The 57,671-nt window shown below is 46.8% G+C and carries 52 protein-coding genes and 2 pseudogenes; 24 read left to right on the plus strand and 30 right to left on the minus strand.

What is annotated here, in order from left to right; translation table 11 throughout:
- Nucleotides 1-114: pseudogene (locus NC997_RS24085) on the minus strand (IS701 family transposase); the annotation flags it as partial.
- A gap of 98 nt (nt 115-212) precedes the next feature.
- Between NC997_RS24085 and NC997_RS24090 the strand changes: the two are divergent.
- The gene (locus NC997_RS24090) at nt 213-386 is read left to right on the plus strand and encodes a hypothetical protein (protein WP_190525054.1); all 174 of its coding nucleotides are present in this window, start codon (nt 213-215) and stop codon (nt 384-386) included.
- Between the two features lie 14 nt (nt 387-400).
- On the opposite strand, the pseudogene NC997_RS24095 reads toward NC997_RS24090, so the two are convergent.
- Nucleotides 401-1,231 (minus strand): annotated as a pseudogene (locus NC997_RS24095) (IS5 family transposase).
- 200 nt (nt 1,232-1,431) lie between these two features.
- Between NC997_RS24095 and NC997_RS24100 the strand changes: the two are divergent.
- Entirely contained in the window at nt 1,432-1,950 is a 519-nt protein-coding gene (locus tag NC997_RS24100; RefSeq protein ID WP_190525056.1) for a transposase, read from the plus strand.
- A gap of 299 nt (nt 1,951-2,249) precedes the next feature.
- Here NC997_RS24100 and NC997_RS24105 read toward each other — a convergent pair whose 3' ends face one another.
- Nucleotides 2,250-2,957, minus strand: a complete 708-nt coding sequence (locus tag NC997_RS24105; RefSeq protein ID WP_190525058.1) for a PHP domain-containing protein — start codon at nt 2,955-2,957, stop codon at nt 2,250-2,252.
- Nucleotides 2,958-3,053: 96 nt separating this feature from the next.
- On the opposite strand from NC997_RS24105, the gene NC997_RS24110 reads away from it, so the two are divergent.
- Nucleotides 3,054-3,782 (plus strand): ATP-binding cassette domain-containing protein, encoded by a 729-nt coding sequence (locus NC997_RS24110; RefSeq protein ID WP_190414849.1) that lies wholly within the window; start codon nt 3,054-3,056, stop codon nt 3,780-3,782.
- Between the two features lie 68 nt (nt 3,783-3,850).
- Here NC997_RS24110 and NC997_RS24115 read toward each other — a convergent pair whose 3' ends face one another.
- Together NC997_RS24115 and NC997_RS24120 are read right to left on the minus strand one after the other, a co-directional pair.
- Complete coding sequence (locus NC997_RS24115) at nt 3,851-5,047, minus strand: HetZ-related protein (protein ID WP_190525060.1); 1,197 nt, start codon at nt 5,045-5,047, stop codon at nt 3,851-3,853.
- 480 nt (nt 5,048-5,527) lie between these two features.
- Nucleotides 5,528-6,181, minus strand: coding sequence for an L-threonylcarbamoyladenylate synthase (locus tag NC997_RS24120; protein ID WP_190414847.1), 654 nt, complete (start codon nt 6,179-6,181; stop codon nt 5,528-5,530).
- A 70-nt stretch (nt 6,182-6,251) separates the two neighbouring features.
- On the opposite strand from NC997_RS24120, the gene larC reads away from it, so the two are divergent.
- The 3 genes from larC to NC997_RS24135 all read left to right on the plus strand — a co-directional run bounded on the left by larC (nt 6,252) and on the right by NC997_RS24135 (nt 9,951).
- On the plus strand, nt 6,252-7,601 hold the full coding sequence (gene larC / locus NC997_RS24125; RefSeq protein ID WP_190525062.1) for a nickel pincer cofactor biosynthesis protein LarC: 1,350 nt from the start codon (nt 6,252-6,254) through the stop codon (nt 7,599-7,601).
- Between the two features lie 101 nt (nt 7,602-7,702).
- Nucleotides 7,703-8,563 (plus strand): class D beta-lactamase, encoded by an 861-nt coding sequence (gene blaOXA / locus NC997_RS24130; RefSeq protein WP_190525064.1) that lies wholly within the window; start codon nt 7,703-7,705, stop codon nt 8,561-8,563.
- A 239-nt stretch (nt 8,564-8,802) separates the two neighbouring features.
- Nucleotides 8,803-9,951: an alanine--glyoxylate aminotransferase family protein gene (locus tag NC997_RS24135; protein WP_190525066.1), complete on the plus strand. Its 1,149-nt coding sequence runs from the start codon at nt 8,803-8,805 to the stop codon at nt 9,949-9,951.
- A gap of 215 nt (nt 9,952-10,166) precedes the next feature.
- Here NC997_RS24135 and NC997_RS24140 read toward each other — a convergent pair whose 3' ends face one another.
- Nucleotides 10,167-10,799 (minus strand): DUF697 domain-containing protein, encoded by a 633-nt coding sequence (locus NC997_RS24140; RefSeq protein WP_190525068.1) that lies wholly within the window; start codon nt 10,797-10,799, stop codon nt 10,167-10,169.
- Nucleotides 10,800-11,100: 301 nt separating this feature from the next.
- Nucleotides 11,101-11,316: a hypothetical protein gene (locus tag NC997_RS24145; RefSeq protein ID WP_199306044.1), complete on the minus strand. Its 216-nt coding sequence runs from the start codon at nt 11,314-11,316 to the stop codon at nt 11,101-11,103.
- Nucleotides 11,317-11,600: 284 nt separating this feature from the next.
- Here NC997_RS24145 and recJ point away from each other — a divergent pair, with 284 nt between their 5' ends.
- Nucleotides 11,601-13,973, plus strand: a complete 2,373-nt coding sequence (gene recJ / locus NC997_RS24150; RefSeq protein ID WP_190525070.1) for a single-stranded-DNA-specific exonuclease RecJ — start codon at nt 11,601-11,603, stop codon at nt 13,971-13,973.
- Between the two features lie 58 nt (nt 13,974-14,031).
- On the opposite strand, the gene NC997_RS24155 is transcribed toward recJ, so the two are convergent.
- Entirely contained in the window at nt 14,032-14,745 is a 714-nt protein-coding gene (locus NC997_RS24155; protein WP_190428716.1) for a YdcF family protein, read from the minus strand.
- 292 nt (nt 14,746-15,037) lie between these two features.
- Between NC997_RS24155 and ctpB the strand changes: the two genes are divergently transcribed.
- Nucleotides 15,038-16,345 carry a carboxyl-terminal processing protease CtpB gene (gene ctpB / locus NC997_RS24160; RefSeq protein ID WP_190414839.1) on the plus strand — a complete coding sequence of 436 codons (1,308 nt, stop codon included), beginning with the start codon at nt 15,038-15,040 and terminating at the stop codon, nt 16,343-16,345.
- Between the two features lie 134 nt (nt 16,346-16,479).
- On the opposite strand, the gene NC997_RS24165 is transcribed toward ctpB, so the two are convergent.
- From NC997_RS24165 to psb28, 3 genes are all read right to left on the minus strand, one after another.
- Complete coding sequence (locus NC997_RS24165) at nt 16,480-16,875, minus strand: four helix bundle protein (RefSeq protein WP_190525072.1); 396 nt, start codon at nt 16,873-16,875, stop codon at nt 16,480-16,482.
- Between the two features lie 151 nt (nt 16,876-17,026).
- Nucleotides 17,027-17,539 carry a MogA/MoaB family molybdenum cofactor biosynthesis protein gene (locus NC997_RS24170; RefSeq protein ID WP_190525074.1) on the minus strand — a complete coding sequence of 171 codons (513 nt, stop codon included), beginning with the start codon at nt 17,537-17,539 and terminating at the stop codon, nt 17,027-17,029.
- Nucleotides 17,540-18,026: 487 nt separating this feature from the next.
- Nucleotides 18,027-18,362, minus strand: coding sequence for a photosystem II reaction center protein Psb28 (psb28, locus tag NC997_RS24175; RefSeq protein ID WP_190414836.1), 336 nt, complete (start codon nt 18,360-18,362; stop codon nt 18,027-18,029).
- A gap of 299 nt (nt 18,363-18,661) precedes the next feature.
- Between psb28 and NC997_RS24180 the strand changes: the two genes are divergently transcribed.
- A complete protein-coding gene (locus tag NC997_RS24180) occupies nt 18,662-19,246 on the plus strand; it encodes a DUF99 family protein (protein WP_190525116.1) in 585 nt (194 codons plus the stop codon).
- Nucleotides 19,247-19,339: 93 nt separating this feature from the next.
- Here the strand turns inward: NC997_RS24180 and cax are convergent, their stop codons facing one another.
- Nucleotides 19,340-20,437 (minus strand): calcium/proton exchanger, encoded by a 1,098-nt coding sequence (cax, locus tag NC997_RS24185; protein ID WP_190415026.1) that lies wholly within the window; start codon nt 20,435-20,437, stop codon nt 19,340-19,342.
- A 221-nt stretch (nt 20,438-20,658) separates the two neighbouring features.
- Here cax and NC997_RS24190 point away from each other — a divergent pair, with 221 nt between their 5' ends.
- Both NC997_RS24190 and aroF read left to right on the plus strand, forming a co-directional pair.
- Nucleotides 20,659-21,561, plus strand: coding sequence for an EamA family transporter (locus NC997_RS24190; protein WP_190525076.1), 903 nt, complete (start codon nt 20,659-20,661; stop codon nt 21,559-21,561).
- A gap of 522 nt (nt 21,562-22,083) precedes the next feature.
- Complete coding sequence (gene aroF / locus NC997_RS24195) at nt 22,084-22,986, plus strand: 3-deoxy-7-phosphoheptulonate synthase (protein ID WP_347276046.1); 903 nt, start codon at nt 22,084-22,086, stop codon at nt 22,984-22,986.
- Nucleotides 22,987-23,084: 98 nt separating this feature from the next.
- Here aroF and NC997_RS24200 read toward each other — a convergent pair whose 3' ends face one another.
- Both NC997_RS24200 and NC997_RS24205 read right to left on the minus strand, forming a co-directional pair.
- The gene (locus NC997_RS24200; RefSeq protein ID WP_190525081.1) at nt 23,085-23,924 is read right to left on the minus strand and encodes an SWIM zinc finger family protein; all 840 of its coding nucleotides are present in this window, start codon (nt 23,922-23,924) and stop codon (nt 23,085-23,087) included.
- Nucleotides 23,925-23,926: 2 nt separating this feature from the next.
- On the minus strand, nt 23,927-27,109 hold the full coding sequence (locus NC997_RS24205) for a DEAD/DEAH box helicase (RefSeq protein ID WP_190525083.1): 3,183 nt from the start codon (nt 27,107-27,109) through the stop codon (nt 23,927-23,929).
- A 394-nt stretch (nt 27,110-27,503) separates the two neighbouring features.
- Here NC997_RS24205 and NC997_RS24210 point away from each other — a divergent pair, with 394 nt between their 5' ends.
- Nucleotides 27,504-27,668 (plus strand): hypothetical protein, encoded by a 165-nt coding sequence (locus NC997_RS24210; RefSeq protein WP_190430771.1) that lies wholly within the window; start codon nt 27,504-27,506, stop codon nt 27,666-27,668.
- Nucleotides 27,669-28,145: 477 nt separating this feature from the next.
- Here the strand turns inward: NC997_RS24210 and NC997_RS24215 are convergent, their stop codons facing one another.
- The gene (locus NC997_RS24215; protein ID WP_190438333.1) at nt 28,146-29,435 is read right to left on the minus strand and encodes a cation:proton antiporter; all 1,290 of its coding nucleotides are present in this window, start codon (nt 29,433-29,435) and stop codon (nt 28,146-28,148) included.
- A 353-nt stretch (nt 29,436-29,788) separates the two neighbouring features.
- Here NC997_RS24215 and NC997_RS24220 point away from each other — a divergent pair, with 353 nt between their 5' ends.
- From NC997_RS24220 to NC997_RS24245, 6 genes are all read left to right on the plus strand, one after another.
- On the plus strand, nt 29,789-30,514 hold the full coding sequence (locus NC997_RS24220; protein WP_190438337.1) for a Crp/Fnr family transcriptional regulator: 726 nt from the start codon (nt 29,789-29,791) through the stop codon (nt 30,512-30,514).
- A 757-nt stretch (nt 30,515-31,271) separates the two neighbouring features.
- Nucleotides 31,272-31,424 carry a hypothetical protein gene (locus tag NC997_RS24225; protein ID WP_190430722.1) on the plus strand — a complete coding sequence of 51 codons (153 nt, stop codon included), beginning with the start codon at nt 31,272-31,274 and terminating at the stop codon, nt 31,422-31,424.
- Nucleotides 31,425-31,564: 140 nt separating this feature from the next.
- On the plus strand, nt 31,565-31,696 hold the full coding sequence (locus NC997_RS24230; protein ID WP_277881787.1) for a hypothetical protein: 132 nt from the start codon (nt 31,565-31,567) through the stop codon (nt 31,694-31,696).
- Nucleotides 31,697-31,760: 64 nt separating this feature from the next.
- Nucleotides 31,761-33,179: a protein-glutamate O-methyltransferase CheR gene (locus NC997_RS24235; protein ID WP_199306045.1), complete on the plus strand. Its 1,419-nt coding sequence runs from the start codon at nt 31,761-31,763 to the stop codon at nt 33,177-33,179.
- 227 nt (nt 33,180-33,406) lie between these two features.
- Nucleotides 33,407-34,528: an AI-2E family transporter gene (locus NC997_RS24240; RefSeq protein WP_190525085.1), complete on the plus strand. Its 1,122-nt coding sequence runs from the start codon at nt 33,407-33,409 to the stop codon at nt 34,526-34,528.
- A gap of 377 nt (nt 34,529-34,905) precedes the next feature.
- Nucleotides 34,906-35,154 carry a hypothetical protein gene (locus NC997_RS24245; protein ID WP_190430724.1) on the plus strand — a complete coding sequence of 83 codons (249 nt, stop codon included), beginning with the start codon at nt 34,906-34,908 and terminating at the stop codon, nt 35,152-35,154.
- Between the two features lie 78 nt (nt 35,155-35,232).
- Here NC997_RS24245 and NC997_RS24250 read toward each other — a convergent pair whose 3' ends face one another.
- The 8 genes from NC997_RS24250 to NC997_RS24285 form a co-directional block, all read right to left on the minus strand.
- Nucleotides 35,233-35,865 carry a hypothetical protein gene (locus tag NC997_RS24250; RefSeq protein WP_190433963.1) on the minus strand — a complete coding sequence of 211 codons (633 nt, stop codon included), beginning with the start codon at nt 35,863-35,865 and terminating at the stop codon, nt 35,233-35,235.
- Nucleotides 35,866-36,019: 154 nt separating this feature from the next.
- A complete protein-coding gene (locus tag NC997_RS24255) occupies nt 36,020-36,838 on the minus strand; it encodes a hypothetical protein (RefSeq protein WP_190414529.1) in 819 nt (272 codons plus the stop codon).
- Between the two features lie 30 nt (nt 36,839-36,868).
- A complete protein-coding gene (locus NC997_RS24260; RefSeq protein WP_190525087.1) occupies nt 36,869-38,227 on the minus strand; it encodes a hypothetical protein in 1,359 nt (452 codons plus the stop codon).
- Nucleotides 38,228-38,411: 184 nt separating this feature from the next.
- On the minus strand, nt 38,412-38,858 hold the full coding sequence (locus tag NC997_RS24265) for a hypothetical protein (RefSeq protein WP_190430728.1): 447 nt from the start codon (nt 38,856-38,858) through the stop codon (nt 38,412-38,414).
- A gap of 173 nt (nt 38,859-39,031) precedes the next feature.
- Complete coding sequence (locus NC997_RS24270; protein WP_190525089.1) at nt 39,032-39,628, minus strand: nucleoside triphosphate pyrophosphatase; 597 nt, start codon at nt 39,626-39,628, stop codon at nt 39,032-39,034.
- 137 nt (nt 39,629-39,765) lie between these two features.
- Nucleotides 39,766-40,311: a photosystem II reaction center PsbP gene (psbP, locus tag NC997_RS24275; RefSeq protein ID WP_190525091.1), complete on the minus strand. Its 546-nt coding sequence runs from the start codon at nt 40,309-40,311 to the stop codon at nt 39,766-39,768.
- A 26-nt stretch (nt 40,312-40,337) separates the two neighbouring features.
- A complete protein-coding gene (locus tag NC997_RS24280; RefSeq protein ID WP_277881992.1) occupies nt 40,338-40,463 on the minus strand; it encodes a hypothetical protein in 126 nt (41 codons plus the stop codon).
- Nucleotides 40,464-40,598: 135 nt separating this feature from the next.
- Nucleotides 40,599-42,080: a cytochrome P450 gene (locus tag NC997_RS24285; RefSeq protein WP_190525093.1), complete on the minus strand. Its 1,482-nt coding sequence runs from the start codon at nt 42,078-42,080 to the stop codon at nt 40,599-40,601.
- 272 nt (nt 42,081-42,352) lie between these two features.
- On the opposite strand from NC997_RS24285, the gene NC997_RS24290 reads away from it, so the two are divergent.
- Nucleotides 42,353-42,898 carry a hypothetical protein gene (locus tag NC997_RS24290; protein ID WP_190525095.1) on the plus strand — a complete coding sequence of 182 codons (546 nt, stop codon included), beginning with the start codon at nt 42,353-42,355 and terminating at the stop codon, nt 42,896-42,898.
- Between the two features lie 192 nt (nt 42,899-43,090).
- Here NC997_RS24290 and NC997_RS24295 read toward each other — a convergent pair whose 3' ends face one another.
- A complete protein-coding gene (locus tag NC997_RS24295; RefSeq protein ID WP_190986017.1) occupies nt 43,091-43,801 on the minus strand; it encodes a hypothetical protein in 711 nt (236 codons plus the stop codon).
- 341 nt (nt 43,802-44,142) lie between these two features.
- Between NC997_RS24295 and NC997_RS24300 the strand changes: the two genes are divergently transcribed.
- Together NC997_RS24300 and NC997_RS24305 are read left to right on the plus strand one after the other, a co-directional pair.
- Nucleotides 44,143-44,280 (plus strand): hypothetical protein, encoded by a 138-nt coding sequence (locus NC997_RS24300; RefSeq protein ID WP_190428724.1) that lies wholly within the window; start codon nt 44,143-44,145, stop codon nt 44,278-44,280.
- Nucleotides 44,281-44,305: 25 nt separating this feature from the next.
- A complete protein-coding gene (locus NC997_RS24305; protein ID WP_190525099.1) occupies nt 44,306-45,016 on the plus strand; it encodes an alpha/beta hydrolase-fold protein in 711 nt (236 codons plus the stop codon).
- On the opposite strand, the gene NC997_RS24310 is transcribed toward NC997_RS24305, so the two are convergent.
- On the minus strand, nt 44,988-45,821 hold the full coding sequence (locus NC997_RS24310; protein ID WP_190525101.1) for an SGNH/GDSL hydrolase family protein: 834 nt from the start codon (nt 45,819-45,821) through the stop codon (nt 44,988-44,990). The two genes, NC997_RS24305 and NC997_RS24310, sit on opposite strands and share 29 nt — an antisense overlap.
- Nucleotides 45,822-46,317: 496 nt before the next feature.
- On the opposite strand from NC997_RS24310, the gene NC997_RS24315 reads away from it, so the two are divergent.
- The gene (locus tag NC997_RS24315; RefSeq protein ID WP_190433939.1) at nt 46,318-46,848 is read left to right on the plus strand and encodes a DUF2243 domain-containing protein; all 531 of its coding nucleotides are present in this window, start codon (nt 46,318-46,320) and stop codon (nt 46,846-46,848) included.
- 196 nt (nt 46,849-47,044) lie between these two features.
- Here NC997_RS24315 and NC997_RS24320 read toward each other — a convergent pair whose 3' ends face one another.
- The 4 genes from NC997_RS24320 to NC997_RS24335 all read right to left on the minus strand — a co-directional run bounded on the left by NC997_RS24320 (nt 47,045) and on the right by NC997_RS24335 (nt 55,047).
- Nucleotides 47,045-48,340, minus strand: coding sequence for an ATP-grasp domain-containing protein (locus tag NC997_RS24320; protein ID WP_190525104.1), 1,296 nt, complete (start codon nt 48,338-48,340; stop codon nt 47,045-47,047).
- 343 nt (nt 48,341-48,683) lie between these two features.
- Nucleotides 48,684-49,637 carry an isoaspartyl peptidase/L-asparaginase family protein gene (locus tag NC997_RS24325; RefSeq protein WP_190525106.1) on the minus strand — a complete coding sequence of 318 codons (954 nt, stop codon included), beginning with the start codon at nt 49,635-49,637 and terminating at the stop codon, nt 48,684-48,686.
- A gap of 401 nt (nt 49,638-50,038) precedes the next feature.
- On the minus strand, nt 50,039-53,173 hold the full coding sequence (locus tag NC997_RS24330) for a plasmid replication protein, CyRepA1 family (RefSeq protein ID WP_190525108.1): 3,135 nt from the start codon (nt 53,171-53,173) through the stop codon (nt 50,039-50,041).
- 308 nt (nt 53,174-53,481) lie between these two features.
- Nucleotides 53,482-55,047, minus strand: coding sequence for an adenylate/guanylate cyclase domain-containing protein (locus NC997_RS24335; RefSeq protein WP_242031256.1), 1,566 nt, complete (start codon nt 55,045-55,047; stop codon nt 53,482-53,484).
- On the opposite strand from NC997_RS24335, the gene NC997_RS24340 reads away from it, so the two are divergent.
- The gene (locus NC997_RS24340; protein ID WP_190414544.1) at nt 55,046-55,225 is read left to right on the plus strand and encodes a hypothetical protein; all 180 of its coding nucleotides are present in this window, start codon (nt 55,046-55,048) and stop codon (nt 55,223-55,225) included. The two genes, NC997_RS24335 and NC997_RS24340, sit on opposite strands and share 2 nt — an antisense overlap.
- 517 nt (nt 55,226-55,742) lie before the next feature.
- Here the strand turns inward: NC997_RS24340 and NC997_RS24345 are convergent.
- The gene (locus NC997_RS24345; protein WP_242031257.1) at nt 55,743-56,066 is read right to left on the minus strand and encodes a universal stress protein; all 324 of its coding nucleotides are present in this window, start codon (nt 56,064-56,066) and stop codon (nt 55,743-55,745) included.
- Nucleotides 56,067-56,209: 143 nt separating this feature from the next.
- On the opposite strand from NC997_RS24345, the gene NC997_RS24350 reads away from it, so the two are divergent.
- Complete coding sequence (locus tag NC997_RS24350; protein WP_190525112.1) at nt 56,210-57,628, plus strand: hypothetical protein; 1,419 nt, start codon at nt 56,210-56,212, stop codon at nt 57,626-57,628.
- The last annotated feature ends 43 nt before the right edge of the window (nt 57,629-57,671 follow it).

Below are 57,671 nucleotides of genomic sequence, written 5' to 3' on the forward strand. Positions count from 1 at the left end.
TAATGATTGACTGGATTTTAACCCTACTGTTTTCGCTATTTTGGGCAAGGATTTTTGGGGGATTTCTGATAGCATCCCTAAGTGTAAATACTTGAATGCTTCAAAATGCCTGAGAGGATGTTTGAGAAGTAACAAAACATATCAGTAGATAGAAAAGCTTCCTGGGGTTTAGGCTGAATCATATCAAAATCCAAACAGCCCTCCAGGAAGTCATGAATTTAGCCTACGCGACAGATCTAACCCTTGAACAATACGAATTGTTTGAATCCCTCCTCAGCCCTGCATCCAACAACGGCAGACCTCGCAGCGTCAACTTGATGTTGGTGTTGCAAGCCCGAATTGTATGTGCTGGTTACAGGTTGTGCTTGGCGACTCTTACCCAATAGACCTCCTGCATGAATCAGGAAGCATATGCCAGTTCATAGTTGAGTAGCCCAGCAATCAAGTTTAAGCGCAAACCAAATCGTTTCCTACGGTTACGATAGCGCCCTGAAAAGATGCGAAAAATCTTGAAGCGACGAATTACATGCTCAACCCGCACTCGCAGTCGTGCTAACGCGCGGTTATGCTGCTTTTCTTCTGCTGGCAACGGTTGCTTGCGTGGTTTCTTGGTGGGTGTACACGCGCCCCGATGCAGTTTGGCGAATCCGGGAAGAGCCTCGAAGAGCTAAACACACTTGTGACGTTACAAACGGCAAGCGACTTCGCTTGAGTACCTTAAAGTCATGGGTTCTGCCCGTATCCACTGCGGTACAAATGACTTGCCCACTGTCATAGTCCACCAGCAGTTGAGCCTTCAAGGTATGACACTTCTGCTTGCTACTCTCCGTAGCGCTTCTGTTGTTTTGGGGCGTTCAATCTCCATCTCGCCCACATCTACCACCCACACGTTCCACTCCCAGCCCGGTTGATACAACTACCGTTGGCTTGGCAAGCGAAACTTGCCACTTTTGATCAGCAGGTCTTCCACCTTGTGGATAATCCGCCCCACCGTTGTCTCGTGCAAACCCCAACTGGCTCCAATGTGAAACTGACTCCGATACTCTCGCCAATACTCCAATGCCACCAGCAGTTGGTCTTCCACTCTCAGCTTCGGCTGTCCTCCACGCCTTCCTTGACGCTCTAGGTGCGGGCGTAGCACAGTGACCATCTCGGCAAAAGTTGCACGGCTGACACCACACAATCGCTTGAACTCACCTGCTGAAAGCGGTTGTAAGTCTGGATACGGCATAGCACTTCTGAGGCTTCGATACGGTTTCACTCTAATTGTGCCGCCTGCGATTACAAACTGGCACACTATCTTCCGATTCGTGCAGGAGGTCTAATGATTATCCACCCTATTCAACGGTGTACTACAAATATCCGCAAGTGGCGCTTCGGACGGGAGTTGGAAGCGCATTCACGATCATCTCGTTCAATGGGTCAGGGTTGATGCCAATCGCAACAGCAACCCAACCGCGGCGAGTCTGGATTCCCAAACCGTTCCTACTTCTGTCATGGTTCACCAAGCCGTTGGCTATGATGGCGGCAAAAAAATTAAAGGTCGCTTTCCGCTTTACTCTGGTTGACACATTGGGATTGTTGATTGTCGTGCAGGTGGTTGCAGCCAGTGTGCCCGAACGAGAAGGAGCCAAGCAATTGCTCGCAACGTTGAACCAAGAACGTCACCGGGTTCCTCAACTGACTCGAATTTGGGTCGATGGTGGGTTTTCGGGAGAAGCGTTTCTACATTGGGTCATTGATACCTTCCGTTGGCTTTTAGAGGTGGTTCTGCGACCAGAGGGCGCTCAAGGATTCGTCCTACTTCCTAAGCGTTGGACTGTTGAACGCACTTACGGTTGGCTGCATTGGTGTCGTCGCTTAAATGTCGATTATGAGCGAATCCCAGCTTCCTCAGAAGCGTTCATTTATATCGCCATGAGCCGACTGATGCTACGCAGACTTGCCTGACCCTTTATGTACTCTCTCCGTCTTTCCAAACATCCTCTGACATCCTCAAATATTGAATAATAGTGTTGACAATAGTTATCGATGAAGCCGACTGTATTTACTGCTTCTGTACGTGGCGTAACCATCGCTGTTACTTACTATTTCTGGTTTCCTTCCTGATTCTCCTCTCCCCCTAGTAACAAAAGAGGGATTACACTAAGGCAGACAACGACTACCTCTCCATTTTCTTCATTCTCTTTTTTCTCTCACCAATGAATCAGCCCTGCCCTGTTCTGGAGCTTGCCTAGAGGGATTGGGTGTTACAGGCGTTGGAGCAAATTTAAGCCGTGGGTATCGGTGCCGCAGGTGCTGAACAAACCATAAGTGGCAGCGAGCTGTTCCACCTCCTTGGTTTCTCTAGCACTGGTTTGCCAAGGGCTAGGGTTGTTGTAGGCGTAGTAGGTTTCAACGCCGTCAATGCCTGCCTCAGCGGCAGCAGGGATAAGTTTTGCAGCAGGAAGGCGGTAGCGGGCTGGATGAGCCAAGACGGCAAAACCACCCGACTGATGGACGGCGGCAATCACATTGGCAGCGTCAGCATCGCTTCCTTTGGGTGCAGAGCCTTTCAGATATTGCTTCATCGCAGAGTGTTCTGGATCGAAAGCATAGCAAAGGATGTGGACTTCTGTGTTCAGCAGGCTAGAGGTGATTTCGGTGCCGATCCACAAGTAGGGTAAGTGGGCGGAATCAGGATTCGTGTAGGTGTTTTGCAGCCAGTATTGAGCCTCTTTGAAACCGCCAATCGTATGGTGATCGGTGATCGCCAGCCCTTTAAGACCAATCGCGATCGCCTGTTCCATCAACGCACTCGGTGACAAACGACCATCCGAGTAGACGGTGTGCATATGAAAGTTATAGGAGTGCGGACAACTATCAGCCTGAATCGTCTCAAAGACTTGCCTGAGTGCTGTTGTATTCTGGGCTGGTGGCTGGGGTGAAGCAGAAGATTGAGCAAGATTGATCGCCATAACCGCCGAGTAGCTGTGCGCGTTCGTTGACAATTGTTAACATATACCCTAACAAAACTAAAGAGGAATTGCGTTGGGACATTCTATGTGTATTCCATGCTGAAAGTCGCCTTTGGCAAAAATTTTCTGCCTAAGTCGGCGACCATTGGCGGGCAGTTTCATTTAAATATTCAGTTTGAAGTTTCTAGCGGCTTAACCGTTCTATTTGGACCGTCTGGCTGTGGCAAGAGTTCGACATTACAAGCGATCGCAGGGTTGTTGCGTCCGGACTGGGGCCGGATTGAAGTGGCGGGAACAATCTTCCTGGATACTAAAGAGCGTTTGAACTTGCCAGCGCACCGGCGAAATGTCGGTTATGTCTTCCAAAACTGCGCCTTATTTGGGCATTTGAACGTAGCGGAAAATATTGGCTTTGCTCTCAACCGCTGGCAACGGCACCGGCGGCAGCAGCGCGTTCGCGAATTGGTAAATTTGTTAGAACTTGAGGATCTGGTACATCAACCCGTGCAGAAGATTTCTGGTGGGCAAGCTCAACGAGTAGCGATCGCGCGGGCTTTAGCTCCCTACCCCAAAATTCTGCTTCTTGATGAACCTTTCAGCGCCCTCGATGATGATTTGAGAGCAACCCTTCGTACCGAGTTGAAAACCATTCAACGTCAATTTAACTTGCCGGTTGTCCTGGTGACTCATTCACGAGCCGATGCCCTGGAACTCGCCGATCGTTTAGTAATCTTGGCAGCAGGACAAGTTGTTGCAGTCGGTCAGGCGGAGCATTTGCTCGATTCCCGTTCCTATTCTATTCCGGGGAAATTTCAGTGGGGGTAGAGAAAAGTGATGAGTGATGAGTGTTGAATTAAAAGAATTTTCTTAACTCAACACTCGAAACTCATTAGTCATAAATCTCCTTGGTTGCGGATTTTCCAAGCCATTTCCAGCACTTGAGTCCAGCGCTTTTGCAACTGTTTGGGCGTGCATCCGAGTGTTTGAGCAATTTCCCGCTCGCTAACTTGAGCTTGTTTTAACTGCAACAGCTGCTGCTGTTCCAGAGAAAGTTGATTCCAAAACGCTTCCCACTGCTGAGAAGAGAGTCCCAGTTTTTGGTCGAGATCGGCTCCCAACCATTGATGTACGAGCTTCCAGTTGTTTTGACGAGAGAATTTTTCCACATGGTACTTAAAGCGCTGTTGTAAGTAGTCGCGCTGACGTGCAGTTAAACCCAGGATTTCGTCAATCTCTGGTGCGGAGAGGTCTTGCAGCTTTAAAACCAGGTAATTGACACAGTCCTCTTGACCTTGGGCTTGCAGGTATTCCATCAGTTCAGCAACGACGCGATCGCGCAACACCGCTTCCGCCGGGTCAATCGTATCGGCAACCAATTGCGATCGCAGCTGGTGCATCGCCGCTGACCGACTTTGCGTGTCCGCATCTTCACCTCTGGGAAACTCAATCGCCTTCTCAATATCCATGCTCGTCTCAGCAGGCTGGCGGCGAGCAAACCCCTGTGCCCTCAACACAATTAGCTGCTGGCTGGTGCCATTCGGTAAATTGATGCGACGCTTGGCATACTGTTCGCTGAATGCCATATACTCCGCCAGTTCCAGTTGAGTGCGGGGAGTGTAGTCTATTGTCAGCTCGTTTTCCCGCCGGAAAGCTTTGATTGACTCGGCGTAGAACTCTTGCAAGAAGTCCTCAATCAGGTTGTAGCGGGCTTGAAAACCTAACTGAGAGTTGGGCGACACCACATAGCGATAAACCATCGCGCTGAGGTTGCTATGCAGTTCAACCCGACCCCGCTTAGAACCCAGCCGGTAGTATGACAGACACTTTTGCAACCGATGCCGTCCCAGATTTAACTGCCAAGAGCGAACCTCGCCAGAAGTCTGGATGCGCGGACTCTTGCTGCAAATCCGCTGTACCTCTAGAGCGATCCGGTTAGCGATCGCCTGAACGTGCAATGACGTCGTTTTGATTTCAGTCCGCAATTCCTCTAACAACAGGTCGGTCATCGTTTCCACGTCGATTCCCAACAGTTGCTCGGTCGAGTGGCATAGATTTTCAGAAGATTGGCTGAGAGAATTAATAGTTGTCATGGTGAAAGCCCCTGGTAGCGACAGTATTCAAAGTCAACAAGAGCCACTGAGAACGGTTCAAAAGTTTTGTCTCCCTTCAGGCAGCGCCTGCGATTGACCGTCTCAACTCTCTATATATAGACTGTAGGGGCTGATTGTTAGACACCGGACAGCGGGTGTGTTACTACTCTCAGCTCACTATGGGTCATCTCTACGCTCTCTCCCCATTCCATCTGACCTAAAAGAAGCACTAACCCTTGCTGTATCTGGGCTTGCGCCCCTCAAACTATCGACGCACAAGTGTTGTCGCAAAGCGGTAGGAGCTGGTGTTGAGTGGACAATCCAGGAAGTGGATTGCTGGTAGGGTTATCGTCCGAATTCCCTAGTGCCGAGGCTGTAGTTAATTGTCTTTAGTTCGCAAAGGGATTTTAGATTAGCGATTGGGGATTTTGGATGTAAAAGCTTTAACTCAATCTTTAATCTTTAATCTTTCATCTAAAATCAACTGACCGATGTCGCCCAAGCCGTTGCAGCCTCCCATCCCAGACCGCGCCGGACGATGACAGGTTCCTCATCTGTCAAATCTAAAATTGTGGAAACCCCATCTCCTGGTTCCGAGCCAATGTCCACAATCAGATCGACTAGCTTGTCTAGCTGGTCAAACAATTTTGCCTTCTCCAACCCTAGGGTTGGGGCGTTGCCATTCTCATCCACGAGGTGAGCTGAGGTGGAAATAATCGGATTGCCTAATGCCTGCAACAGCGACTGGCACACTGTATGCTCCGGAACCCGAATACCCGTCGTTTTGCGCTTAGGACTCATCACCAGTTTCGGCACTAATTTGGTGGCGGGTAGCAGAAACGTGTAAGTCCCAGGAATTAAATTCCTCATAATCCGATAAGCGACATCACTGACGATGGCATATTGGGCAATGTTGGACAGAGACGGACACAGGAACGTCAGGGGCTTATCATTAGATAGCTGCTTAAGGAGCCTCACACGCTCCACCGCTGACTTGACATTTAGGTCACAGCCAATCGCGTAGACAGTATCAGTGGGATATAGCATCACAGCGCCTGCTCTTAGGGCACCTACTATTTGTTCTATTCCACGAGTTTGCGGTGTATCAGGATGGATATTGTAGATTGTCGCCATAATGCAGAATCCAGAACTGAGACTACAGAATTCAGAATCCAGAATTTTTCCTGACTCCTGATTACTCCTTATGAACAAGCTAGCGTATCTAGAATGTCCAACAGGAATTGCCGGTGATATGTGCCTGGGGGCACTTGTAGATGCGGGAGTTCCCCTAGATTATTTGATAGAAAAGCTCAAGAGGCTGGGAATTTCCCAAGAATACCAGTTACGAGCCGAACACGTTCACCGGAACGGTCAGCAAGCTACTAAATTTCACGTAGATTTGAGCGATCGCGATCGCACCGATTCAAATCACCACCACGAACATCACCGGCAAAATGGTGGGCATCAGCATCAGCATCACGATGGCGATGGCGATCGGGTTCATTCTCATTCCCCGACGCGGCATTTGCCAGAAATTGTCCAGTTGATTGCAGCCGCAGAGTTTCCGTTACGAGTACAAGCGTCCAGTTTGGCAGTGTTTCAACGGCTGGCAGACGCAGAAGGAGCGGTTCACGGCATTCCCCCAGAAGAAGTTCATTTTCATGAAGTCGGGGCGACTGATGCCATTGTAGATATTGTCGGCACTTGTCTGGGCTTGGATTGGTTGGGGATTGGCGAACTATACTGTTCGGCACTCCCCACTGGTGGCGGGATGGTTAGAGCAGCTCACGGTCAGCTAGCGGTGCCGGTACCGGCTGTATTAAAGTTGTGGGAATCTCGCCAGGTGCCAGTTTATAGTAATGGGATCGATCGGGAACTGGTGACACCGACTGGAGCAGCGATCGCGTGTACGCTTGCCACCGGCTTTGGATCTCCACCCCCCATGACGATCCAGCGGGTTGGAAATGGTGCCGGTTCCCGTCAGTTACCGATTCCCAATATTCTGCGCCTCTGGATTGGCGAGGGTGTGGAGACGCGATTTGCTTCTCAACAAGAGTCGGGATTCCTTCAGCCTTCCGAAAGCCCCTCTTTAGAAATAATTTCGGTGCTGGAAACCCAAATCGATGATTTGAGTCCCCAAGCCATCGGCTATGTGTTTGAGGCACTGTTTAACGCCGGTGCGGTGGATGTCTTCACGCAACCGATTGGGATGAAAAAGTCTCGTCCTGGCATTTTGCTGACGGTTATTTGCCATCCCGAACAAATATCCGCTTGCGAAGCGATCTTATTCCGAGAAACGACGACACTCGGCATCCGGCGTCAGACACAGCAACGCTCAATTTTGCAGCGAGAAATTCAACAGGTTCAGACAGAATATGGCTTCGTTCGCGTCAAGGTTGCCTGGACAGGGCATCCTGACCTGAAAGCGATCGCGAATGTGCAGCCAGAATACGAAGATTGTGCCGAATTAGCGAAGGCAAATAACCTTCCCTGGCGCGAGGTGCATCAACTGGCGCTCAATACCTGGTATCTCCAGAACAGTCGCAATACTTGAATTTGCTGCCAGCAAGACCCAGATACCTAACTAGATTTCAGGAATTGCCAAACCCATTCCTGTATTAGGACTGGTTTGAAAATCACGTAAGGAAAATCCTGATGTATCGAATTAAGCAAGTGCCCTTAGCGATCGCGATCGCCATTGCTAGCCTCGTGGCGCTATTGACCATTAGCGGTTTCCTCGGCACTGCTGCGAACTCTCAGCCACCTCAACCAACTTCGGAAATCACTACAACTCAAGGGATAGACCTAGGGCGTTCTTTCCGAGAACTGGGCATTGAAGGGTCAATTGTGGTTTATGACCAAAATAAAAACCAATTCTACGAACATAACGCGCCTCGAAACTCAACGGCATTCTTCCCCGCTTCAACCTTCAAGATTTTCAACGCGCTTGTGGCATTGGAAACAGGGGTGATTCGAGATGAGGTGACTGTTTTAACCTGGGACGGCATTCAACGGAACATCACAGCTTGGAACCGAGACACCAACTTGCGCCAAGGTTTTAAAGACTCAACGGTTTGGTTCTACCAAGTTTTGGCTCGGAAAATTGGGCACGAACGGATGCAGAAATTTATCAATCAAGTCGGCTATGGAAACCGTCAAATTGGGACATCTGAGCAAATCGATCGATTTTGGTTAGATGGCCCTTTAAAAATTACGCCTAAACAAGAGATTGAGTTCCTGCAACGTCTCTATCGCAACGACTTACCCTTTTCCCAACGCAGCTTAGATTTGGTCAAAGATATTATGGTGCGCGAACAAACTCCAGACTATGTGCTGCGCGGAAAGACGGGCTGGGCGGACAGTACGAATCCTGAGAATGGCTGGTTTGTGGGATATCTGGAACAGAACAAAAATGTTTATTTCTTTGCCACAAATATGGATATGCGAAATGATAACGATGGCGTCAATCGCATTGAAATCACCCGGCGCAGTCTTCAAGCCTTAGGACTACTTTAAAAACACCAACAAGTCCTTAAGTTTCTGCTTTCAGTTTTTCTTTGAAAACAGTCTCTTATACGATTTATCGCAATTCTATTTGAGCTGTGAAGCAGCCCTTCAGATCCCGGACTTCTTTAAGAAGTCCGGGATCTCGCCTTCGCGAATTATTTAAGACTGCTATATCAGTAGCGTTACTTGCACTCAGCTAACCTTTAGACTCTAAAATAGTCCTCGCTTGATCGAGCCTAGAACCAATCATGACCCTAACCTCCTCAATTAACAACACAACTCGGTTGCAACTCGCCCCTCTAGAAATCCCGACTCGTTTGCTGCTGGGTCCAGGCCCATCCAATGCCCATCCTGCTGTCCTTCAGGCGATGAATACCCCTCCGGTGGGGCACCTCGATCCAGCATTTCTGGCACTGATGGACGAAATTCAGATGTTGCTGCGCTATGTTTGGCAGACAGAAAACCCCCTCACCATTGCAGTCAGCGGGACGGGAACGGCAGCAATGGAAGCAACCATTGCCAACGTCACCGAACCCGGAGATGTGGTTCTAGTGGGCGTTAGCGGGTACTTTGGCAACCGCCTCGTGGATATGGCAGGACGATATGGTGCGGATGTGCGAACGATTACCAAACCTTGGGGGCAAGTGTTCCCCATAGACGAACTCCGAACCGCCTTAGAAACTCATCGCCCAGCGATTCTGGCTTTAGTCCATGCCGAGACCTCCACGGGGGCACGCCAACCCTTGGAAGGAGTCGGCGACCTCTGCCGTGAATTTGACTGTCTGCTATTAGTGGATAGTGTTACCAGTCTGGGGGGCGTCCCCTTGTTTCTGGATGAGTGGAAGGTTGACTTAGCTTATAGCTGTAGCCAGAAAGGATTAGGTTGTCCTCCCGGTGCTTCGCCGTTTACGATGAGTCCTCGTGCAATTGAGAAATTGCAACAACGTGGCACGAAGGTGGCTAACTGGTATTTAGATATGACGTTGTTGAGTAAGTATTGGGGTAAGGAACGCACCTATCACCACACTGCTCCAATTAACTTGTACTATGCTCTGCGGGAAGCGTTGCGTTTGATTGCAGAAGAAGGAATCGAAAATAGCTGGACGCGCCATCAAAAGAACGTCGAGTATCTCTGGGAAAGTTTAGAAAACTTAGGACTTACTATGCACGTTAAACGAGAGTTTCGCCTACCAACGCTAACCACTGTTTGCATTCCAGAGGGTGTGGATGGCAAAGCGATCGCGCGTCAGCTGCTCAACGAACACAATATCGAAATTGGGGGCGGACTGGGCGAACTCGCGGGTAAAGTCTGGCGTGTGGGTCTTATGGGATTCAACAGTCGTCCAGAGACTGTGGATCGCCTTGTGGAGGCATTAAAGCAGGTTTTACCTCATTAGTTGCGAATTTAGGGTGCTAAGAGAAACGCACCCTCCAAAAAGGCGATCGCGCTTTTTGCCACTCTCTTGATAATCATCGTGCAACAAAATTTTACCTAAACCCCCTTTGCTGTCTTAACAGCTCCGATGAATGCGATCGCGCTTTTTCTCTAGTCTTCTGTACTGAGGGTGCGATCGCATCACTTACTAAGGTGGGCAAAAAGCCTATCCTGGCACTACTCTCCTATCAGTCTCTTGTACTCTGTTTCTGCTTGTCTGTACGTTTCGCTTTCACCACTTTTGGCACCCCACAGAGCGTAAATAATTTGCTCTTTTGTAGAACCCATAGAACGCATAACATCGATACGTTCTTTTAAATCATCATTTTGAACTTTTATTTTCTCGTATGTATTCTTTGCCTCTTTTTCCCCACTACTACGAGCATTTTTTATTTCTTCTTTTGTAGCAGTCATGCCACTTTCAAAATAAAGTTCTGCTGCCTTACCCATTCCATAAGTCCAGCCAAAAACAAAGGCTGAACCGACAGCACCTCCTGCCCCTGGTAAACCAATTTTGAAAAGAGCCAAGCAAGTTTGTTGACCTAACCATGCACCTCCAACAACTGCCACTACCTCTTTAGCAGCGTTCTCATCTAGCTTATAGCCATAGATATTGCCTATAGCTCGAACCATCAGATACTGAACAGGCGTAATAGTAAAAATGTCTGCAAAAGGAATAGGAATTATAATAAGTCCACCTGCAAAAGTGGCGCATATGCTCCGAACTTCAGATGCCTTCTGCTTTCTGGCATTGTCGTCTAAATTTGAGAAGTCATCTGTAATATATTTCAAAATTTCATCAGGATTCATAATAGATGTTTAAAGAATTATCTTAAAATTTTATACTTAAGACTTTTTTTGAAGCAACCGTAAAATTACCGAGACCCTTGCTTATAGATATTCCGGATACAAGCTTTAGGAAGTTTAATCATTTAAGTAACTTTAAAATACAACTCTGATAAAGCTTTTTCCTACTTTTCCAGATAATGCTTAAGTTTGTCTATTCGTGCCAAAATTAATAGTATTTGTTCTCAAGGGTATTTTATTGCAACTAATAGTTGTTGCGTTCGCGCAATTAAAGTGACTTGGTATTTTACAACAGGCTCCATTTTTAAATAGCCTTTAACTCTTCTAAGCTTATAGTTTCCCCTGTATCAGCTTGCTGGATACCCTCTTGCAACTGAATCATAAATTCTCGCTTGGACAATATCTCCATTTTTTTAACCAGAGATTCAAGCTGTTCAAAACTTAATGTAATTATCATAAGTTTGCCATTTTTAGTGATAATAGCTGGCTCACAAGCCAATTTATCTGGCAATTCTAGCATTTGTTGTGCTTCCGTAATAGTCAGATATAGGGGTATATTTGCAGGAATTTATTATATCTATATTAAGTTTAGTATAGCCCTACTTAAATAAGTATTGTCGGCAATGTTTACCATACAATGAAAAAGCGATCGCTTCCATTGCCGCCTCTTTAATTTGGCAATATAAAAATTGTTGTCGAGTTACAATCTATTTTACCTAAACCTTTGGTCGCTATCGCTCTCTTTCTTTATCTCTTTTACAGTTATTGTGAGATAGGATGCCAGAAAGAGGGATAAAAAGAAAAATGTCACAGCAGCAACTTCAATGGCAAATCCAGTCAACGGTTGAACCACCGGCGGGATTTATTGACGAAGTCAGACGCCACGCCCCAGGATTACCCGGACATTATGCCGCACAGCTGTTGTGGCAACGGGGGATTCGCGATATTGAACAATTGTCGGGGTTTTTAAATTCTCAGTTGTATCACCCGGCAAGTCCCTTTGAATTTGGGCAGGAAATGCAATGGGCTGTGGAACGATTAATAAAAGCCCGTAACGCGGGGGAAAAAGTTGCCATTTGGGGAGATTTTGATGCTGATGGGATTACTGCAACATCGGTTCTCTGGGATGGACTGGGACAGTTTTTTACCCAGCAGCAGCTAGTTTATTACATTCCCAATCGTTTAACGGAGTCTCATGGACTCAATGAACGGGGAATTGACGCCCTTGCCCAGGATGGAACGAAGCTAATTGTAACTTGCGACACTGGCAGCACAAATCTGAAGGAAATTGAATATGCCCATCAACTAGGGATTGATGTAATTGTCACGGATCACCACACCCTGCCAGAGGAACGTCCAGCGTTGACAGCTATCATCAACCCCCGCTATTTATCCAAAGATCATCCGATGTTTCACCTTTCGGGTGTGGCAGTTGCCTATAAGTTAGTAGAAGCACTTTATGAAACTTTGCCGGATGTTCCCCAACAGCCGTTAGAAGATTTATTGGATTTAGTGGCAATTGGTTTAATTGCCGATTTAGTGCAGTTAAGCGGTGATTGTCGCTACCTGGCACAGCGAGGAATTTCAGTGCTGCAACAGCAAACTAAAAAGCGGAATCGTCCTGGGGTTGCTCGTCTATTAGAATTGTGTCAGAAAAGTGGCGATCGCCCAACGGACATTTCTTTCGGTCTTGGCCCTAGAATTAACGCTGTTAGCCGCATTCAAGGCGATGCTTCCTTCTGTGTGGAGTTACTTACCAGCCGCGATGAGAAGCGCTGTCAGCAGTTGGCATTAGAAACAGAATTAGCCAATGCCCGTCGCAAGTCGTTGCAAAAAGATGTCGCCGCTGAAGTTAATAAAAAATTAAGCCAGCTGGACTTATCAACGACTAGCGTGATTGTTCTTTGCGATACGCAATGGCCTGTCGGTGTCTTGGGTTTAGTGGCGGGGCAAGTGGCGCAGGAAACAGGGCGTCCTACGATTTTGTTGAGTACAGAGGGCGACTTGAGTGAAAACGCTTTAGCACGCGGTTCCGCCCGTTCTGTGAATCAAGTCGATCTTTACCAGTTGGTGAAAGCGCAAGAACACCTCTTACATCGATTTGGCGGTCATCCCTTTGCCGCTGGGTTGAGTCTCCCAGTTGATAAGATTCCCCTGTTTACAGAAGCTGTTAACCAGCAATTGCGAGCTTCTGTGGGCACCCCAGATGGGACACCTTTAGCGCCGATTGTGCAGGCAGATTTGGTGTGTACGGTCAGTGAATTAGGAAGAGATTTATTTTGGGAACTGAAACTATTAGAACCCTGCGGAATGGGCAATTCAGCACCAAAATTGCTCATTCAAAATTGCTGGTTTGAAAATAGTTGGAATAGCAATACTCAGGACTTAAAAGGCGCAAAAGTTCAATATATCAAAACTACTTTTAAAATTCGGGATAACTCTTGCGAAACTGGGTTTTCCGGAATCTGGTGGGGACATTATAAGGAAGAGCTACCCCAAGGTAGATGCGATGCAATTGTCGAGCTTGATTTTAATAGCTACGAAAATCCTAATAAAGGGATTAGACCTCACTATGAAGTGCGGATAATTGCCGTGCGTTCTTTAGAACAGCCGCAGCAGTTAGGCACTCCGAACCAGATAGACTGGATTTTAGACTGTCGTGAGGAGTCCGCACTTGCTACTGCTGCGCTATCAGTTCTGCCAGTTCGAGAGTGCCCCAGTAGCTGGGATGAGCTGCAAGTGTGGTTCAGGCGGGCAATTCAGGCAAATCAAACCCTCGCGATCGCGTATCCTCCCCCAGAACCCGTTCCCCCCAGCCAAATCTGGCTGCAACTGTTAGGAATTGCCAAATACCTCAGTCGCACGGGTCAAGAGGCGACGTATACTCAACTGCACCAAAAGCTGGGAATTAGCGATCGCACTCTCCAACTCGGATTAGAAGCCATCTCTCATCTCGGCTTCCATGTTAAACAACTCGACTGGATGGTTCAAATTACTTGGCATTCCCAGGAAGATGCCGGTCATTCTGATTTAGGGAACGCACAATTACCGAAAGCAGAGACAGCCATTGAACAATTTATCGCAGCAGTTCAAGAAGAACAATTTCGCCAAAGGTACTTCTATGAAATTCCCTTGTCTACCATTCGAGCAATGGCTGCTCAAACTGCGGTTTATTAAAAAATGAGTCGGCGATCGCATTTGTTACGGCTGGGTAAGAGAATGCGATCGCGACTCGCTACTGAATATTCCCCTGGTGTTCGCACTTAAAACCCCGCTGACGCCAATCTTTTATATCTACATCCTTCAGGGGAATTAATTTTGAACATTTAGGCTGATAAACCTGACTCACCATTGCCCACAACAAACTACGAGATAAGTCCAATCCTGTCTTGAAAGAGGATTCTCGATTGCCAGGAATGCCTTGTTCGGGAACAATCTCTGGCTCTACCCAAATGCCTTGAGCGCCCATGAGAATCTGTGCTAGCCACTTAGCTCGTGGTAGATGGGTACCGGAAGTAATTAGTTTGACTTTTTTTACTCCCCATTCGCGTAGAATCGGCACACTATAGTAGAAGTTACCAAAGGTGGAGTCTGCACACTTTTCTAACCAAACTCGCTCTATGGGAGCATTTTCCCGTTGAAAAATTAGCAAAATGCACGGTTCGGGAGAACCTTGAGAAATTAATATGCGGGTTTGCGGGTATTCTTTTGCAAGCTGAGCTACGTATATTTCTCTACGAATACTACCTCCTAAAACCAAATAGGCATCTACTGGACCGGACGCCGCAGAGCGCAAAGTTAGCATAATAGTTAATAACCATGTCCCCAAGATGACGCTAAAGATAGCGATCCCTGGTGTTAGAAGTTGTCGCCATCTTCTGAAACCAGCCCGCCTAGATAAGTTGATGCGATCGCGCACAGTTGAACTACCTCTGCGTTTTCCGGGCATTTTGAGAATTTGAAGGGTATTTAGCCGATGCTTAACACTACTTTAGCTAGCCAAGCGATTTTGTTGTTCTTTTACTCTGGCGGCGATTACACTTAGGTAGACAAAAATTTGCAGGGGAGTCTAGCTAAATTAGACTGTTATCCTTGTTACAGAGACGAATAAGGAGGACACTGGGCGAACTGGCACAAAATTGATGCAGCCTGGTTAATTAACCTGAGTATCTTAGAAATAGTTCGTTTCAGGCGTCACGCGGTATCTACACATTAAACCCCACCCGTTCGAGCCACCGTTCATGAATCCATCCCCAAAAAACTTTTCCTTGCTCCATGTTGCTCTCTTTGGTGGAGCGATCGCTACGACAGCAGCTTTATCTTTCTTTGGCTCCTCCGTTCGCGCTGCTCTACAGGAAAGTCCAAAATCAGTCGTCGATGAGGCATGGCAAATTGTCAACCGCGAGTATGTTGATGGCACCTTTAATCAGGTGGATTGGCAAGCAAAGCGGCAACAGCTGTTGAACAAAAACTATAATTCCCGTGAAGATGCCTATAAGGCGATTCGGGAAGCATTGGAAACCTTAGGCGATCCCTACACCCGCTTTTTAGATCCTAAACAGTACCAAGCCCTCACCAGTCAAACTTCCGGCGAACTTTCTGGCGTCGGCTTGCGCTTGGAACTGAACGAAAAGACTCAGGTTCTTACCGTCGTAGAACCCATTGAGAATTCCCCAGCAGTGAGAGCGGGACTTCAGACTGGGGACAAGATTTTGACAATTGATGGCAAAGCCACAAAAGGGATGAGTGTGGAAGCCGCCGCTAACCTGATTCGGGGTGAGGTGGGGACGAAAGTAAAGCTTAAGCTGTCACGAGACGGAAAAGGCGACTTTGATGTGACATTGACCAGAGCGCAGATTGAAATAGCAGCCGTCCGTCAGTCGGTCAAGCAGGAAGGCAAGTTGCGCGTTGGCTATATCCGTCTGAATGAATTTAGCGCTCACTCAGCAGAGCAGATGCGCCGCGCTATCCAATCCCTGAATAACGACAAAGTAGATGCTTTTGTATTGGATTTGCGGGGAAATCCGGGTGGATTATTGCACGCGAGTGTGGAAATTGCCCGGATGTGGATGGACAAAGGTGCTATCGTCCGTACCGTAGACCGCAAGGGAGACAACGAAGAATTTGCGACAAATCGCACGGCGCTGACACAGTTGCCTTTGGCTGTGCTGGTAGATGGCAACTCGGCAAGCGCCAGCGAGATTCTCTCAGGTGCGTTGAAGGATAATGGTCGAGCCACAATTATTGGCTCTCAAACCTTTGGCAAAGCGTTAGTGCAGTCGGTACATTCTCTCTCCGATGGTTCGGGTTTAGCGGTCACGATTGCCCACTACTACACGCCCCTAGGAACGGATATCAGCCACAAGGGGGTGACTCCGGATATCAAGATTGACCTGAACGACGATCAGCGAAAGCGTCTGGGGACGAATCCATCACTGGTGGGAACTCAGCAAGATCCCCAATATGCTCGCGCGATCGCAGCTTTGGAAAACACCCGCCTTGCCCAACCCAATAAACCTCAACGGACCCGACCGATTAGCGTCCGTTAAGAGCAAAGGAAGTGAGGACTGAAGAGTGAGGACTGAGGGTTGAGGACTGAGGACTGAGGAAAAGAGGAAGAAGTAAGAAGAAACTGGAGAAAAATTGACTGCTTTTAAATATTTCTTTTCTTCTAGCCCAGTCCTCAATCCTCAGTCCTTTTTTGTTGGTATTTTTGTTTCTCAACGGCAGCGCGAAGACCGCCTGTAATTCGAGCAACTTCTTGTGCCTGTGTTAAAAGCTGGTTGAATTCAGTCTGCTTGAGATAACCAATATCAAAGGCGACATAGAGTTGAGAACGAAGTTCGGCACAAGAAGATTTGGCGATAGAAAGAAACTGATGAAACTCTGCCCGACCACCTCGCTCGAAGCCTTCTGCAATATTAGACATTATGGAGACTGCTGCTGGTTGAATTTGCCTAGAAAGCCCAAAGTCTTTTGCAAAATCACCCTGTTGAGTGACTTGATAAATTGATTTTGTAAGGATTCTAGCTTTTTGCCAAGCAATCAAATCTTCAAATCGCTCTACTCTATCTTTCACTCGCCTATCCCCCTCTATTTCTCACTGACTCGCCTGTAAGACGCCTTCACTCCTGACTCTTGACTCCTGATTCCTGGCTCTTGACTCCTGATTCCTGACTCCTAACTCTTCACTTCTCAGTCCTCAGCCCTCAGTCCTCAGTCCTAACTCTTCACTCCTCACTTTTCTGTAGCTGGCTAACTAAGTGAACAATTTCTGGCAAAATTAGCTGTTGGATGGCAAGTTTAACGGCATTGGTAGAACCGGGGATGGAAAATACCAATTTGGTTTGATAGACACCGGCAACGGCGCGAGATGCGATCGCCCGCGAGCCAATTTCTTGATAACTGAGAAACCGGAACAATTCGCCAAATCCAGGCAAGATTTTTGAGAGCAAGCTTTCTAGAGCGTCGTAGGTGGTATCTCTCGGCGCGATGCCAGTGCCTCCATTGAAGATCAAAGCATCCAGATCCGGGCGTTGGGCGAGTGCTTGCAGCTGCGCCCGAATCTCCTCCGGTTCATCTTTGAGAATGGCGTACTCTGAGACCGCATGACCGGCATCTCGGAGTAACTGTTTAATCAATTGACCGCTTTTGTCGGTTTCGGGCGATCGCGTATCGCTAACAGTGATAACAGCGCAAGTCACTGTCATCCTCTCCGGGTCTGGGTGAGGTAGATTGGTCATGGGTAAGCTATTCCCTCAAGAGTTTTGAGTTTTTAAAAACGGGCTTTTCTGGGATATCTTACTGCCACACGGCTGTCCGATTAACCGTTCCTACGAATCTTGACTCCTGATTTCGCTAGCTCTCGGTAAGGGCACGCGCATTCAAATACTGTTCGGTTAACTCAAATTTTGCACCAAGCCCTCAGAATGGAATTTTGCGGCGATTGCATTCCAAGTCCTAAAAGCGCGAACCAACCGAAAATCAAGGGTTCTGTAACCTGCTCCCGGCAGGTTTTCATGTGTGCTTGCTGTCGGTGTGCAGTTTCAACCGCTCAGTGGAGGGGTGTAGAGACGCATTAGCGAAATGGTGCATTCGTGCTGCGACACGTTAACGCAGTGCAGTGCCGCACCATTTCGCGTCTCTACCGGAGGTTACTGGTAGGCAAATGAGCTTATCCGAACCGGATTGCATGGGTATTGCCTGTGCCCCAAGCACTTAGCTCTTTATTTAGGACTGGCTAAGTTCCAAACCATGATCTTTTGCATACCGTTGCATGAAGCGCATGAAGCGATCCCATTCTTCAGGAGACTTCATCAGGTAAGTTGCTTGGAGGTCTTTTGCTTGACCGTTGACGAATACGCCCTTGACTTCTCTCGTCAACAGTTCTCCTTCCTCGTCAACCATGTACATCCCAGTGATTTCCCCTGAGGTTTCGGTGTTAAAGGCGTTGGGACTTTCAAAATAAAACGTAGCGGTGCCATGAGCGCCACTCTTAGAGCGGGTTAGCTTTACATCCGGTATGACTTCTTCGTTGATCCCTCTGGAAAATTGAATTTGAGCCATAATTCTGCCACCAAGTTTTTATGATAGATAACTTAACATTTTCTCATTATTTAGAGCGGACTGGTTCAGCTTTCACGGGTGCTTTTGGGCACTTTAGTACCTCGGATGCCACCAAGAGACCTGAGTTAGACGAGCGAACAAGTTACAATTAAACACATTTTCCTGAAAATTGGCAGAAATAAGCTTTTTTAGGACGATTAGTATGGTTTAGTTTCTTAAGCTCAAAAATGCTACTTTAAGCGCTTCTAAAAGGGAAAATTAGCTTAAAATCACGGATGCGATCGCTTTTTTGGTGTGAGATGAATCTTGAATCTTTACTCCGACTCAATCGCCTAATTCGCGTCATCGGCTTCGATGATGCACCGTTCGCACGCCGTAGGGGTGGTAGTGCCTCCATCGCTGGGATCGTTTGTGCAGGCACCCGCTTTGAGGGCATGGTATGGGGAAAGGTGCGGCAAGATGGCTGGAATGCAACTGATACCGTTTGTAAGCTACTGCTCGGTAAAAAGTTCTTGCCGCAATTACACTTAGTGCTGCTCGACGGCATCGCTTTTGGCGGTTTTAACGTAATTGACCTTCCTAAGCTTGCCGAGCGATTGGAACTCCCCTGCGTTGCCGTGATGCGGCGTCAGCCTGATCTAGCCGCTGTCAAACAAGCCATTCACCACTTGCCACAGCCAGAGCGACGGCTCAAGCTTTTGCAGCGTGCTGGTGGAATTTATACCTTCCCGCCATTCTTTTTCCAAGTGTGCGGTGCTGAGCCAGACGTAACCGCTGCGGTGCTGCAACGTCTGACTGACTGCGGCAACGTTCCAGAGGCATTACGTCTGGCGCATTTAATTGGAGCAGCGGTGGTGAAGGGAGAAAGCGGACGTTCGGCGTAAGGATTTGGTAATGAGAGTTTTGAATTTTGAGTTTTGAGGCGAGCAGAAAGTCCTTTAACTCAAAACTTTTTCCCAATTATCAAAAAACAACCCTTAGGCGGGATGAAAGTAAAAAGCTGCTCCCAAGACGATGTAGGTTGCTAAGAGCAGTACGCCTTCTAACCAGTTAGAGCGTCCGTCTAGACTGATAAGATTGGCAACAGTGACAGCGATCGCTACCGCAATCACTTCAAAAGGATTGAAGTTGAGATCCATTGGTTGACCAATGACAACTCCTACCAGAACTAAAATTGGAGCCACTAGCAGGGCAACTAATAAACTAGACCCCATCGCCACAGAGACGGATAAATCCATATTGTTTTTGAGAGCAACGTTGACCGCAGTTACATATTCGGCTGCACCGCCAACGAGAGGTAACAGAACAACACCTGTAAATAAGGGAGTTAATCCCAGACCCTTTGTTGCTTCCTCTACGACTCCCACAAAAATCTCTGACTCAAAGGCAACTGCAACCGTAGAGGCTACTAACACACCAATCCAGAGCCAAAGATTCGGTTTGTGGGCAGTTGATTCAGCTTCAGAACCGATTGAATTTGGTGAGTCTAAATCGACTAATCCCACCTCGTAAAGATAGCTATGAGTTTTTAAAGAAAACAGTAACGTCAGAGCATAAACTACGATTAACACAGTGGCAACTGTGAGGGAGAGATTGCGAATTGCATCGAGTGGAACACCATTTGAGGTATTGATGACCGTCGTAGGCAAAATAAGGGCGATCGCTGCCAGCGTCATCGAGGAACCATTCACTCGCGCCACAATCGGCTTGAATTCCTGTTCTTTATAGCGCAGTCCTCCTAAAAGCATGGAAAGGCCCATGACCAGGAGTAAATTACTGATAATTGTTCCAGTAATACTTGCTTTAACAATGTCAACTAAACCAGCATTTAGAGCTGCTAAAGCAATAATTAGCTCGGTTGCATTTCCAAAGACTGCATTTAACAATGCACCAATCGAAGGCCCCGTAACGACGGCAACTTCTTCAGTCGCAGTGCTTAACCAAATTGCTAGGGGGACGATAGCGATCCCTGATGTAATAAAAATGGCAAGCGAACCCCACCCTAAATATTCAGCAGCAATTGAAATGGGTACAAAAATTAGCAGGACGTAAGAAATAATTTTCTTGATTGACATAGCGAATTGTGGCTGAAATTGCAGAGCATGATGAATTTTCCCACCCGATGAGACGTAGGAAAGTAGCAACGAGTTCTCCCCTGGATGGTTGAGACGAGTCATACTTTCACTGCTTGATGTCATCGAAAATTGGGCACCTCTCACCTCTGTAAGAATATCTGGAAACTTGTCAATTGCACCCTGTCGTTTCTCGTATGCTGATGTAGAAGCAGGAGGACTCGATGCCAAACGACAAACGAGAGGAAGGAAGAACCGCGCCTCGCCCCAATCGAGTGGGAGTTGCTCTGATAGCCGTCTCCGCAACGGGTTTTGCGACGCTGGCGATCTTCGCTAAGCTTGCCTATGCGGAAGGGTTAGATTTGTCCAGCACTCTGGCTTGGCGATTTACAGGCGCGGCAGTGGTACTCTGGGCGTGGCTGGTGTGGCGAGACGAGTGGCGCTTAAAACCGCAAGATGCGATCGCTGCCACCCTTTTGGGAGGTGTGGGGTATGCGATTCAAGCGACTCTGTTCTTTGGCGCTCTCGCTTATACCAGCGCTGGCGTTGCTGCTTTGCTACTTTACACCTATCCTGCCTTTGTCACTGTCTTGGCGTGGGTAATCGAAGGCGATCGCCCTGGATTCTACCGGAAGATTGCCCTCGGTTTAGCTCTCACGGGCTGTTTGCTGACTGCCGATTTGGGTGGAACCACCGTGCAGCCTTTAGGGTTAGGCCTGGGGATCGCATCGGGAGCCTGGTACGCACTTTATCTAACCTTTGGAGCGAGATTAGTGCGATCGCTCTCTCCGGTGACAACCAGCGCCTATCTGTCTCTGGGAGCCGCCCTCTCTTTTATGGGAGCCGCTTGTTTGGGGCGGGGGCTGATTATTCCCCAAACGAGCATTGCCCTAGGGACAATCGCCGGGTTGGCAGCGATCGCAACGGTGCTGCCCATCGTTACCTTGTTCGCGGGTATCCAGCGGCTGGGAACCTCCAGAGCTGCCATTCTCTCCACCATCGAACCCGTGGTGACGGTGCTGCTGGGAATCATTTTCCTAGGAGAGCAACTCGTAGGCAGACAAATATTGGGAGGGTTACTGGTAGTCAGTTCGGTGGTGTTAATTCAGGCGTTTCCTCAAGATTAGTCGCTTGATTTACCCTCGCAGGGGTCTTGACGCGATTTGATCCCTTTGCTAAGTTCATTGATGAATGGACTTATTGCATAAAAGTTAAACAAAAGAGTGATAAGTTCGATAGCGACCTAGAAGAAACTGGCTTTTGCCAGAATTCTCAGGTAAGCAGTAAATATTCAAATCAGGCATTTTCCCCCATGTTCATTAGCAGTTTTTACTTTTATTGGTTTAGGACGGTTCACCGGCAGTGAATCCAGTGCCCGCATTGGAACCGCCCGGTGAACCGCAGAGTAAAATCTGCGGTTTTTTGTTTTAAGGAGCAATTTTTCATCGTGATGACCTATTTCAGTAGCTGGTTTTATGGCTTTTATTTTTGGCCCACAAGTTCCGGGTAAATAGCGTCATGCCGATGAATCGTCTATAGCCCGGAAATACAAAAGGTTCCGGGCTTTTTTGTTGCCAAACTCTAACCTCCCCCTACCCTCTCCTACAAGGAAGGGGAAGAAACAATCTTTTAACTTCAAGGAGACTCAAATCATGATTAACGCCAAACTTGCCTCGCAATCCCACGCCAATCACCAAACTACTGTCAAACTTTCCGAACAAGTTTCCATCGGTGGGACGGAACTTGCGATCATCGGGGGGCCTTGTACAGTGGAAAGCTTGGAACAGATGGAAACGGTCGCTAGCCAACTCGCCGCAGCGCCCGTTCAGGCGCTGCGTGGCGGTGTCTACAAACCCCGTACCTCTCCTTATGCGTTCCAGGGAATGGGAGTGGAAGGACTCCAGATTTTGGCAGATGTGCGATCGCGTTATGGCATACCCGTCGTCACAGAAGTGATGTCAATTGGGCAAATAGAAGCTGTTGCGACTCATGCGGATATGCTGCAAATTGGGAGCCGTAATATGCAAAACTTCGATTTGCTGAAAGCTTTGGGACAAGCTGGCAAGCCAATATTGCTCAAACGTGGTCTAGCTTCTACGATTGAAGAATTTGTCATGGCGGCGGAATATATTTTAAGCCACGGCAATCCCGATGTGGTGCTGTGCGAACGGGGTATTCGCAGCTTCGATAACTATACGCGCAATGTGCTGGATTTAGGCGCGGTAGCTGCTTTGAAGCAGATAACCCACTTGCCAGTCATTGTCGATCCGTCTCATGCCGTCGGTAAGCGGGAATTGGTAGCACCTTTGGCAAAGGCAGCGATCGCCTGTGGTGCAGATGGCTTAATTATTGAGTGTCATCCAGAACCCGAAAAATCCGTTTCCGATGCTCGTCAGGCGCTTTCTTTAGAAGATATGGTGGAGCTCGTTCATAGTTTAAGACCTGTAGCCGCAGCGGTTGGGCGAAATATATCCGAAGTAGGGGCGGGTTTCAGTTTAAAACCTGCCCCTATTCATTTCTCTGCCAAGAAACCATGTGGACTAACGGCTTAATCCTATTGATTGATTCTGCCGCGATAGCAATCTTCTTTAAGTTATACGCGAGTATTCGCCCGCCTTGTAGAGACAAGGCGGGGGAGAAATCAGCAGGATTACATCACATCTTTATTTTTTGTTTTCACCCGCTCATAAAACTCCTCCATCACTTCAATAAAAGAACTATCTTTCTTCCAAAAAGGCGGAAAATCCCCCTGCTTTTTAATCAAAATTGCTGGCAAGCTTGCCAGCGATGCCACTTCAACAGTTTGAGGCAGTCGTTTAGTCCCCAGCCAAAATTCTCTATGATTTATCTTCTCCGTAACCGGGACTTTTTCCAGTGGAGTGTAGTAAGACGCGGAGGGTTCTAAAGGGATTTCTTTTGCTGTGAGTTCAGTGGATAAAACCTCTCCTAAAGGAGATTTTGCCAGTTCCGCTTGCAGTGCCTCTTTAGATAAACCTCTGAGTTCAAACAAGAGAAACGGATTGTGGTCTAGTTGGGACGCTACCAAGTAGTAGACACCCGCGATGTGTTTGCAGGGATTGGCGTAATCTGGACAAGAACAATTGGTTTTAAAATCTTTGCGATTGTGGGGGAGAAGATGCAATCCTAGGTCAGAAAAAGCATCTTCAATATTATCGGGAACTTCATTCATCAATAGCTTGGAGACAAAGCTAGCTTTTGATGAAATGTGTTTAATCGCCTTCGACCAACTGGATTTATCAATCCGTGTAATTTCAATATTGATAATATAGGTTGGCTCTTTATAAACTCCAAAATAGAGATTCACTGAACCTTTGACAACAGCATTAATTTCATTCTGGTCAATTTTGTAGTGGAGGACTTTCCCCCCATTCGCATAAGAACGTCCTCGTCCTAATCTCGAAGGATCGGTAAAAGCTTCTAAGGCTTGAATGAAGCGTTTTCCCCACCATGTACGGCTAAATTGAGCCATGATTACTCCAAAATTGCAGCTTTGTTCAGTGAAATCAGTTGTTTAAAGGCTTCGTTATCAAGTTCTGTCAGCCAAGCTTCATCGGTACCGACAACAGCAGAAGACAGCTTTTTCTTATCTTCAATCATTTTATCGATGCGTTCTTCCAAAGTCCCAATTGCAATAAATTTGTGAACAAATACATTTTTATTCTGACCAATCCGAAAAGCTCTATCTGTCGCCTGATCTTCAACGGCGGGGTTCCACCAGCGGTCAAAGTGAAAGACGTGATTTGCTTTCGTTAGCGTAATGCCAACACCGCCAGCTTTAAGAGAGAGAATAAACACCGATGGTTCAGTTTCGGGATTTTGAAATTCGGTAATCATTTGTTCTCGCTTGTTGCGGTTGGTGCCTCCATGAATGTAATAAGTGTTGTAGTGACAAGTATGCTTAAGGTATTTTTCTAGAGAGTCGCAGATTTCCTTGAATTGGCTAAAAATTAACAAACTTTCGCCTTCAGAAATGGCTTCCTCAACCATTTCTGCAAGACGGCTAAGTTTATGCGATCGCGCGGTTGAAAATTCGCTCCCATCTTGTAAAAATTGCGCTGGATGATTGCAGATTTGTTTCAGCCTCAGCAATGTTGACAAAATTAACCCTTTGCGCTGAATGCCTTCGGAATCATTGATTTTTTCGCTCACATCTTTGACGACAGCCTCATAAAGAGAAGCTTGTTCTTTTGTCAAATTGCAATATAATTTTTGTTCAACTTTATCTGGCAGATCGTTAATAATTGATTGGTCAGTCTTGACTCGACGTAAAATAAAAGGCTCTACCAATTTCTTCAAAGTCGTAGACTTCACCCGATTATTGTCTTTCTGAATCGGAATCTCAAAACCCTTACGAAATTGTGCTTCTTTACCTAAATAGCCAGGATTCAGAAAGTTAAAAATCGACCATAAATCCAGTAACCTATTTTCTACTGGGGTTCCCGTTAGTGCCAGTCGATGGTTAGCGGTCAATTTTAAAATTGCCTTAGTTTGAGCAGCTTTAGGATTTTTAATATTTTGCGCTTCATCCACCACCACTCGATGCCATTTTAGGCTGTGCAAAAGTTTTTCATCTTTTCGAGCCAAAGTAAACGATGTAATCACGACATCATGCTTAAGGCAAGCTTCTTTAAAATCAGCGACTTGTTGAATGCGGCTAGTGCCATGATGCACCATTGCTTGTAGATGAGGCGCAAATTTTTCGATTTCTTTTTGCCAATTTCCGACAACTGATGTCGGTGCAATTAACAAAGTTGGTAGGATTGAATCGGCAGATTCTTTTTCATTCACCAGCCGAGCAATGACTTGAACCGACTTACCCAATCCCATATCATCGGCAAGACAACCATTTAGACCGAGCGTTTCTAAATATTGCAACCAAGACACACCGCGTTTTTGGTATTCGCGTAAACTTCCTTGCAACCTTGGCGGATTTTGAACCGGCTCTAGTCTACTTTTATCCTCCAATTTCGCCATCATTTCTGACAATGTCTGGTCATGCTCGACTTCAATATCATCCTCCGCTGCTGCGGCTAATTTCATGAAATCTAACAAAGTCATTTCTGGCTGTTCTTTAGCCTGAGATTGCCAGAATTCCAACATCTGCTGCATCTTTTCTTGGTCTAGTTCTATCCACTGACCGCGAAATTGCACCAGCGGCGTTTTAGCTTTGACGAGTTGCTGCCATTCTTTTTGAGTAACCGGCTGACCGCCAATTGATAGCTCGTATTGATACTCAACAATCGCGTCTAAATTAAAGTATCCTTTGTTAGCAGCTTTGGATTTACCAACGCTTCGAGAAGACGTTTTCAGCCGAATTCTAGCTTTCCGACGACCATCCGGCGTCCACCAGGCGGGAACGATGACTTTGTAACCGGAATCTTCTAATACCCAGGCGCTTTCTTTGAGAAATTCAAAGGCTTCTTGCAGATTAAGTTGCAACCCGATTGGCTGGTCAGTTTCTAATCCCTGCCACAGTTTAGGATACATCCGCGCTGCATATCCCAAATTCAAAAGCAGATTATTTTCAAAATCTTTGCCAAAGTATTTTTGAATATCTTTTTTACTTTTCTGATTCAGCCGCCAATAATCCCCTAAAGAAAGTTTTAAGGATGGATCTTGTTTGGAGTTAGCCAAGAAAACAATTTGCCAGTTATCTGTTTCAGAGTTAGCTTCTTTTAACTGAAAGCAAAGGTCAAAATTTCCCGTATTTTGGCTGCGGGTTAGTTTAGCTTTCCAGCCATACCATTGTTTGTATTCTTCTAAAGCTTTTTCGGTAGTTTGCGGGTTTTTGCTGTCCGGATAGAAACAATCATAAAGGATGGTATCTGTAATCTGCTGATCGAATTTAGCAGTCGAGGGAGTATGGGTGACAATTTCATGCAACAGACATTCAGAAAAGTGACGGAGTAAGCTTTCTTTAGAAAAAAATTCTACTGTTGTCCTGGGTACGGAAGAACCGGCAACGCAGACTAGAGGCATATAGTCTGCATATCTTTGAATTAATGTTTCGTATTTTTCAGAAACAATCTCCCATCCTGAATAAATTTCAAAGGAATTAGCGGTTTGCTTGCGTTTTCCTTTGGTTACAGCAGGAAGTTCTCGATATTTGAGGCTGGGAATATATTGGTCTTTGAATATAATTTGTTTAAATGCTTGGGTATAGTGATACCAAAATAGAAGGTCTGAACCGATAATAATTTCACCAAAATTATGTAAAGCCAAGAAGTGAATATCGTTAAGCAGTTTAATAACATTATTGACCTTGGCATAGCTATAACTGCCGGTTTTCACCCTAGCGTTCACTTCATAGGTATCAATTTCCCAGTCCGTAAATTCTTCATAGTCTTCGTTAACTTCTTCTTCCAAATATTTAATTAATTCAGGAGAAGGAAGAGGCTGGTTGTTCGCGGTGGGAAGAGCAATGTATTGAGTAGAAATATTCTCGCTAATCTTATGATAGGGTGCTGTGGCGATTCCCAGTTCATTGGTTAGAAAAGCTTCCAAGTCGTCTTTGGCAAGATGGCTGGGATGGATGTTTTTTTGCGAGTTGCGGCGTTTTTTGAAAATTGGGGTTTCTACCCACAGGTAAAATGCACCTGTTTGTAGGAAATTAGCTTCTGCCTTAGGAATCCAAGTACCGTGGAGGATTTTCATAGGTAGATGCCTCAAGGAGAGTTTTCTGAAATTGTAGCGGGTTAAGGATGCGAACCTCTCGCAGAAGCCGTCCCTTGGGGACATGGCTTCTTATCTGTTGCAATATATTTAGTTGTTTGCGTCCCTACTGTCAAGTTTTCTAACTGGGTTCTGGATTAAAAAATGTAACGGTAAAAGTTAAAATCCGCGTAAAAGAGAGCTTTCTACAAAAAACAAAGATTGGTCTTAGAAAGGCAGCCAATATGCTAAACGGTTAATTTCAGTTGTAGCTGAGACTTTTGGAGGGATTCACCCTCTTGTGAATAGGCTTGTACAGATAGCCGTCGTGGTTGCTGTATACACAGTTACAGCCCGGAACTTTCCCACCAGAGATAGATGTTAGCCATGCTAGTAGTTGCACCTACAGACTGACAGCGGTTCTACCGCTAGCACGACAACATTTAAATTGGCGATTGTTATTCTGATTAAGGAAAAAAACACCGGATGGGCGTTATGCCGCAGTGGCCCAGAATCGGACATCAAAGAAGAGCGACGTCAGATGTCCGAACGGTTTAAATAACAAAAGGCCTAGAAGGTGTGGAGTTTTTGTCGCTTCCTCCACTTTGTTACTACCGAGGGGAGGCGCAACCCTCCATCAGAGCGGTCTTAGGTAGTAAACGCTTGTGCTGTAACAACTCATTGTCTATGCAAAAAAGCCTTGACTCCAAAAGGAGTCAAGGCTTTTCTGTCTGATTATCTTATCTGCATCCTAAATGATTTGTGAAGGCGAGATCCGCGATTTCCAGACAGAAGTTGGGGATCTCAAGGGCTGGCTCATTACTCAAATAAAATTGCTATATCTGCGATCGCTATTGGCAATTTTCTGTATTTCTTCAGCAATTTATTTTCGCTACCCTCAGCCCCTTTTTAAAATCTGTAGGCACAGCAGGCTCCCCAAACCTCTCTCCGACCCGGTAGAGGGGTTTTGAAGGGGAAGGGACTGGGTTAGATTTGCCAGGGCTTTGAGCGAATTAGAAAAACTTGCACCTGGCGTGGCTTATCTGGGAACAGGTTCATAGTTTGTTCCTTGCAACAATAATGAAACCAGCGGGGATGCCATGAGGGTAGTGATAATTGCCATAACGACCATGATGGTAAATAAGGTTGGAGTAATTACACCTTCCTCTAAACCAATGTTGAGGATAATTAACTCCATCAATCCTCGTGCGTTCATTAACGCCCCAATGGTTGCGGACTCGCGCCAACTTTCACCTGCGAGTTTTGCTGCCAACATACAAGCTAGCCCTTTCCCCGCGATCGCTATCAGGATAATCAGTAATGCGATCGCCCAGAGTTGCGGCGTGTTGACTAACCCGATTTGCGTGTTCAGTCCGGAGAAAACGAAGAAAATGGGGAGCAAAAATGAAGTCGTCAAAAACTCCGTGTGGTGGCGCACTTGATCGGCAAATTCGCCCCGTGGCATCACCGTACCCAGAATAAACGCCCCAAACACCGCATAGATGCCTACCAAATCGGTAAACCACGCGCATACCATCAAAACGACTAAAACTAATGTCAGGGTTTGCATCGTCACGCCCTTCTCTTGCCGAGTCCGACGTGCGAAGAAGGTAAATGCCCGTCGTCCGACGAAAATCATCAACAACACGTAGCCAAAACCCCCGCCAATCGCAAAGGCGGCAATACTGGCGCTGCCTTTAATGCTGGCAAGTACAATCGCTAGCAAACACCATGCCGTCGCATCATCGATCGAACCAGCTGCCAGTGCCAGCGTCCCGAAGCGGGTTTTGGCGATGCCGCGTTCGTATAGCATCCGGGCGAGCATCGGAAATGCTGTAATCGACATGGATGCGCCCAGATATAAGGCTGCTGCCGGACGAGTAATTCCAGGTTTGAAGAGTTCGCCATTGCCGTACAACAACAAAGCTGCGATCGCGCCTAAGATAAAAGGAGCCAAAATTCCTGCCCCAGATACCAAACCGGCACTCTTGACTCGGCGCTTGATCAAATCGGTATTAAACTCTAAGCCGATCAAGAACATATAAATGACCAACCCAATCTGGCTGATGGCAAAGAGAATCGACATCGATGGGTTGGGAATTTTCGTCGCCGCATCAATCACAATCGGGGCTTTGGGGAACAGCCATTGCTGCACATCAGGAAGCAGCAGACCAAACAGAGATGGCCCTAACATCACCCCCGCGATCATCTCGCAGACAACATCGGTTTGACCAAAATAGCGCCGCCCAATCATCGACACAATGCGACAAGTAGCGAGAATAACGGTTAGTTGCAGCAATAACTTTAAAACGAGATCAAAATTCGACATCCTATGCCTCTGGGTCGGGAGTGTTGCGATGTATCTAGGAGCAAAGTGCTGAGAGTTTATATAGAATCAGCGCTTACATCCCGATTTCCGTACCCAAACTTTTTTCAGCAAGTTTTTGCAACATAACCTAGAAAGTTGCTCTAGGAATCTAGGGAATATTATTAATGTGAGAAAATTTCACACCCCATTAGAATGAATACAGCATCAGTAAGCGGCTGTAAGACTTTAACCTGCTAAGCGTGCGGCTTTCTATTCAGAAAATACACCTTTTGGTATTAGGATTGGTTTACTGAGTTCTTCTCCTTCTGCCGTTAGATGCCTTTTCTAACACGGCTAAATTAAGGAAACTCCTCATGTCAGTCCCCAAAGATCCTCTTCAGCCAATAAAAAATCGACTTCTTGCCGCTTTGCCTGACGAGGAGTACGAACGTCTGGTTCCCCATCTAGAACCCGTCTCGCTCCCACTCAATCAAGTCCTCTACGAACTTGGCGTACCAATTGAATACGTTTATTTTCCCCAACAGGGAATTGTTTCTTTACTCAGCGTGCTGGAAGATGGCTCGACTGTGGAAGCTGGAATGGTGGGTAATGACGGAATGGTAGGTCTCCCCATAATTTTAGGAGGCAACAAAACGAGCAACCGAGCGTTGGTGCAGGTCGCAGGCAATGGCATGAGAATGAAGGCAGAGCAGCTCAGATCCGAGTTTAAGCGGGGAGGGGTACTGCAAAGCCTGCTGTTGCGCTATACGCAAGCACTGCTGACTCAGGTTTCTCAAGGAGTCGCCTGCAACCGCCTGCATACGATAGAAGAGCGACTTGCCCGGTGGCTGCTAACCGTTCAGGATCGCGTGGAATCAGACCAGTTTCCCCTCACTCAGGAATTTATCGCCCAGATGTTGGGCACGCGCCGTTCTGGCGTCACGGTGGCGGCTGGCACCCTCAGCAAAGCGGGAACGATTCGCTACAGCCGTGGCAAAATCACCATTCTGAATCAAGGCGACTTGGAAGCGATCTCCTGCGAGTGTTATGGAATTATCAAAGCCGAGTTCGGTCGGTTGCTTGGCACGGAACACCGTTAGATGGCGTTGTACTAGATGGTGTTGCCCTAGATGCTGTTGCACAACTGCGGCTAGGATTAATGATTGGGCGAGCGTTGTATATAGGGTTTCTCTTTTGGATGCAATAGATTCGGAACCTCACCCCCAACCCCTCGACCTTCACGGAGAGGGGAGAATATTCAACCCTGGGTTCACGAATAGCTATCAAATTCATTCTTCAAGCGGGCGACGCTGGGTAAATGGCGGATAAATTCTTTTTAAATTGTTTGTTTTCTCGTATGTGCGAAAGCGGACAGACGGCGTTTGCGAGCGCGTTTATTGTTTAAATAGTACCAAGTGTAACTTGAGCTGAAACTGTCATTCTGCGCGGTTTCCTAAGCGCTACTAAGGGGAGCCAAGCACAAAGCGCACAATCGTAGTACATGGTGAGATGCTACCGTCACCATCACAAGAGACAGTTACACATCATTAGATAGACAGCTTTGAAGCTCCCTCGTGTTGCCAAGTATGAAGGCGAAGATGGCAACTGACAAATGTGATGAGTCTCAGCAAAGCTGAGCTAAAAGGGGTTTTTGACCACAAAACATGACTAGATGCCGATAAATCTTGTATGTTTCCCTAAATATGTGCGAAACCGGACAGACGTTACTGTTACTCGCGTTTATGCTTGAAATAGTCGAGTATTAAGTTCCTCTCGTGTCCCTTGTTGTCTCCTTTAATAGACGACTGAATTAGGGAGTTTCCATCTGTCAGGGTCAAAGAAAATAAGAGGTGTAAAATGAATAATTTAACAAGAATGCCTTTTACATATAATGATACGAACCAAGAAAAACTTTGGGGAAATGGTTGGAATAAACTAACTCCAAAGCAGAAAGAATTGGTTTCAGAAATTCTTAGGAATTTAAAACAAAGAAGCCTAGAAGCCTGGTAGTGCGACTCCCTGTTAAAAATAGGTAGATAATTATCTTTCAGAGTGCCTTGTCCTCAAGGTTGGTTGCTTGGATATTAAGGTAGGCTAAAGACCTCTTCATCCGTTGGAATATCTGTTACTGATTGCTCTACTTTGTGAGGATGAATCTAGATGCATTCACCGATAAAGTAATTACAGCGATCGCAATTTATCTAGATAATGCTAAATATCAAAAAAATAAACATCAAAATCCCGCCTTGCCCCGCAAGCGGGGCAAGGCGGGATCGATTTAGGACAATTGCTAAAAAATATACCTCTACTTGACAGGTCGCTACACTTTTACTTGTATAACGATAAATGATGCCAATATCACAATCAACTGCCTATACGACTCCGCCCCGGACTAAAGCAGCTTATGAGTTAGAAGCTTTGCTGGACTACATAAAGCGAAGTCGTGGTTTTGATTTCACCAGCTACAAGCGTCCTAGTTTGATGCGTCTGGTAATGAGCCGGATACAGAAAGTGGGGATCGACAGCTGTACAAAGTATATTGATTACCTAAAGGCGCATCCCCAAGAATTTACTCACCTATTTAACACACTTTTAGTCAATGTTACTTCTTTCTTCCGCGATCGCTCAGTTTGGGATTATTTGTCTCACGAGCTGATCCCTCAGATCGTTGCGAAGAAGGAACCAGACGAACCGATTCGAGTTTGGAGTGCTGCATGCGCTTCTGGAGAGGAAGCTTACTCGTTAGCAATCATCCTTGCGGAGATACTGGGAATCGAACAGTTCCAGGCGCGGGTCAAAATCTACGCCACAGATATCGATGAGGAAGCGCTTAAGCAAGCTCGTCAGGGAACTTATACGGCTAAGGAAGTTGCGGGGATTCCTCCCGCTTTGTTAGAGAAATACTTTGATAGCACTCCTAACAGCTACATTGTTCATAAGGAGTTGCGTTCTGCGCTACTGTTTAGTCGCCACAACTTGATTGAAGATGCGCCCATCTCCCGTCTCGATCTGCTGATGTGCCGCAACGCCCTGATGTATTTTAATCCCGAAGCCCAACGAAAAATCCAGTCCCGCTTTCACTTTGCGCTCCGGGATAGTGGCTTTCTCGTATTAGGTCATGCGGAGGGACTGCTCAACAGCCCTCAGACTTTCAGCACCGCAGATTTGAAGCGACGTGTTTATACAAAGACGCCAAAGGTAAATGTGCATCTGAATGCATCTGAGGTGCAGGACTCCAAACGCGATCGCATCCGCCAAGGTGTCCAGACTAGCCAAGGTGTCCAGACTAAAGGTGTCCAGACTAAGGGAGAGGAGTTGCGATCGCTTACCCAGACAAGCCCTGAAAAGGCAGTGAAGCCTCTAGAAAAGCAACCCTCATACTTCCAGCAAGAGTTGCAGCAAGAGTTGCAGCAAGAGTTGCAGCAAGCGTTCCAGCAAGTGTTCCAGCCAGAGTTCCAGCAAGTGTTTCAGCCACAGGTAAAAACCAAGCAACCCTCGTCTACCCATCAAGCGTTAACAACCGAGCAGACACAACTCCTGGTGCTTCAAGAAGAGCTAAAAACCGTTCAGCAAGAACGTCTGGATCTCAAAAAACAGTTGAACAGGACTCAAGAGGAACTCCAGTCCACCCACGAACAACTACAGACGATGAATCAGGAGTTGCAGTCTCTCAGTGAAGAACTGTACCAGCGCAACGAAGAACTCAATCAAGCCAAAGCTTTGTTAAAGAAGATGACTCAACCTAAATTTCATGGAGTCGCCTAGCGCGTTGTGTCCCTCTTATCGCAATTCTCGTTGGGATGCAGTGCAATTTAACCCCATCCCGGCCCCTTTCCACTTGTGGAGATCGAGTTGGGGGTAAGGTTAGGAGTGTGTATTGCAACAAAGTGGCGCAAGTTTAAACAGAGGGATTTCTCGGTGACGCTGCAAGCCCACACGATAGCGCTATTCTTTGTGTAGGTAGTTTACACCTAGCCCATCGCTACTAAATCATGTTCGAGCGGCGCACTGCGATTTCTCTATCGAATATCCTGCTAATTGTCGTCACCAGTTTGTTGGGAGTGTTGCTATGGCAGCTGCGGAGTCTCCTAGTCATCCTCATGGTTGCCGTAGTCATCGCAGCAACGATTTCCCCCCTCATCGACAAGGCTGAACGCTTGCAGCTTCCCCGGTGGTTGGCGGTCATTGTTGTTTATGTAACGCTAATTTCTGGCATCGTTGGGGCGGGATTGATTATTGGCCCTACCGTAGCCGCGCAGATTCAACTGCTTGCCGTCAATTTGCCAATATACATTGAAAATCTTCGGGCACTCATTCAGAAAATTGTAATCAGTTACAACGACGAGCGACCCGATTTAGTCAACCAACTCCTTGATACCCAAGCGCTAACTAGGTGGGTGTTTCGTTCCAGTCAACAAGTCCTGCTGCGCTCTTACGACATCACCAGAGGAATTATTGGCGGTGTTTTTAGCTTAATTTTGGCTTTATTGATTTCCGGTTATATGGTGGCGGGTAGTCAAAACCTGGTTAAAGGTTTGGTGCAGCTATTCCCGTCGCCTTGGGATGAACGTCTGGAGGCTCAAGTGGCACCGATGAGCCAGCGGATGGGGAATTATATCCAAGGCCGAGTTGCGGTTTCAGGGATTTTAGGGGTAGCGATTACCCTTGGCTTAGGTTTTTTAGGGCTATCAGAGTTTGCACTCGGACTTGGCGTGATCGCTGGTTTCACCAATTTGATCCCCTTTGTGGGGCCAGTTTTGGGAGCCATTCCCGCTCTCATCGTGGCAGTTTCTCAAGGTGGGTGGACGTTCCTGTGGGTGCTGCTGTTGTTCGTGATTATCCAGAATGTGGAAACTTATGTCCTCGATCCGCTACTGGTAGGTTCTTCTGTGAAAGTCCATCCTTTGTATCAACTGCTGGGGGTGCTAGGAGGAACGCAGGTTTTAGGCATTCTTGGCGCGTTGATTGTTCCTCCTTGGGTGGCGGGTGCCGCTGTCCTGTTGGAAAATCTTTACTTAAAACCTAAATTGATAGCCGAAAATAAAGCGGGTGTTATCGTCGAAGCCTCACCTGATTCCACCGCTATTCCCCTCAAATCTTCAACAATGAAGTAGTCAATTCTGGGTCGTTTTTTTAACTTTGCTTACCTCTGCATTCTTTGCTGAACTCGGAACCTCACCCCCAACCCCTCGACCTTCACCCAGAGGGGAGAATATTGAACCCCTCTGGGTGAAGGTCGAGGGGCGGGGGTGGGGTTAAACTTTACTGCTTCCAATAGAGAATTGCTATTCGCTGGATCTTGCATCCCTCTTAGGTTTCGTCTTATCAAACATAAAGTTTTACGACAGGTAGTTGATTTGATCGGCAAAAATTCCGTAGCATTTGTTACAGAAATGTTTTGAAAATAGCTTATCAGTGGAGGCTCTTAACTGCGATGGAGAGCAGTCAGCCAACTCTGAGTGCTGTTATCGCTATTGGAGGGGAAACAGATATGACATTGAATTATTGCGTACTTCCTTTGCTGTCTCGGACTAGAAGCTGGGCACCTCAAACCAATCGAACCCAGTCTCAGATGGATTATCAGGATTCGACTTGGGTACAGTTGCTAGAACTTCCCAACCCTTATAGCCACGATGAAGCGTTGCTACTTTGCCAGCAGTCTGAGGACGAATGGGTAGCATGGATTCCGGATCATGGTGAAGCGGTGCTGCATACAAGCCAGTTTATTAGAGTTCGTTAGAAGGATGCGAGTAGAGCGATCGCTACGCTTTATGCAACGCAACTCGATAAGCGATCGCATCACCTCCAACTCCTTTTGTTAAGGCACGAACCGCCCTAAAATGCCTTTCGCAATCTTTCTATCCCTCGGATTGGAAGAAAGCAAGCGCAACAACAATTGACGAAAAACCCAACGCCTCAGCAACGGCAGAAATAACAGCGACAGACGCTTAAAGCCTACTTGCAAGAACCATGCCATCGCCGCCGATGCTAACAGCGTCCATAAATTCAGGCGCTGTAAGTTAGAGATAACTGTCGCCGCCGTAGTTAGCAAAGAGAGCATCCAAGATAGCCCATTCAACCATAAGGCAATCTTGAGCTGTAGCTGATTGAGCAGTTGATCGATTAGCCAGTGGTGAGCAGTTGCGATCGCTAAACACCAAATAGAATCTTTAAGACAATCGTGGCGAATTTGGTGAATGATATCTCCATCGAGAGCGATCGTACTCTGCATGACAAAGTTTTCCGCTACTGACTCTCTACTCTCCGCTCGATCGTAGTGAGTGCAGAAAATCAGCCCAGACTGCAAGCAGCTTCCCGCATCTACTAGCGCATAAGAACGCAACTCTGCTAGCAAACGCCGGGAAATGGATAAGTTTTGTCCATTGGTTCTCGCTTGCAAAATTTGATCGAGGATATTTTCATCTAAGTTGAATCTGATGAAATGAGACACTAACTGTCCCTTCGCGTCTTTGACTTCCTCGATTTGAATGCATGAATCTAAATTAAGAGGTTGCCTAAAGGAACCTGATAGATAATTTCCCACTCCTTCTCAGCTCATCTTTCCTATTTTTTTGGCCTATTTTTTTGGATCGGTTTTTTCAGGATTAATTGCGGTTTTTGAATAAATTTTTCATTGAGGAACTACCTTGATTGACCAACGATTCTACTAAATTCACCATAAATTCTAATAACCCATGCCACTGTTTTTCACCCGCAGTAACACCCTGTCTGTGGATATCTAAAATGATATCTTTATGCTCGTGTTCAAAAAGTCTCTGATGATAGCGGTTGATAATATCTCCATCTAACTGAATGATTGATTGGGCATAAATCATATCAGTTGTTACTTCTTCAACCGGGTCTAATGCTTGCGATGCTTCGCTTTTTTGCAAAGACTTATTCCGATTATCCAGGGCTGCTTTCAGCTCATCAACCTTCCGCAAGCTCCGTAAAAATCTACTGTCGTCAAGTAAGTTTTGAATCTTGTTAATCTCAACAGCCGGATTCGCAGAAGGACTCAGTGGGTTAGGCAATTTTGTTTTTTGAATATCCAGTTCTGCTGTGGGATCGCTGAGAACTCGGACATATTCCCTGAGCTGTGAAGCATCCTGTTCTAAAAGTTTCTCCTCAAGGCAATATAGGCAATACTCTGTCTCGATTTGTTTACGCAGACTCAGATACCGAGACCATAGAGATGGATGGATTCCTGTTCTTTCCAAATAGGTTGTGGAAATTGGGTAAATATCTCGATACGCTTCCCAAGGAATAAACTTAGTCCCGCTAATATGATCCACGACCATTGTATTTACTTCGAGAGCCGTGATGTCGATTAGCACATCGGTCAGAGACTGCAAAAAGTTGTTAAAATTTTTCCGCAGGTTGGGATTAATCTCGTTGCTGTTGGTATCTGGTGTGTTGACCATCGTTGTATGAATCCAGTTTGGTTTTAATGATTATTTGGAGGGTGGCGGAGGCGATGGATTGTCAAATTCGTCTTCATCTTCTTCAAATTCATCAAACTCATCAAACGGCTTTGGCGGTGTTTGTGAAGGCGGTGTTTGTGAAAATAAAGCCTCTTCAATGTTGACGGGCGATCGCGTATCTGACATCGGTGGAGAAGGCTGGGACGGCTCCACGGGAGTGTCTCCAAACAAAACCGCTATGGGATCTGAAATGCCGCTAGGATTGCTGGGATCAGGCGTCGTTGACGGCTCCTCATCTTCTTCCCAGCCATCGTCATTGTCATTCCAGTCCTCATCTTCAACAGGCGCAAACCCCGCTGAGAAGCGGGGTGTCGGTTCCTCCTCGACTTCCACTTCTTCCCACTCCTCCTCGGTTCCCCAGTTTACCGCCGAGCCGAATTCCGGCGTCCACCCTGGCTCAAATGGCGGTTCCTGGATAACGGCTTCTTCCCATCCTTGGGCACTCACGGCTGGCTCTACAGGGGTTTCTGGGGTCGCTGGGGGCAGGAAATCCGGGGGAAGCGCCGAGCCGAATTCCGGCGTCCACCCTGGCTGAAACGGTGGTTCCTGGATGACGGTTTCTTCCCCCTGGGCACTCACGGCTGGCTCTACAGGGGTTTCTGGGGTCGCTGGGGGCAGGAAATCGGGGGTGACGGATGGTGTGGGTGCAATGGCAGGAACGGTGTCAATCTCTACGCGGGGGTCAAATGCGATCGCATCTGTTGGCGACCCCTCAACAAGCGACACTTCAGGCTCAATCGTCACGATAGAAGCTGCGGTTTCGTCTGGTGGTAGGCGAGGATCAACTCTAGACTTGTCTGGAGGAATCGGGGCAGCTTTAGGATTCTGGTAGCCGACTCTTAGCAACATCCCAAATAACTTTTGCAAACTCTTGAGATTGTCGTTGATAATCACGCGGCTTTGCTGAACTTGCTCTAGATGGAATTGTCGCAGTTCGCTATAGGGGCCACTGTTGAGAAAGCGATCGCCAATCTCGTTGGTGATGTCGCCCTCAACGATATTAATCCGAGTCTGCATCCGAGAACCTGGTTGAGGCTGTTCTTCGCTTGTCCTGTCATCTACGTCGGCAGAGCTAACCCATGTGGTGATTTCTAACTCAATCGTCTCACTGAGTGCCGTAGAAAGTGCCTCAACAATTTTGCCAGCTTTGAGTTGTTGTTTGAATTTATCGCTTGTCGCCATAACCAAATTTCCAGCCAATTGTGAGTTGTCAATAGAAAGAGGACTGAGGTTTGAGGACTGAGGACTGAGGTTTGAGGACTGAGGACTGAGGTTTGAGGACTGAGGTTTGAGGACTGAGGACTGAGGTTTAAAGTAACTAGGGTACAAGGCTTTTCAAAACGGAAATTAGAGGCGCAGTTTGTTTCAAGTTGATGTAGCCCCAAGGAATAAAGCGTCCTGATTTCAAGCCCCTATTTTTAAGTCTGGGGTATACTCAACACTCAAAACTCAGTCCTGAAGAGAAGCTTAACCTTTGACTTGCATTTATTTTGGCTCTCAAGTGTTCTGACTCTTAAGGATTATCTGAATCGATAGGAGGTAAAACTTGCTGTGGATTTGAACGCGATCGCGATCCTGGTATCTCAGACAGCGTGTTCGTTAAAACTGTAAACAGCTGTTGCAAGTTTGCCAGGTTTTCCTGAATAATTTCCCGACCTTCGTGAACTTGCTGGAGGTGAAATTCCCGCAGTTCGTTGTAGGGGCCGCTATTTAGAAATTCGCTGCCGACTTCATTTTCTATATCACCATCCACAATATTGATGCGGGTTCGCATACAGTGACCGGGTAAAGGTTGACCGGATAAAGATTGGTCTGTCCTCACCCCAGGCGAGGCGTCTGAGTCAGCCGATGAAACCCAGGTGGTGATTTCTAACTCGATGGCTTCGCTGAGTGCCAAGGTGAGCGCCTCAAAAATTTTGCCAGCCTTGAGTTGTGCTTTAAACTCGTTACTTACTCCCATGAACAAAAGCCCTCCAAAAGCTTTGCATTAGCCAATATTAGACACACAGATCCTTTGCCTCAATCAAAAATCTAGGAACCTTAACAAATTCCGGAGCAATTTAAGAAAAAGGCACAAATCAATTATCAGTTGTTATTTGCTAGTAGCAATGGACAACAAACTTCTTTCATCCTTCATCTTTGCCAAAAATCGGTGACATCGTATCCCAGTTCACCGAACATCTGGCGAAGTAGTGACAAGCTCAGACCAATGACATTCGTATGGCAACCTTCCAGTTTGTCTACAAATAGTCCCCCTCTGCCTTCCAGGGCAAAGCAGCCAGCACATTTAAGGGGTTCGCCAGTGGCGACGTAGGCTTCAATCTGGCGATCGCTAGCATCGGCAAAATAAACTTTTGTGATGCCGCAGCGTACCACAGTTTTGTCTTGCTGCTGGTCAATTAAAGCATGACCCGTATAGAGTTCGCCGATTTGGGAGCGCATTTTTTGCCAACGGGCGATCGCTTGTGCTGCATCTGCTGGTTTCCCATGAATCTCACCGTTAACCAGCAACACCGAATCGCATCCCAATATCAAAGCATCTGGAAATTGATTCGCAACCGTTTCCGCTTTCCGCAACGCCAGAGTTTGCACCAATTCGGATGCAACGCTAGTTGAGACTTGGGACTCATCAAAATCACTAGGGCAAACCACCGGCTCGATTCCGGCACTTTGCAACAGGCGACGGCGAGCTGGAGAAGCGGAGGCTAAGACTAAAGTGGGAAGGGTCATCGTTCTGTTGTCAGTGGCGAATTGCTAATTGTCAACAAGTTTTAAGTGTTGAGTTTTGAATTAAATAATTCTCTTTTTGCCTCAACTCTTATCACTCTCATCACTTTTATGAGCCATTAGCCATCAGCCGATCGCTATCAATAGACGGAAAATGAACTAACGACTTGCTGTAACAATGGCTTCAACTTTTCCCAGCGTTTTTCTGTGGTAGAAGCGTTGAAGGTGACAAGTTTACCGCGACTGACGGCGATAGAGGCAAGATTATGGCGTTGCTGATTGGGAAGTTTGACGGTGTATTCCAGTATGTAATAAGTCTTAGAGTTAGATTCCAGCTTTTCAGCGTTCACTAATTCTGCCTCGCGTCCCGATCCTGGGGGTGCGATCGCGCTTTTTGATAGTTTGTATCCCACTTCCGTCGGTGTCCCCAACTCAGCGAGGCTTTTCTCTGCCCCAACCGGGTTAATGACGACTGACACATTTTCAGAAGGCTCAATGATATCGTGGAACACTACATCGGCTCCACCTTTCACCTCGACTGGAAGCCAGCCGTTGGGATATAGGAACTGATAACCGTCGGTGCTATCTACATAGCTTTTTAAGCCACTGGTAGCACTGGCGACAGTGCAACTTTGCAAGCTTACGCTTAATACCACCAGTAGTAGTGCGGCAATCCGTTTTAGCATTTCCCTCTTTCCTTGCAATTTTGTCACTAAGCGCCATTTGTCTCATTTTCCCACTTCCGGGGAACTTCAGAGGAAACAGCACCGAGAGAGCAAATGACCCGTGCCATCTCAAATAGCCGCAATTCTTTATTGGATGCAGTCCGGAACCTCACCCCTAACCCCTCTCCGTGAACGGAGAGGGGAAATATTGAACCCCTCCCCGTGAACGGGGAGGGGCAGGGGTGGGGTTCCGAGTGTCTATCGCCCAAGATTTTTTGTCCGAATGCGTCGCCCCTACTCGTACCGGATTATTCAGGCAATTTCACCATCTCTCGCACGTTACCGCGCACGCCACCCACTCCCTGGCTAAACTGACGATCTTGCTGATGGACGATCGTTGGCATCCCATATTTCGGTGCCATGACAATCACCCCAAAACGGTCAACCTTCAGATGGGGAATGCATTGCAGGCGGTAGCGTTGTAAAAGCATTGCCAGCACGATTTTGATTTCCATCATGGCAAAGGCTGCACCGATGCACATCCGAGGCCCAGCACTGAAGGGATTGTATTCAAAAATAGTGGGTTCAAATCCTTCCCAACGGTGCGGATTAAAAACCGCCGGTTCTGGATAGAGTTCGGGCATCTGGTGAGTCTGGTAAATACTGACAAATACCTCCGTTCCCGAAGGCAAGGCATAACCACCGAGTTCAGTCGGTTGCGCGGTGACGCGCCCATTCCAGGGGACTGGCGGCAATACACGCATACTCTCTTTGATAACTCGCTCTAATAACGGCAATTGTTGCAATTGCTCGACTGTCGGCGCTTCACCATGCAGCACGCTTTCGAGTTCGTCGAGGAGATCGGCAAAAATTTGCGGATGTTGCGAGAGGAGGAACAGCGTCCAGGTAAGTGCATTGGAACTGGTTTCGTGTCCGGCTAAAAAGAAGACGCCAGTATGTCCCAGCAATTCATCATCGCTCAGAGCGAGGCCAGTTTCGGCGTCACGAGCTTGGATCAGCATCGACAGCACATCTCCATCGTCAGTGCCCTTTGCCCTTTTAGTTGCAATCAGCGATCGCATCTCGTCGTCAAGTTGGGCGATTAGATTCAGAAAGCGATGGTAGGGCAATCCTGGTAAGTCCACAGGGAATAGTGCCATCATGGGCGTTCCCAGCAAACCTACAGTATCCTGAAAAAGTTTCCCGGTAATGCCACCCATCTCGCCAACATCAGCACCAAACAGCGTTTTGGTCGCCACTCGCATTGTCAGCAGCCGCATAATCTGGTCAATGTCACTTTTTTCCCCAACCCGGATTTGATCGAGTACCGATTGGGTGATGGTAACGATATCGTTGCGGTAGGACTCGATGCGCTGTTTGTGAAAGGCGGGCATGAGAAGTTGACGAGCTTGCCGATGGCGATCGCTATTGATGCCAAAGAGTCCCACAGCAAAGTGCTTCAGGGGTTCTGTCCGCGCCGAGGCTTCCCGCCTGCGGTACAATTTTCCGGATAAGGGATGCTTATAATAAATCTCGTGCTGGGTCGTTACTTGGCGCACGAGTTCCGGGCCATAGACAAATACAGTACCAGGACAATTGGGGAGCGGTGAATAAAGATTTGTGCCCCCACCATAAGTCAGGGAGACAACTGAGCCATAGGTTTGGAAAAGGTCGCGGGTATATCCGATTGAGTCGGACGCGAAGCGATAAACATGGGCAGCACGTCCGAGAATGGGGACTGGACGGGGGCCGGGAACGGTTAAATTAGGCTTTAGGGTGGTCGAAGTCATCGTAGTCTCCTTCAGTGATGACATCAAATCAAGCAAATGCGCGAACAGTCTGTAACTGTATGCGCTTAACCTTAACTGCCTCTTGAGTTTACTTGCTCCGTTGGGTTAACTATCTTCATCAACCGGAAGTTATTGCGATCGCGTTTTTGGTCGGGTGCCAGATAACTACGGCATAGGCGGTTTTATCGAGCTAACCGGAGTCAGGATACATGGGCTTGTATCTCATCTAAGTGGCACTTATCTTGTTCAATGCCCGACAGGAGAGGACAAGCATGGGAACTGACAAAGATTCCAAAAAAGCAGGGCGGCGATATACCTCATTTGAACTTCAGGGCGTTTCCGTACATCTGAAAGAAACCTTCTGGATAACGGTTCTAGGCGTTTTTATGGTTATCCGGGGTGGAATGTTTTTGCTGAATCCTCAACTGGCAACCTTAGAATGCGAACGTCGCCAATCGTTAGGTATGTGTAAACTCGTGGTGTCGAGTTTGCGAGGGGAAACCGTGACTCCCTTCCCACTCGATCGATTAGAGAAAGCAAACGTTCAGAAACATGGAAAATCAACTCAGCTTGTCTTGCAAACATCTGACGGGAAACTCTACTTTCCAATGAATAACGGTTTTAGTTTTACAGAGAACAAAACCTCCCAGATCAATACATTTGTCCAAGATTCAAAAGCTAAGTCTCTAAAAGTTGAGCAGGATAATCGTTGGTACGTCTATCCGCTCGGAGCTAGTTTGATAATGTTAGGAAGTTTATCTCTCTGGTTTACCTTAAAGGATTTTCTAAATCAGTCTAAACGTCGCTCTAATTTTTAATCCTCTTTGCAAGCGCGATGCGTGTTTGGCCGGGTGCGACATAACTACGCCATAGGCGGTTTTCTACAGCTAATTAACAGTTGAATCAATGGTTATGCCACTCGCTTGGGCATCTGTCGATGAAGCAACTTTGCAGAGGCGATCGCTTTTGCAGGGACGATCGAGTTGGGGCAGAAAAAATCAGATTTTCCCCTACCTTCGACAGACGATTGTTTCTGTTTTCCCCCGATTGGTAAATCGAACCTGTGAAACTGAAGTAACGATGTGGAAGTTAAAGTTAGCGACACCTACACCTTTGTCTCCGATTACTTCTAAAGTCAATTCCCCCTGATGACCGGAACTCCCTGGATCGGAAATAATATAGTTTCTGCCTTGGGTCGGTGCCACAACTTTCACGCTGCCTACTCGTTCTAGAATGGGCTGACAAGTTTTGATTGAGTTCACCACTTCCTTGTAATCCCCAAATTGTATGTACGCCCATTCCTGCCGAACTTCAGCAGGAGCTTTGACACTGGGGAAACTGCCGTTGTGAAGCCAGATTAAGGTTAAGGCGATCGCGCACGGAATTAAGGCTCTAAACAATAAAACTCTTAGCGTGGAATTAGATTTACTTCGTTCATATCTACAAGCAATCCGAATTCCTAAAAAAGATAGCAAAAGTGAAATAGGCAAAATAATATATGGAGAATAAAGCAGGTACGGGATTGGAGTTAGGAAATTCAGGAAAAAGGGTAAACTGCCAACCAGCAAACCGATGATGCAACCCAACACCAAAAACGATGGCTCAATTGCCGATTTTCGGGTTGAAATCTGTTGAAACGCCAGAGCCGTCGTATAGACACCCAGAAGATATAGCCCAAGAGCGATAGTTGCCCCTAACCTAAACCAGCCAGGAATGGTCATTGCACGATAGTTGAAAAAATAAGAGTTCAGAGACGTGAAGATCCCGAGCCATGCATAGGAAAGCCCCACCAACACAGCCAGTAGCGAAACTATATTTTTTCTCACCAGACGATCGCTCCCAAACGCACATAGCTCCTCTGAATACATCTGTATCTTGATGTTTTACAGAATTTAACGCTCTATATACTTCTGATTGGATCGACGTTCCAATTAATAACGGTTTTATCCTTTTCTAGAGTTAACAGGCTGATAAAACCCAGCGATTAAATCAGTCTGAATCTTCCCAAAGATTAAGGCAGGAAACCGTTAAAAATCCTAGCGTGAAGGTATGGCTCTCTCTGATGACTAACGAGCCGGGGACGCTGCGCGATCGCTATGAGGCAATACAAAAGCTTTCCTGCTTATTGGACACGGCGACAACTACTCCGGCTTGGGGTAGCAGGCACGATCTTACCGTTCGCGATCTCTCAACTCTCTAGTTGTTTGCAACAGAATTTATTGACAATGGAAAGTTCAAAGCAAGCTGATTCTTCCGCCACAGAAGGACGATTATTATCCCGTCCAACTCGCCCCACAGCAACCGCAACTCCCGGATTGCATCCCCTAGGACTGGACGGACAGCGGGATGGTTTCGTCTATGTACCCAAAACCTATCGGGCAGACCAACCCGCGCCACTGGTGTTGATGTTGCATGGGGCAGGAGGCGATTCAGAGGGGGCGCTGAATATCGTCCGCCATCTGGCAGATCCCTTCCAGACAATTTTGTTGGCAGTAGACTCGCGCCGACAAACTTGGGACGTGATTCGGAGTGGGTACGGTGCCGATATTACTTTTATTGACCGGGCGCTGGCACAAACCTTCAGCCGTTACGCGATCGCGCCAAATCAGGTAGCGATCGCAGGTTTCTCGGATGGGGCTTCCTACGCTCTCTCGGTTGGCATTACCAATGGCGACTTGTTTAGCCACATCATTGCCTTCTCACCGGGATTCATGGCTCCTGCCGGACAGGAAGGGAAGCCGCAGGTATTCATTTCTCACGGGAAGGGGGACACGGTGTTGCCGATTGAGCGATGCAGTCGCCGGATTGTGCCGCAGTTACAACGGGCAAGCTATGACGTGCAGTACCACGAGTTCAATGGTCCCCATACGGTTCCAGGCGCGATCGCTCAAGCTTCAATGGAGTGGTTTACCCAAACAGCACCGAAGGAGAATTGAGCATCCCTGCTTCTTGAATGGCGGCAAAGGCAGTTTCCCCTAAAATGCGATGAGTCGCTGTTGTTGGATGAATGCCATCCCAGAACAAAAACTGGTCTGGACTGCCAGAAGTCCCAGCGCCAGCCAAACAGGCATTGAGGACATTAGTAAAGCCAAACGCTGCCGGATTCGCGATCGCTTCTCGATACAGTCGATTGGCATCGAGAGTGGCAATCTGAAGGTCAGAATGCTGCTGAGCTACCTTAAGCGATCGCCTCAAACCTTGATTATGAGCTTGGGTTAATGCACTGAGTCGGGCAGCATTTGCACTGGTTCGGGTCGTGGGTAACTGTCCCAAATCGGGCAAGTTTACCACTAGGAGCTTTTTAGCACCCTTATTAGCCAGAGAAGCGATCGCTTTAGTGATATTTTCAACAGGAATTGTAGCGTTGCTGACTCCCTGTAAATAATCATTTCCCCCCGCCCATAACACATACAGTGCCTCTGAATTCAGCGGTTGATGTGTTTGGATAAACGATTGCACCTGAGCTAGCAAACCAGGGACAAAACTGTTGCGATCATTTCCAGAAGTTGCTCCTCCGTAAGCAAAATTTTTGGTTTGATTCGAGCCGAGATGCAGGCAAAGGGCAAGATATTCAACCCAAACCCGACCATTTGAGTAACGCCCCTGAAAGTAAGGTGGGTTGGGTGGATACATTCCTCCTGTCGCTCGGAACACCGTCCCCGCATCCGAGAGACTGTCGCCAAACACATAGAGTTCTGTAATCGGATGAGTGTTCTGAATAGATGTTGTGAGTACAGCCATGACAAAAATCAGGTCTCAAGTCCTGCTGATAAAATTCCGTTCTTTCTTGGTTCTTTCTTGAAAGATCCGAAGAGTGCTATTTTTACCTGATTAAAACCAACTTCAACAATTATTGGTGGTTCTAATTTTCAGTAAAGATGCTGGCGATTTGTCGCTTCTCTAGGCTAACAAGCTGACTTCAGCAGCGGAGGACGCAACCGAATACTTTCTAGTGTGGATTTTGCCAATAGCCTAAAATGCGATCGCTGCTCAACGCCAGGGAATTAGCCCAGCTTGTATACCAAAAAACAATCGTCAATCCTCTAGGAGTTAGATGTAATTTCTGAGAGGAAGCGGAACAATTGAAGCAGCCTAATCCCGAAGATAGGTCTGTTTCCGCTTCCGTTTATTTTCTGGGAGTCAAATTCTTCTCCCCATCGTCAATAACGAACCGCACTCAAGAATTCGTTTTCGTTGCGAGTGCTGTACGCGCTGAGGTTGTTACAGAGGTATTGCCATGACTTCAAACCAAACTACATCCCAGGCGAGTAGCCAAGGAAATTCTTCCGTCCATCAGCGCGATCGCCGCCCTCTGATTGTGGCTGGTATTGTGTTAGGAATGAGTCAGGCTGGATTTTTTGATGGGATTGTCATTCATCAATTATTACAATGGCATCATATGTTTTCCAGTGTTAAAACTGATGCTACCGTTGCCGGTTTGGAACTAAATACTCTTGGCGATGGGTTGTTTCATCTGTTTGATTGGCTATTAACATTAATTGGGCTTTTTCTGTTTTGGCGAGCCGCAAAACAAAGTCATTCTTTGTCAGCACCAACCTTTATTGGTTCACTATTACTAGGATTTGGAGCGTTCAATCTTATTGAAGGAGTTATCGATCATCAGATTTTAGGCATTCATCATGTCAGACCGGGTTCGCATACGTTAGCTTATGATATTGGCTTTTTAGTGATTAGTGCCTTAATCGCTAGTGCTGGTTGGATAGTATTGCAATCAGCAAAATCGAATAAAAATGAAGCTGAAACGTAGAAGTTTGAGCGAGTCAGTATTGAGAACAGTCATTATTGCTACTAGGCAGCCCTTATATATGAAGCAGTCCTACTGATTCGTGAACGTCAGAACCCCGACTTCTCTAAGAAGTCGGGGTTCTGAATACATAGAGTATAACTATTGACAAAGATTCAACAGTTAATACCCGGTATTTAAATCAGCTCTCCAGTAACCTCTAACTGAGTATGTGTAATCCTTTATGTTGTAAACTCTGCTCGATCTGTTGCATTTCTTCGGTCGTTTCTCCAGCAACAATTCCGTAAATTTCGGTGTAGATTTTCCCGTATTTAACCTTCTCCAAAGCTGACAATATCGTAAAATCTTTACGCTCCAATTCTGGTTTCAACGTGGCAAGAATGGACTCTAATGTCCCATCCATCCGATAATCGCTAGAATACTTAGCGACTTCTTTTCCCAGTCCCAGCAAAGTATGACGCTGTAAGCAGAGTGGAGTCGATCCATTCACTCGAAAATTGGCATCGATTGCATAGAGTTGTCCGTCTTTATCTTCCAATACATCAAAGCCAATCACGCCGAAATACCCTTGTTGATGAGCATACTTACCAACCGCAGCAATCATCTCAAAGAACTTGCTCATGTCGGTTTCTCGGTAGTGAATGAGTCCTCCTAAATAATTGCCTTCTGGAGTGACAAGTTGGGTTGTAGTGCCAATCAGCGTAATCTCTCCTGTCTTGCTGACATAGAACTGCACGCAGTAGTTCTGCACTTCATTCTTGACAAATTCCGAAACAATAATCGTATCCACGAACTTAATCTCTAGGTATTTCCTTAATTCATGCAAGCAGTAGTTTAACTCGCTGGCGCTTTTGATAATATAAGTACCTTCGCCTGAGAGTCCGTGGGAGGTTTTAATCAAGTATGGGAATTGTGGTAGCTGAATGTCTTCCAGGCTAATTTGGTGCAGATTGTAGGTTTTATATTTTGGACATTGTATCCCCAGATCGGCTAGCGCTACTTTGCTAAGCAAGCGGTAGTGAGTATCCGGATGAACAGCGTGTTTTTCTGGTTTGAGATGATCGAAGGGAAATAGAGTGATGAGTTTGTCAAAGCGATCGCTTTGAGATTCTTCCGGAGTATCTATCTGGCTGAGTTCATCCAGATAAGTTGAGCAGTCTATCCTCTCTATGTTTTTGTAGCTGAAACCAAAATGTTCCCGCCAATAGTTAATCAGCGCGTCTTCTGGCGAACTGATGATAACTCCTGGAAGGAGATCGCCTAACACCGCTAGATTTTTCCAAGGTTCCTTCTGGCAAATTTTATCGAAGGAAGTTTTGGTGGCTTCACTACTACCGTCTTGAATATAGTATTTTTTATTGTTAGGGTAAGCAGCCCAAGTCGCAGTCGCCGGGTAATTTAGGATAAATGCATACCGCCCATCTGTGATGTCTTGAGCAAACAGATCGGAAAGAGAATTCCCCTGAAAGTATTGAAAGTCGTATGTTGAGTTCATAAAAAATTACCCCTATGAAGTAAAAGCAAGCTGCACAGCAAACAATCAGTATTCTCTCAATAAACCAATTTTTCTATCATCTTCCTAGGGAGTATTCACTTCAGGAGAAATGGGAAGATAAGCAAAGCTGATAAAATGCCCACACAACTTTTGCTTAGAGAATGAATGAATTGTTATCATTCAGCAATTTGAGCTTTTCTAGCTACTTGCATCACCGCCTCAATCTGAGCTGAACTGAATACGAGATACCCGACTTCTCCAAGAAGTCGGGTATCTGAACTGCTAGCATCTCACAAAGGTTGGGGTGGGGTTCCATCCCGTCTTAAATGGGTAGCCAACTCGATTATGCGGCTGGTGAGTGAGTCGTCTGCATCTGTTCTGTATGTGGCTCAAAGGATGCTACTTTTGAGTTGTTTTCTTCTTCTTTCTTGATAAACGCCACTGGTTTGTCCATTTCTGCGGTCATATAAGCTACCGCCATGTCAGACGAGTTGTACGACCACCCAATACGTCCCTGACGGTCTATCAGGATGCAGCCAGCCTCTCCTTCAACCTTAGAGACAAGAGTGTCAATCGCCTTCTGTGCGGCTTCCTCTGGATGGGTGTCTCCAGCCAAAAAATCAATCGCTGTCTTGGCAAGAACCACTGGGATAATTGACTCGCCATCACCCGTCGTTGAGCAACCGCCCAAGTGGTTATCAGCGTATAAGCCGCAACCAACCAGGGCTGTGTCGCCAACACGACCTTGTGGCTGACCTGTAGTGCCCCCAGTTGAGGTTCCGGCAACTATGGTGCCGCTAGCATCTAGAGCTACACAACCGACGGTGTTGGGGCGATCGATAACTTCTTGCTCCTCTTCCCACTCCTGTCGCTGCTCCTCACTGATCAGGTCTTCTTTTGCACACATCTCCATCTCGTGTTCAGCAGCGAAGCGTTCGCCGCTCCGCGCTACTAGGAACCGGGCTTTTTCATCCATAATCTTGTGTGCCACCGAGATTGGATGACGCACTCCTTGAACTGCTGCTACCGCTCCCCAACCCAATCGATCGCCCTCCATCATCGCCGCGTCTAGCTCTACCTCTCCTTCACTGTTGAGAGTTGCACCAAATCCGGCGTTAAACGTCTGGTCAGTTTCGAGAACACGGATGGCTGCCTCAACGGCTTCTCCAGCACTGCCTCCACTGCGAAGCACTGTCCAACCTGCTTCTACTGCTGCCAAGCAGCCTGCATGATTGGCTTCAACCTTGCCCTCTGTAATGGTTTTTGCTCCACCATGAACAATTATGCTTATTGTCATACGTGCCTATTTCTAAATTCTGGTTAGATGTATGTAAATGCGATCGCGCAAACGGCTTTGTGAAACAATCGCACTCATCCCTGCGCTAGCCTAAGTAAGCCTAAGCACCTAGCAGCGTAAAGAAAGACTGCTTAGGGAGCTTGCTCAGCTAAAGCCGGGTTTGGCTATTGACCCGATTGCGATCGCTGTGTCTAGTGGTTGGAATTCCCTACAGGTAATATTCCCCGTCGTTTGTTCCCTGTTTTACATTTAAGGGCAGCCTTTAACTTACAGCTTCATCCCTATAGAATGTCTTACTTGCACTTAAGGCTGAATTCTGTATGAACTAAATTTGTAACTTTAAATACAAAAACTCTTAAAATTGCTGGTTGTTGCATCGGTGTTGCTCCCCGTTCATCCGTTTATCGCTGGGAATGAAATAGCGTTGGTTTGCATGGGGTAGTACATCTTTCAGATTTCAGGGTGAAAACTCTCTGGTTGGAAACACTCTCCTCTATCAAGCCTTCCCTGTAACGCCACGCTTCAAAGATTTCGTTCCTGCCATCATCAAGAGTTTTTGAGTCAATTCTATAAACTTTTATTTGATTTTTATATCCATTTTCTTTTCTTTTAAATGACCTTAGCTTTAAGCCGAGTAAATTCAAAACCTTGCTAAGCACTTTTATGCAACTTAGGCGCTCTTTTTCGGTTTCCATCGGAATGCTGATTCCGATAGCACGTTTAATGTGTTTGCTACACCGGAGTGCAGTCGCTTTGAGTTCAACTAAGTCTAAATCAGTTTCTTTGAATTCACGCTCCGGATGGATAAATTGCAGCACTCCTAATGCTCTAAGTGCCTCTATTTTCAAAGTGTAAGTATTCAAATCTGGCAGGAAAACTTTACCCTCGCCTCTTTCCAACTGCTGATGCCATTCTTGTTGATCTTGTAGTTGAAAATACTCGCTTTCGTGAGTCAAATAGTAATGAACCAACAACTGTGAATAATATCCCCGATCGTCCCGTAACTTTAATTGAGGAGTCACTTCTACCCCATAGCGCTGTTTCAAGATGTATTTCTGCACTTGATTTCGCTCCTCATCTGTCAAAGAACGCTTGGTTAACAGACGCTCATATTCTCTGCGCTCAATGTCTGGAGAATTCGCAACTGCACTCGCTGCTTGTAATTCAATTTGATTCCGAATTTTGACAATTTGATGCTTGATAGATTTAGTCTTTTTGCGGCGCACTTCAAATTCTTGTTGAATTTTAACAATTTCTCGAACCAGCTTCTTAGAAGTTTCCCAATCGCGAGGAGCTGCTGCTAAAAGCGCCATCCGTAGCTCTCTGAGACGCTCGTAAGGGGGAGCATCGCTCATGACATTTACCTGATGTCCTTCAGCGATTAATCCTTCTAACATCGATTGACGGTACAGAGTAATCGAAGCATTTACTCTGGCTGCAAATTTTGCCCAACTTCTGAGGTGAATTAAGTCATAAACTAAAGGCAAATCAACATCAACTGGATGAAGCGGACTCATCAAAGCTAGGTTTTCTTTCTGATTTTCCTGGTACCAGTGAGACAGTACCCGATAATTCTTACTACCACTGCCAATCATGCCAATGCCTCGTTTGGCACACCAAACAATTCGCGGCACGCTCTGACGAACTCTGGCTAATGCTTGTCGTGCTTCCGAGTCTGGGATTACGCCTTGAAAAATTCCATAAACCCGGTCGAAATGTTCCACGTCAATGCTGACTCCCGTACCTAGGCTAGGAGTCACAAAAACTGCGTCATAGTCTAAGGCTTTTTGGTTGATGCTTTCAACAAAATTGACCGCCTCATGACCAGGAGTGCTGGTTGTTTGAGAACTGACGACTAAGGTCTTGGGGTATTGTCGAAGGAACTGTTCTAGACGTTGTTTGATGTAGCGATCGATGGTTTCTGAACTGTAACGACCGGAACGACTATCGGTTGTGACATAACACTTCCGTCCGGCTATCAGATCGAGTTCCAACTGTTGTATTAGCAGGGTTGGGTTTGGGGTGTTGTGAAAGGTGACATCCCAGCCATCAGGCTTCCACTCATTTAATACAACCCACGGCTCAATTTTAATTCCTGCGAGTCCCTTCAGGTAGTCTAAGGAAAGGTCTGATAAGTCAGCATCTTGGGCGATAACCAAACCACCAGTTTGCAGGACGGTGGAAATTAGCTGCTGGAAGACTCTTAGTATCTTGATTCGCTTGTCTTTACAAGTGTCGCTGTTGAGGAGATGCCATAAGGATTGCTCAACTTCATCCAGAATCACGATCGCGCCTTGCCAATGTTCTGGGTTCAGCTTCCAAATGGAATCAATACAGAGTCCTAAAGATGGGGCAATGGGTAATAAGTTATCCGGGTTTTTATCCCGTTTTTCGAGTGTGCGGTGATTAATCCAGTTCACTCCAATTTTTTCGCACAAGAACTGCCCTAGCTGGATTCTATGGGTGAGTAGCAGGACGCGATCGCCTCTATTTTTCGCTTGTTGGATCAGCGATACCAGCGCAGTGGTTTTCCCGGTTCCTTTCGCAGACTTGATTCCGACTAATCCAGAGGTGGGAAAAGGCAATTTTTCCAGGTAGCGCCGGTTGAGGGTGAGTGCGGGGGAATAGGTTAACTCGGTGTGGGGTTTGCTTTTAGCCAGGTCAGTTTCTAAGTTGAGGCTGGCTTCATAGACTGTCTGGAAGGCGGCAGCGCCTTGGGCGACTATAAAATCATCAACGCCTTTTTGTAATCCGGGAAGCCGGATAATTTTGACCGGGCACTTTTGTTCCTCTAACAGTTCGCCCAGTTGAGTTTGCGCTTGATTGACTGCTTTGATGGTCTTGGGTTGAGTTTCGTAGTCAAAGCAGATAAAAAAAGTGCGTTTGAGTCGCGTGAACGCCAGAAGGTCTGGAATTAATTGTCGGCTAAGAACATTGCCTTGAAAGTCTTTGGTGACGCGGTAGCCGCTAGTAATGCCCGGTAAAGCGATCGCAGCATATCCTTGGGTTAACAAAGCCGCTGCTTTTTTTGCTCCCTCGCAAAGGATCGTCGGAATTTTCATCTCTAGCACCCACTGCCAAAATCCCAGCGCTTCTCCGTTTTGAGCGATCGCAATCTTCTCTGGCATGGGGACGCCGTAGCGCGATGCCGTCTGCTGCCAGATATGAAGCGGCACTCTCAGACAAAAAATCCGTGTCGGCGTGCAGGGCGGATGCTCGTACTTGATGAGTTTACCCTTTTTATCTGGTCTGGGATGGTTCGGCTTATAACACCCCCACTCCATCAACCGCCAATCGTTAAGGGGATCGAGTCCCGAACACCACCAGCCTCCTTTCGCCCCATGAGCATAGCGATGCAGCCACCAACTGCTCACCATCCCAGTATTCGTCCGGGGAATGCGATTGGAGATCAACAAATACTCATAAAAGGCGTCTCCTTCCAATGAGATGAAGTTGAGCAAAGCCAGATCGCGGTCAATACCGCTGTCTAAGGCTAATTCCTGAAAGTGTTTGGGGTTTAGGCTGGGTGGATGCATTTGGAGGAGTATAAAACTCTTGAGACATCAACGGATCTAAAACCGTACCACGAACTAGCCGATTAAACAGCTAATGCATGGAGGCATAATTCACGGATACAACTCCTGAAACCCTTGTAAAATCGTAGTTTTTTCCGGTGCCGTTACCCAACAGAGCGCACCAGCGCAATAAATTTCGGAACCTCACCCCAACCCCTCGACCTCCACGGAGAGGGGAGAATATTCAACCCCTCCTCGTTTACGGGGAGGGGCAGGGGTGGGGTTCAACCGTACTGCACCCAAATGAGAATTGCCGCCATGAATACCGACTATTCCTTTAGGCAATACACAATAATCGGGTGGGGTTGCCCCTTTACCTGCTGGGGAGGCAATTCTTGAGTCGAAATCGTCGAGGGTAATTGCTGATGAGTCGCCGCACTCAGCAGCAACGGTGTTCCAAGTTCTTTGGTCAAAGATTCGATCCGCGAGGCGACGTTCACCGGATCTCCGATCGCAGTGTACTCCAATCGCTGGGGTGAGCCGATACTGCCTAACACCACAGATCCCGTATGAATGCCAATTCCCATTGCTAAAGGAGCTTGTCCCTGTTTTGCTAAGTCGCTATTAATCGATTGCAGGCTGGCGAGCATTTTTTGAGCCGCTGCAACAGCCTTGGTAGCATGATTGTGGGGATCATCTCCGACGCCAAACAGCGCCATAAAGCCATCCCCTAAGAATTTGTTTACCATTCCCCCATGTTCCTGCTCAACAATTTTTACCATTTCAGTCAGGAACAAGTTCAGCATCGCCACGACTTGCTGGGGAGAGGAAACCGCACTCCGGGCTGTAAAGTTGCGGATATCGGCAAACATAATTGTTAATTCCTGCTCGACGCCGCCCAAGCTGGGATCGCGCTGGAGAATCTGTTGGGCAGCGGTTTGACCGACATGACGACCAAAGGTTTCTTGCAAGCGTTGTTTGTCTCGCAACTCCTCAATCATGTCGTTAAAATCATCAATTAAAGGGCCAAATTCATCGGCTCGCAGCAATTTAATGTGGATATTAAGGTTCCCAGATGCTACCATCCGAGCCGCCTGTTGTAGCTCCTCTACGGGTTCAACGACTAATTGACCGACCATCAAAGCACTGCTAAACCCGAAGACCATACCCAACACCCCGACGGCGATGGTAAACCAGGGATCGGGCGTTGCGGATGAACTAGCGGTCAAGCTTAAAAGTAATAGCGAAGCAATCGGACATACCCCAGCAGATATTGCCCACACGAGTCCTCGTTGCCGAAGCGAGAGGGGGAAAGCCCCCGGTGTTTCCGCCGGGTGAGCTTCTTGAAACAGCAACGGGTACAACAGTCGCTGGGTGAACAGCTCAAGAATAAAAAAACCTTGAGGAACCGCAATCAGTGCTGCAACAATCACCGAAATCGACAGGTGCAAGAATACGCGCCGGTCGAGCGTTCCCGGAGCATAATGCAGGGGGAGTAGAAATGCGGGAATGCACAATAGCCAACCGATTCCGGCTATAAGCATTCCCCACCACGGCAGATTAATCGCTCGTTGTCTGGCTTTAATCAGATGCTCGGCTCTCATGGTTTGCTGGTGCAGGATCTGTTGTAAAGGTCGCTGTAGCGACAGCACGAGCTGCACCCAGAGGAACAGAGCGACTGGGTAGACGACAACGTTGTAAATCAACAGAGTATTGACAAAGACTCTATTCTGCGCGGGAGTCAGCAGCAATTGAATCTGGGTCAGGTTGTACCAGATATTAAATGCACTGCCAATCAACTCGGCAGCGAGTGGCGCACAGGCGATCATCCCTAGACGATAAAGAATGAGCCAGTTTAATTGACTCCTATCAACCAATCCATAACGGGATGCCATGTCCGCCTCCTTGATTTGGCATGGTTTTACAGCGATCGCTTCCCGGCTTCTGGTTTTACCGATTCCTACGGCAGTGTGTCTTACTCATCATTGTGCGAAAAAGATAAGTATTTCAGTGATTTCTTACCACTATGCTTTACAAATTGAGCTGTTTCCGGGGCATTTTCAGATGAACTGACAAACTCAGCCAATTTTTTAGTCGGGGAGGAATTATTACCCAATGCCTCGCCGCTACGAGATGCCAAGATGAATCCAGATGCATTGCCATGTCCCAATGGCAATGCCGTGTCCCTACGCTCATTGGGATGAATCGCAATTTCACAAAAAAGCCTTCTATAAAGAAGGCAGAATCTCACTGATGAGTAAGCAGTTCTTGAGTGGTAGATAGATTTATGTATAGCGATTGTTCAAGGTGGGTTTCCAGTCGCTTTTTTGAGCGAACCTTATTTGAGGTAGCTCAAATGAGTGACATTCACTTGCGCGATCGCTTAGTAAAAAAAATGCCCTTTCATCTCTTCCGCTGAAAGGGCATCGTCTAACTGATGGGTGTGAGAAGGGTTTTCACCATGCTTCTTAAAAACAAGCATAAGTCGGCAATGTGACAGGGGTATGACAAGTAAATAGCAATGCTGCGATCGCTGTTGCTCGTCTTGCCCTCGTTCCTCTAAAACAACCAAACCGTGTTATTTACAAACTCAACGATGGACAACCAGAACCGAGCAGGGGGCATGATGGAGGACGTAATTGCTGACGCTACCGAGAACTAACTCACCAATTGCAGAACGACCCCGACGCCCCATTACGATGAGATCGGCACCCCAAGTTTGGGCTAAGTCACAGATGTTTTCACCCCGACTGCCAAGGCTTTGGGTGAATTCGGTACTAATTCCTGCCTTCGTTGCTTCATCTGCACGCGATCGCAGTAGCGCCAAGTATTGACTTTCAAATGCATCCCACTGCTGTCGATAGTCGCTTGGGACATCATCGCGTCGCCAAGGATAGTAATGCAGACCGGGCATTTGTGAACCCCCGGTTGACATCTTTATTTCTGGAGTTTAACTTTGAATAGTGAGTACCACCAAGGGATAGGGCAAGACGAGCGGATCGCCACAGCACCCAAAAGCGCCACATTCTCAAGTTAAACCTAAGCAATAAGTAATAAATGCCAAAGACCAAACTGCATAAGGAATCCAGCGTTAGTACAGATGAACTAATGGGGGATTTAGAGATCCCCGATAGCCTGAGAAAAGACCTTAGCTATCCAGCCCATAGGAAGAAAGAAGCACTTCGCACGGAACACCTACAAAAGAAGCTGCTAGAAAGACTCCAAACCACTAAGGTCAACCTCAAAACTGATGGCGTAAAGGTTCAGTTAGTCAGAGTGGGTAACACCATTGCTCTACAGTTCTCAGCACCTCTGAGAGATGGTGATAAGCCTACTGTTGCTGGAAGGTCTACTAAACAATACAAATTAGGTGCTAACTGTTCATGGTCTGTTGATGGGTTAACTCTAGCTGATAAGTACGCTAGGCAGATTGGACACCACTTACTACACAAAACATTTACCTGGCAGTGGTTTGATTCTGAGATAGCGAAAAAAACAGAATCAAAAACAACTGAAACACCTAAGACTATTGGTGAATTAATTGAGGAGTTTAAGGTTAAATACTTCCTTGTAAAGAAGCGTGGCAGGCAGAGTGAAACTACTTTCAAAAAATGGTTAAAACAACTTAAAGCTTTACCAACTGATAAGCCATTATCAGGTGAGTTAATTGACCAACTTGTTCAAGCTACAGAAACTGGTGATCATAAACGGTTAAGCCTTGTAAGCGCGTTATCTATCTTCTGCAACACCATTGGTTTTGACTATAACTTCAAAGGTCTAAAGAGTGGTTACAAGCCTAAAGATAAAAAGCCGCCAACGGATGAGGAAGTTAAACAATACCGATTAACATTTCAACCATCAAAATACTGTCCAGGTTCTCAATGGGAGTCATGGCGCTGGCTCTATGGTATACTCGCCACTTATGGTTTGAGACCGCATGAGGTATGGGCAATTGATATCCCTAAGTTCTTAGACCCCGCTAACACTGACAATGTAATTACTTTGGATGAATCGCTTACCGAAGGACTGAAGACTGGTAATCGTGTAGTGTTTCCATTGCATCCCGAATGGGTAGAAGAATTTAACCTGAAAAATGTAAAAATGCCTTGTTCAATAAGTAATTTAGACGATAGGACTTCTTTAGTTTGCCGTAGATTCAAAAACCTTAAAATCCCCTTCACTCCTCACACATTACGCCATGCTTACGCTATCAGAGGTCATGTGTTGGGAATCCCTGTTAAGGAGATGACAAATAACATGGGACATACAGTACAGGTGCATACTGATACATATCAGAAATATATGAGCATAGATACCCGTAAACAGGTCATCAGACAGGCTCATGAGCGCCACAAAGAACAACAGAAAGAACTAAGCGAAGTAGAACGCTTGAAGGCAGAGAATGAAGCCTTAAAATCTGAGATTGAATCACTGAAGACAGAGTTAAGGCTAACAAGAGAATTAGCAGGTAAGTAGCAACTAGAACCTACAACTCAGTAATAATTACCCTCCCAAACTA

The sequence above is a fragment of the Trichocoleus sp. DQ-A2 genome, from assembly GCF_039961915.1.
Classification (GTDB): Bacteria; Cyanobacteriota; Cyanobacteriia; order Cyanobacteriales; family FACHB-T130; genus FACHB-T130.

What these genes read in the sequence shown, in the direction of transcription:
- larC (WP_190525062.1), top strand. Translation starts at nt 6,252, where the DNA reads ATGAACAAGCTAGCGTATCTAGAATGTCCAACAGGAATTGCCGGTGAT.
- NC997_RS24140 (WP_190525068.1), bottom strand. Translation starts at nt 10,799, where the DNA reads ATGAATCCTGATGAAATTTTGAAATATATTACAGATGACTTCTCAAAT.
- ctpB (WP_190414839.1), top strand. Translation starts at nt 15,038, where the DNA reads ATGAATCCATCCCCAAAAAACTTTTCCTTGCTCCATGTTGCTCTCTTT.
- NC997_RS24300 (WP_190428724.1), top strand. Translation starts at nt 44,143, where the DNA reads ATGACTAACGAGCCGGGGACGCTGCGCGATCGCTATGAGGCAATACAA.
- NC997_RS24245 (WP_190430724.1), top strand. Translation starts at nt 34,906, where the DNA reads ATGACATTGAATTATTGCGTACTTCCTTTGCTGTCTCGGACTAGAAGC.
- NC997_RS24315 (WP_190433939.1), top strand. Translation starts at nt 46,318, where the DNA reads ATGACTTCAAACCAAACTACATCCCAGGCGAGTAGCCAAGGAAATTCT.
- NC997_RS24110 (WP_190414849.1), top strand. Translation starts at nt 3,054, where the DNA reads ATGCTGAAAGTCGCCTTTGGCAAAAATTTTCTGCCTAAGTCGGCGACC.
- recJ (WP_190525070.1), top strand. Translation starts at nt 11,601, where the DNA reads ATGTCACAGCAGCAACTTCAATGGCAAATCCAGTCAACGGTTGAACCA.
- NC997_RS24340 (WP_190414544.1), top strand. Translation starts at nt 55,046, where the DNA reads ATGTCCGCCTCCTTGATTTGGCATGGTTTTACAGCGATCGCTTCCCGG.
- NC997_RS24215 (WP_190438333.1), bottom strand. Translation starts at nt 29,435, where the DNA reads ATGTCGAATTTTGATCTCGTTTTAAAGTTATTGCTGCAACTAACCGTT.
- NC997_RS24255 (WP_190414529.1), bottom strand. Translation starts at nt 36,838, where the DNA reads ATGGTCAACACACCAGATACCAACAGCAACGAGATTAATCCCAACCTG.
- NC997_RS24345 (WP_242031257.1), bottom strand. Translation starts at nt 56,066, where the DNA reads ATGCCCGGTCTGCATTACTATCCTTGGCGACGCGATGATGTCCCAAGC.
- NC997_RS24290 (WP_190525095.1), top strand. Translation starts at nt 42,353, where the DNA reads ATGGGAACTGACAAAGATTCCAAAAAAGCAGGGCGGCGATATACCTCA.
- NC997_RS24305 (WP_190525099.1), top strand. Translation starts at nt 44,306, where the DNA reads ATGGAAAGTTCAAAGCAAGCTGATTCTTCCGCCACAGAAGGACGATTA.
- NC997_RS24155 (WP_190428716.1), bottom strand. Translation starts at nt 14,745, where the DNA reads ATGCCCGGAAAACGCAGAGGTAGTTCAACTGTGCGCGATCGCATCAAC.
- cax (WP_190415026.1), bottom strand. Translation starts at nt 20,437, where the DNA reads ATGTCAATCAAGAAAATTATTTCTTACGTCCTGCTAATTTTTGTACCC.
- NC997_RS24335 (WP_242031256.1), bottom strand. Translation starts at nt 55,047, where the DNA reads ATGGCATCCCGTTATGGATTGGTTGATAGGAGTCAATTAAACTGGCTC.
- NC997_RS24285 (WP_190525093.1), bottom strand. Translation starts at nt 42,080, where the DNA reads ATGACTTCGACCACCCTAAAGCCTAATTTAACCGTTCCCGGCCCCCGT.
- NC997_RS24145 (WP_199306044.1), bottom strand. Translation starts at nt 11,316, where the DNA reads ATGCTAGAATTGCCAGATAAATTGGCTTGTGAGCCAGCTATTATCACT.
- NC997_RS24220 (WP_190438337.1), top strand. Translation starts at nt 29,789, where the DNA reads ATGTCAGTCCCCAAAGATCCTCTTCAGCCAATAAAAAATCGACTTCTT.
- NC997_RS24170 (WP_190525074.1), bottom strand. Translation starts at nt 17,539, where the DNA reads ATGACCAATCTACCTCACCCAGACCCGGAGAGGATGACAGTGACTTGC.
- NC997_RS24115 (WP_190525060.1), bottom strand. Translation starts at nt 5,047, where the DNA reads ATGACAACTATTAATTCTCTCAGCCAATCTTCTGAAAATCTATGCCAC.
- psb28 (WP_190414836.1), bottom strand. Translation starts at nt 18,362, where the DNA reads ATGGCTCAAATTCAATTTTCCAGAGGGATCAACGAAGAAGTCATACCG.
- NC997_RS24240 (WP_190525085.1), top strand. Translation starts at nt 33,407, where the DNA reads ATGTTCGAGCGGCGCACTGCGATTTCTCTATCGAATATCCTGCTAATT.
- psbP (WP_190525091.1), bottom strand. Translation starts at nt 40,311, where the DNA reads ATGCTAAAACGGATTGCCGCACTACTACTGGTGGTATTAAGCGTAAGC.
- NC997_RS24090 (WP_190525054.1), top strand. Translation starts at nt 213, where the DNA reads ATGAATTTAGCCTACGCGACAGATCTAACCCTTGAACAATACGAATTG.
- NC997_RS24230 (WP_277881787.1), top strand. Translation starts at nt 31,565, where the DNA reads ATGAATCTAGATGCATTCACCGATAAAGTAATTACAGCGATCGCAATT.
- NC997_RS24295 (WP_190986017.1), bottom strand. Translation starts at nt 43,801, where the DNA reads ATGACCATTCCTGGCTGGTTTAGGTTAGGGGCAACTATCGCTCTTGGG.
- NC997_RS24100 (WP_190525056.1), top strand. Translation starts at nt 1,432, where the DNA reads ATGCCAATCGCAACAGCAACCCAACCGCGGCGAGTCTGGATTCCCAAA.
- NC997_RS24105 (WP_190525058.1), bottom strand. Translation starts at nt 2,957, where the DNA reads ATGGCGATCAATCTTGCTCAATCTTCTGCTTCACCCCAGCCACCAGCC.
- NC997_RS24310 (WP_190525101.1), bottom strand. Translation starts at nt 45,821, where the DNA reads ATGGCTGTACTCACAACATCTATTCAGAACACTCATCCGATTACAGAA.
- NC997_RS24330 (WP_190525108.1), bottom strand. Translation starts at nt 53,173, where the DNA reads ATGCATCCACCCAGCCTAAACCCCAAACACTTTCAGGAATTAGCCTTA.
- NC997_RS24200 (WP_190525081.1), bottom strand. Translation starts at nt 23,924, where the DNA reads ATGGCTCAATTTAGCCGTACATGGTGGGGAAAACGCTTCATTCAAGCC.
- NC997_RS24120 (WP_190414847.1), bottom strand. Translation starts at nt 6,181, where the DNA reads ATGGCGACAATCTACAATATCCATCCTGATACACCGCAAACTCGTGGA.
- NC997_RS24325 (WP_190525106.1), bottom strand. Translation starts at nt 49,637, where the DNA reads ATGACAATAAGCATAATTGTTCATGGTGGAGCAAAAACCATTACAGAG.
- blaOXA (WP_190525064.1), top strand. Translation starts at nt 7,703, where the DNA reads ATGTATCGAATTAAGCAAGTGCCCTTAGCGATCGCGATCGCCATTGCT.
- NC997_RS24270 (WP_190525089.1), bottom strand. Translation starts at nt 39,628, where the DNA reads ATGACCCTTCCCACTTTAGTCTTAGCCTCCGCTTCTCCAGCTCGCCGT.
- NC997_RS24225 (WP_190430722.1), top strand. Translation starts at nt 31,272, where the DNA reads ATGAATAATTTAACAAGAATGCCTTTTACATATAATGATACGAACCAA.
- NC997_RS24205 (WP_190525083.1), bottom strand. Translation starts at nt 27,109, where the DNA reads ATGAAAATCCTCCACGGTACTTGGATTCCTAAGGCAGAAGCTAATTTC.
- NC997_RS24235 (WP_199306045.1), top strand. Translation starts at nt 31,761, where the DNA reads ATGATGCCAATATCACAATCAACTGCCTATACGACTCCGCCCCGGACT.
- NC997_RS24265 (WP_190430728.1), bottom strand. Translation starts at nt 38,858, where the DNA reads ATGGGAGTAAGTAACGAGTTTAAAGCACAACTCAAGGCTGGCAAAATT.
- NC997_RS24320 (WP_190525104.1), bottom strand. Translation starts at nt 48,340, where the DNA reads ATGAACTCAACATACGACTTTCAATACTTTCAGGGGAATTCTCTTTCC.
- NC997_RS24180 (WP_190525116.1), top strand. Translation starts at nt 18,662, where the DNA reads ATGAATCTTGAATCTTTACTCCGACTCAATCGCCTAATTCGCGTCATC.
- NC997_RS24190 (WP_190525076.1), top strand. Translation starts at nt 20,659, where the DNA reads ATGCCAAACGACAAACGAGAGGAAGGAAGAACCGCGCCTCGCCCCAAT.
- NC997_RS24350 (WP_190525112.1), top strand. Translation starts at nt 56,210, where the DNA reads ATGCCAAAGACCAAACTGCATAAGGAATCCAGCGTTAGTACAGATGAA.
- NC997_RS24135 (WP_190525066.1), top strand. Translation starts at nt 8,803, where the DNA reads ATGACCCTAACCTCCTCAATTAACAACACAACTCGGTTGCAACTCGCC.